Genomic DNA, 54,682 nt, shown 5'->3' with positions numbered 1-54,682 from the left:
GACTGGCTTTCGTCCTGCTTCTTCGGACGTGCCACGCGCGCGCTCGCGAAACCCAATTTCGCATGCAACGTCGCGTCGCACGAGTCGGTCACCCACACGGGGACCGGCTGCGCGCCGGGAATATTGTTGAGGTCTTCGTCCACGGGGTTGAAGATCACCGTGTCGTAGAAGACTTCGCCACCGTCACCGCGTGAGTTCACGACATTGCCGATCGCCACGGGGAAGTAGCCGATTTCGCCGGTACGCGGATGAACCTTCCGGGAAGTCAGCGAAATGTACTTTGCGCCTGTCGGCACGCCTTCATCCTTCCGTTCGTTCACAAACGCGAAAACCGGGATACGCCCGTCGCCGAGTCCCAGGTCGATATGTCCGGTCAGGACAGCCTTGCTGTCCGGTTTGCTGGACGGCACGAACACGGCCGTCTCGAACCATTTTTCGCCCCGCTGCACGACTGCGCGAAGGACGGGCTTTGCTTTTTCAGCCACACCAGCAGTGCTCATGATCGCTCCACCAAGGAAAGGATGAGTAATGACAACGCGCATATCGATATACCGGGCTTCTCAAATTTCCGTAGCCTTGTAACGATACGCACAATTGCTTGTCCAATAATATTCCGTTTCCGTGTTGTTGTCCAGTCGCCACAGTTCTGGAAAGGCCGCCCAACGTGCGTTTGCGCACGATACTCGTGGGCGCAATGTGGGCAGACAGTTAGTTGCAGTCGTGCGGAGCGGATTCCCGTAAAGACTCACCCTGCGCTTAGCCCACCCTCGCCGCTTGCGTGGTCACATAAACTGACCTAAAGTTCGACGCTGATGCGCGCCGAAACCACCACAACCATGTCCACCCCTGAGCCATTCCCCAAGGGCGATGTCCGTCGCCTTCTCGCGCTCGCGCTCGCGATCGCCGAAGAAGACCGCGCGACATTGACAACCCTTTCCGCCCGGACCGGCCACCACAAGCAAACGATCCAAGACGACATTGAGAAGCTGCGATACCAACTCGGCATCGTCATTGAGAAGGATGGGCCGGTCTACCGTCTTGCCTCGTGGGGACCAGTTATCAAGCAAACGGGGTTGCGAAAGTTCTTGCGAGGTCAGTTTATCTGACCTACCATGCCACCATTGATACGTATGGAGGGCTTTCGATGACAACTCTCGTTCAGATCGCGCCCGGTGTTGTTTTCGCAGCCGAGGTAATCAACCCCAAATGGGGACAATCGTTTCAGGTGGAAGCACCGCCTCCAGGCCGTCAAGGGAGCAGCAGGAACGCCGACTACGCCCACGATAGCCACGATCGCGATGTAACCTCTGGCGAACAGGATCGCGGCGAACAAATCGCCCTCCTCTAGACCATTTCGCTTGCGCGGCATCCCGTGGTATCACCATGCCTAACAAACCGCGCGATACCGGGTCACGCAATAAAAAAGGGGGCGCTCACCCCCTCTTCACGCCGAGTCATAGTTCGCGACCGCTTCAGCCAGGCTCCCCCTCCAGAATGGCATTGATCTTCGCCATCCACTGCTCCGCGTCCCGCGCGCCAAACATATGCACGTCGAATAACGGAGTTTGCGGATTCGCGATCGCGATGCTAATCCGGTTGTTGATCTTCGTTCCGTTTTTGTCCAGCCAATGCCAGGTGCGCGTTCGGACATCGCCATAGCTGAATCGGTGAGTCGAGTCCCACGTCACAAACGCCACCTCCCGACGCTCGTCATCGAAAAGCACGCTATCCCCGCCGCGCTTTAGCACGTGAGTTGCACGAAACCCCTTTCGGCCGAGATCGAGGATGCGCGCTTCCATCCGCGCCTTGCGCCCGGATGACTGCCTGAAGCCAGCAATCAGGAAGCCCACAATGCCCACCGGCACAACGATCCACAGAAGCAATTCCATTTACGCACACTCCCTCAAACGGGTTCCTATTCGACATCGTTAACGGCAGGCGCGGCGAATCCTTAACGCGCGTGACTACTGCTTGCTCAAAGCAGGTACAGGCAACAACCGAGGCGTGGGCCGCACCGAAGGCTCGGCGCGTAACAGCGCTCCCTCATACAAGTCGCTCACCCTGGCGTCGCCAGCATCAGCGACGGGGAACATCTTCGAGGAAAAGTGCTGACCCGCCTTATAGGCGACCGGCAACCCAAACGACAACGCACAGAGAACAGCGATGCCAATCACGATAAAGCCGCCGATGCTCAACGCGTTAAAGATGCCATCGGCGACCTTCCTGCCAATGCTGCGCGGTGTGGACGGCCGCTGGACGGTATCGTACAGATCGGCCTCTCCGGGCAACTCGACCACGGGTATCGCGGGCTGCGTGATGCCGAGGCTTGCCTTCACGCCTTCCTGAATGCGCTTGATCAGGGCCAACGCTTCCGGCTCGCTCAGATCCTCGGCGACGATTCCGCCCCTGCGGCCGGAATCCTCACCGTCACCGGCCACGACGCAAAACACCTTTTCTTCGATGTCGCCGGTTCGCTTGTGTGCAGGCCGGATCGAAAGACGTTTGACTGCGTTCCCCCATGTATCCGGCTTCCAGTTATAGGTTGCCAACGAGCCGTCGCCGGAAATGACGATCTCATCTTTCGTCACGTCCACGGACAACGTTGCTCGCGCCATCTTCGGACGGACGTTTGCTTCGCCCACCCGATGAAGGGCCACGAACTGGTCACCGCGCCCCTCCCCGTCGAATGCGGGTGCGTCCCTGAGCAGCGCTTCATCGCGCATGATCTTTGCCGATGTCAGGAGAACCGGTGCTTGAACCGTCTCCTGGAGCCGAATCCCCACTCCCTCCAAGGCGCTCAATATCTCGTCCCGCATCACCTCGCCGAAACCTTCAGCAAGGTAACGCCGTGCGCGCTGTTCTGCGCCTTCGCTATCGAGCGGCGAAACTGATGCTTCTTTCCGCAACACGATAGCCTCGGCCAATACCTCGGCAAGCAATTCCGGCATTGCCGCCGCCGCGTCCGCTTTGGCGAAAAAGTAGCCTAGCTCCCGCGCCGCACTCTGAACGGCGTCGAGAAGATCACCATAGTGGTTTGCGAGAACACGCGAATGCACCTCTCCAGCGAGATCCAGTTGCGTGATATCAATTGCCCTCTCCGACATACCCATATGTCCTCCTATGCTTGATTCGATTGCCTGAAAATTGGATCGCGTCTAGTGAGACTGCGCTACATCGACACGAACAACATCGCCCGCCGCAAGCCGCGCCTTGATCGTTTCCTCCGCTATGCGGATATCGGCCTGCGTTGCACTTCCGACCTGCTGATCGTGAACTTCGAGCGCAGCCCCGATCGCGCGATACACATCCTCATCGACATTCCAACGATCGCCTCGTCGCCCCTCTGCGCCCATGCGCACGAGGCATTCTTGTGCGTGGTGGATGCAGGCTCCCTGCTCGGCTCCAAAGCCTAGTTCGCAGAGCACAAGCGCAAGATTCAGCGCATAAACAAGCTGATTCATGCCGGTGTCCGTTCCACGCCCCTTCTTCATTTCCTCAAGGGCAAGGTGATAGGCCAACCCAACTTTCGTGGCGTGGCCTGCCGGGATCACTGAGCGATCTCCAAAAAGGCGCACGAACGGCGTCGGATCTCGCCTCGTGTGATGAATTCGACTGCCTCGCTTTCGCATGTTGGTCTCCGCTCAGTATCGAAGCACGTGTGCAAGCGTCCGTGCGGCGTCACGAGCCAACCGCTCGTCAGCCCAGCGCTCACGTGGCCTGCCTTCTTCGACAAGGGGAGCAACCGGGCCATACACACTGCTGATCTGGCTCGAGGGACCGAGACCCAATTGCCCCTCCAAAACAGGGCCGACCGAAAGTCTTTGCCCGCCCGGCCGTGGTGTCGGCAACGCTATCGCGGTCCCTTTCACCTGATCGGACAACGCCGGAAAGGGGTCTACGCCAACGAGCCGGGTCAGCTCCGCAATTGAGATGACAGCGTATGCCTCGCCCGACTGATTGAGCGTGACATAAGCAGCGGCACCGCGACGCGGGTCGTAGATCGCCTTCCATACATGCGTAGGCACCTCGACGCCTCGGCCGACCGACGCACGCGGTCCAATAAAGGCAGGACCGGTCACAACATAAAGATCGCCGTCATACTTTGCGAGAGCACGCGTCGCGATTTCAATGCCTTGCCATAGATGCCGATTGTTGTCGGGAGACTGCGGGATCATGTTCGCCAAAGAGAAACTTTCGTATTGCGAACGTTCATCAGGCATATCGCCACTCGGCGACATATGCCCCTCATCCCGCCCCGAGCCAAAGTAGTCTTCGCGCTCCGCGCGATCGCGCGGACTGATCGCCGATTCAGCATGGAACGCATCGACGCGTTTTTGCTGACGTGCGGCTTCGACAGAGGCGCGCGTCAGATGCTCCGCCGACCAGATCGCGGTTCGGCTTACACCCGACTCCACAACGGAGTAGAACGTGAAGCACAGCACATGACCCCGCTCGGCGAGATCGGCCCGGTGAAGATCCGGGGCCTGGCCGCCCGCGAAAAACTGCGGGCAATTCGTAGGAGACGCGCCGGCCGCACTCGACACCAGCGCAAACAGCATGGCAACGACGTTCGCGCGGCGCAGCTTCATTGCGATACCCCGATCGCATCCGTATTGACGGCCGCTTCGACGCGGCTCTCCGATCGCCATGACAGATAGTCTTCGACGCGATAAAAGCCCGCAGCGGCAGCGTTACGCTCCAGACTCCACCATGTTTCACCCCGGTCGATCAGCGAATGGTATTTCTCATCGAGCCGATTCCTCGGATCATGTTCACGGCGAGCCTGTGGTGCGTCTCCGTCAGTTACATCCTCGTCTTCCACGCAGTCCAGCACCATGTCGCGAAAATCCTCGTCCGCCCTTTCCCAAGGCTTTTCCGCCCACAGCCTTTTGATTTCGCCTTCGCTCTCTTCCCACAGACGCTGCCACGCAGAACGACTGATCACGTCCTCAGCTACGCCCAAAACCCGAGCAATTCGCGCAGCCTCGTCCCGCTCATATTGATGATGGGCCTCAAGCTCTTCTTGCTCGTTCGCGCTCTCTTCCCACGGCTTGTCATTCCACATCTGCCGAAGTTCATCATCGCTCGACCCCTCGTCGCAGTAATAGAAGAAATAGTCCCAAGCGCTATCGGGGATCGCCTCTACAGCAACGCCAAGCACAGCGGCGATTTGTGATTGCGCGGCACGTGTATTTTCCGCATCGTCGCGGGCTAGTTGTTCACGCTCAAGGCGTTCAGCACGCCAGCCTTCGGCCTGACGCCCCTGTGCCTCCTCCGCTTCGCGCCGAACGGCGTCCCAGTCGGGCGGTAGCGGACACGCCCCGCTTTCGACCAGTCCCGCATTGATAATCTTGATGAGCGCGCGGTTTTCCGGCTCGACAGTTGCGTTGATAAAAGGCAGCGCGGCCATATCCTCGATCACGGGTGACAACTCGCGCTTCTGACGCCCATTGTTCGCACGTTCAATTAGCCGCTGCTCGTACCACACCTTGCTCCGATCCTTGTTACCCTCGCCTTCCATGCTGTACACGTACTTCTGCATGAACAGGTGCATGTAGCGCTGCCGCTCGGCGGCCATGCTGATCGAAATGTCATGGTAACGCTGATAAAACGCCTCATCGTGACCGCAATCGATGCTGTCGCCCTGGTGGGCGACTTCATGCTCCGTCAGGCTGAACAAATAACCCGCCGTCTTGATCGGATCTTGCTTGAGCCGCCGCACGATGTTGGCGTTATAGGCGATATACGATTCGCCGTCCGTCCATGCTTCCATCGCGTTGGACTCGCCCAACAGAATGTGCTTCCGGTGTTTGTCACCGGATAGGTAGTGCGCGCCGCGATTGCGTGTCTTTCGTCCTCCCGCGCACAGACCTGCGTACTGCTGGAGACACCAACGCAGGGCCGTCCACATCCTCCGCGTTTCGCGATCAAGCGCGTCCTTCTCAAGGACAATCGTAGTGCGCTCGACAAACGCCTCGCGCAACGTCGCGAAGTCAATGAAGGCGGGCACGCTGATGCCGTCCAGCCTCCAGATTCGAAGCTGATACTGCCCGGCTTCCGTCAACGCAGACCAGCGTTCGCGAACGATCGTCATGATGCGCTCAAGCGCGTCGCGAAAATCTTCCGTAGTGGGGCAGTTGAACCGCGCCAGCGTGATCGGATGGATGATCTGCGCGATCTTCTCGCGCGCGATCGCCTCCGCCTTCGGAATGTCGAATGCGTTCTCTGCGACACTCACTCGCCCACTGTGCATGCGGCCATTCAATTCAAGGAAATCAAACAACGAAAGGTGCTGCTTTCCGGGCAACAACGTAATGACCTCACCAGACGCGAATGCTTGAAGAAGGTTGTCGGTGCCGGCGAGCAGATCATGCGCCGCTTTTTCTCGACTCGCCTCGGTTTTTCGGTGCTCACCAAGCTGCGCCGAAATCTCGCGGGCCATGGTCCCAAACTGCTTCGCGATTGGTTGCCACACCTGGCATGTCTTGCGCAGAATCTCCGTTCGCGAGACGTTCAGCGAGATCGCTCTCTTGGAGACGATCAGGCCACCAGCGCCCCACTGATGCGAGGAATCGTGGCGAACAAGAACACCCTGGTTGTAGATCGACACCGCCCCCTCGACTTTGACGCGATACCACGCGAATTCGTCCTCGTGATCCCACTTCTCCGATCGCGGATCGCGCGAGATAGCCCGGCCATTGAGTTCGACGCTGACCGGCGTGTAGCGAACGAGATCGCGGATCTCCTGCGTTGCCGAGAGCAACTCGGTATCCGTCAGCGGCTCGTACCACTTCCCGCTGACGTCGCATCCCTGCACGCGATCGGCATCCGTGAGATCGTCCAGATCGTAGCTGTATCCCATCGACCGGGTATCGACGTTCATCTGCCAGAGACTGGACCTCCAGACGGTGCTTGCATGCGCCATGATCTGGCCTCGCCCGAGCCGGAATCGACCGTAAGTCGCGTCCCCCTCCTGGTGAGGCGTCCCGAATCGCCCGAAGTAGCGCAGCACGTCTTCACGGGTGGCAAACCCACGCCCATCGTCCTTGCACGTGAAGCCGTCTTTCGACATCGTGAGCACGACCGAGCGCGCGTCGGCGTCCACCGAATTCATGATCAGTTCGATAACGGCCTTGCCGATCGATCCGGCCTGAGAGTAGATGATGTGGTGAATGATTGCGGGATCGAGTTCGAACGGAAGTCGCATGGCCGGTTCCTGATTGATATTGACCGCTGGTGTGGTGGGTACACTGGCTGTTGCCGCCGACGCGTGGCGGCAAGGGTCAGTGCGCCTGGTCAGTCGCGCTTCGGCGCTGCGCCCACGGACACGTATTGAGCAACCGTCCACACGCCATCCTTGCAGAAAGCAGTGTCGCTGCCGTGCATCGCGATGATTCCGTTGGGCGCGCAGCTTTCGCCCATGCCCACGTTGTCAGCGCGTCCGTGATCGGACGTTGCGAACTCCACTTCCACCTCGATGCTGCTTGCCTTCTTGCCATCGCGCATCGCGTCGAGATGAACCGGCACACCCGACTTCATGAGGATCGTCTGGTCGAGCGCCGTCGTCTGGATGTCGGGAAGCTGCACCGTGCTGCCGCCGATGTTCGCGTCTCGCAGGCTTTCGAGCGAACTGTCTTCGACCTTGAAGCGAACAGCGACTCGCCCGTTCTCGTTGATGCGACCCGGTTCGGCGTACACCGACAATCCGGTTTGCAGCGTCGCGGGGCGGATCTCCGGCACCGGAGGCACGTTATCGACCGACTGGATGTACGAGCGGCGGTTGAAATCGCCGTAAGTCACCGCATAGCCTTCCTTCGTCACGAGCCGGACTTCCTGCTTTTTGCCATCCGAGCCGACGAGGATCAGCTTGACCGAAATCTCCGCACGCGGCTTCGCCGCCACATCGGGCGGGAACGGCATCGGCAGCGGTTCCGCCATATGGTCAGCCAACCCGGCAGCGCTCGCCGTCGCAGCGCTCGTCGCCAAGGCCGACGCAGCCACCATCAATGCAACCACGGTACGTTTCTTCATTGCTTTTCTCCGGTTCAATGATTTGTATGCCACCAATGATACGTAAAATTCTGGTGATGAAAATTAACAGACTATTGCGCGCAGTCGATCCGCGCCTGCCCCGAGATCTTCACTCCCGACGAGATGGAACAGCGCTCCTGCGCATTGGTTCGCGCTGCATTCGCAGCCCAACCACAAGCAAAAGCCACGATCGAAACAAACGTTGCCAACCTGATGGCACTACTTTTTTTCATTCGGAAGACCTCCTTCAAAATCAATTTCGTTGACGTTGATGCCGCGCTTCACATCAAAAATTCGGCACCGCTGAAACGGACCCGCAAGGTAGACGACATATAACGTCGCGAGCACATACAACGGCGACGAAAACGCTGGCTTGTCTCCGCCGAGATCGGTGTACACGTGATAGCGGCCTCTCACTGAAATGCCCTTTCGCTCAGGATCGCGCGCGACTCAGCCGGCCACGACTGCGTAAGACCAGCAGCCCGCACAGCCCTGCGAACGTACCCACAATCAACGTCACGTAGCGGCCCGCGCACAAGAGCGTCCAGCGCATCAGATCTTCTGCCGACATGCTCGACAGTGGAATCGCAGCAAGGCGATCGCGCTCGCTCACCATGGCCTGCATGGAAGTATCTTCGGACAGACGAAGCGACGCACGCTCGATCGCAACGACGCGCTCGCGTAATTGACGGGCCTCCCGTCTATTCGGCGACGGGTCGGCCGATAGCGTCGCCACCACAACCGCGTGCGCAGCCTCGTTGTGCGCGGCCAGCGCCTGCACCTCGGCGAGTTCCACACCAGACGCAGGCAATTGATCGCGTAGCCACATAGCCGCCGTAAGAACCACGAGCGCGAGCAGAGCTTTGTCCACCACGCCTAACTTTGGAAGTTTTCGCATTGGATAGCTCCTACTGCAACTGGACGTTGTTGAACTTCGAATTCATCGACCCCTTCTTGTCCATATAGACGGCGATGGTCCTCTGTGGGGTGATGAACTTTAAAACGCTCTCATCGATATTCAGCTTCTTGCAGGATGCCGTCCAATAGTAGCTGTCGATGCCGAGAAGAATCTTCGTGCTCACCGTCGTGATCACGCCCTCCGGGAAATCCGAAGGCGTCTGCGCAACGCACCATAGGCCGAGACCGAACTTTCGCAATTGCTTCGCAATCCTGTTATAGATGCTGTCGGGATTGTCATCGAAAACAACGGGCGCTTCGTCCAGTCCGATGATCTCCTTTATCTCGCTCTGCACGCCGAGAAGCTTGCGTCTGCGAGCAATGTGCTGAGCACGGACCTTCGCGAAGACGAACTTGTCCTCTTCATCTAGGTTTGTCAGGTCATAGGACCAAACGCGTGCGCTTTCATCGAAAGGAGGCGGATTGCCGTTGAAAATCCCAACCGCTTTCAGGTTCTTCAAACGATCAATAACGCCCTTCAAAACTTCCTTCGAGTCGTACTTGATCAGGTCGTCAAACTCCCGCCCTGTCTCGATCGAAGACACATAGTCGGTGACGCGCTCAAGGTACTTGCCCTTGGCTACCTCAAACTGCTTTTGTGCCTTTTCCTTGTCCTCGATGTCGATCTTCTTGTTGCTCGCCGTGACGGCGCGGTTCATCTGCGCCGCAGCCCGGTTCATCTCCTCGAGCGCAGCGACCGCACGGTTACCCTGCTCGTTCATGTTCAGGCCGCCATACATAGCCTTCAGCTTGCGCTCGGCGAGTGCGATCGCATCCTCAAGCGTCGGGTAGTAGCGCTGCATGTCGGACCAGCGGCGACTCGCCCACATCTCGGCGCGCATCGCCTCAGTCATCTCCTCCCGCGTCCAGGTATCGTGCTCTTCCTCGAAGATCCCGTAAGCCGCGTAGACATCGGCAAGGATGTTCCGCAAGCACGCTTCCTGTCGGTCCATCAGCTTGCGAGAAGTCTGGTTGATGGTCGAAATCAGGAAGTTGATTTGCCGATCGACGCCGCCCGACTTAGGATTGGGGTCGAGCACAAGCGGGTTGTAGCCGTACCGGGTCGCACGCGAAAATTCGACGCGAGATTCACCAGGTACGATCAGATCGCCATGTACGTCGAGATTGTGATACCGCTCAAAACCGGGTCCGGCCGTCTTGAGGGCTTCGTCTATGAAACGGAGCAGTTGGTACGATTTTCCTGTGCCTGATTTTCCACACAGGATGAGGTGCGGATTGATGAGCGTTTCCGAGTCCCAATAGACCGGAACGTCCTTGCTCTCCTTCTTGCGGAGGTAGTCGTTGTACCCGAGGAAGATCTTCATTCTTCTGCGTAGCGTGCGTTACGGTGACGGTGCGCGCGAAGCGGCGCGCCGGGATCTGCGAGTCAGCGTGACCGCTACGATGGCGAAGACCCCAACCATCCATAGCGCGCCTATCAGCGTCTGCATCACGCGGTACACCACCACGTCGTCGGCCATGCCACCGTACAAGGCTTCGACCGACTCGCAAATCACAAGAAAATGCGGAAAGTGAATCTGCGCGAGAAACGCGCAGAGCGCGCTCCACGTCACAAGCATCACTGAAACCAGCGAGCGCGTAGTCACGCCACCCGCTCTTGTTCCGCCATCGGAACCGAGTGGAGGATCGGCGCGGCAGCGGCTGAGAAGACCGATGCGCCCTCACTGGTGTCGAGCACGTTAGGGACGGTGCGCGTCAGCAGCCCGTTCACAGTCGCCCCTTCTTTCATGGCCAGAGTCACGTACTCGATGTTGCCGTGAACGATGCCGGTTTCGAGAACCACTACGCGATCGGCGAACACATCGCCTTCGACGGTCCCCCCGATAACCGCCGTGTGCGCTCGCAACGTACCGTGGATACCACCGGTTTCGGTCAACACCACCTGATGGTCGCCTTCCTGGGTGACGTTACCCCGCACCACACACCGCAGGACGATGCTTTCTTCGATTGTCAGGTCGCCATTCAGTTGGGCTGCCGCAGGGATCACCGTGTGGATATCGGTCTCGCTCGCACGGGTTGGCAATCCGTCGGGAATCTGCGGCGCAGCCGGAATCGGTCGGGATACCGGGATCGTTGAGGATGCCGGTGCCACGCTCTGACGCGGCGCGACGTTAGCCGCTGCCCGCGAGGGTGCAGCGGCGCTTCCGGCCTGCTGCGACTGCACCCGTCGATTCTGGTTCGCCGGCGCGGCTGGCGCTTCATTGACGGTCTGCATCCTTACCTCTGGCACGGATCGACGGACAAGACCGAGACCGATACCAACACGGGTCAAGAAACGAGATTCGCTCATCGTCTACCTCAGTTCGTAACGTTGATGATGCGTCGGTTGGTGACAATCGACCTGCTCTCCGGGTCGATCGCCACGATCGTCTCGCCCTGTTGCAACGATTGCCCAACCGAAAGCTTCAGGTTGCCAATACCGACGACGCCCTTTCCGAACCCGGTCAGGTTCATTGCTTGAGCCGTCACTGTTTCGATCGGGAGCGACGCCACGTCGATCGATGCAGTAGCCTTCGCCACGTCGGCCGCCTTGTGGACGGCCTTCGCCCCTTCGGCGATTTCATCCCGCGCGGGACGCGGCGGCGTCGGCATCTTCTGGATCGCGTCCACCTTTGCGTCGAGCGACTGCATCGCGGAAGTCAAATCCGCAAGCTGCTGTCTGCCCGCCTCCGACACCGCGCGCCAAGCAGCCACCTGAATGGCGCGCTCGTGCCGCTCCCTCGAAAGCTCCTGCGACACCTGCTCTGCCGTAGGAGCGGCAGTCGAAACCTGCGGTGGTCGCAATACCGCATGCGTGACCGGCTGCGCCACTGAATGGCCGCCAATCGCGGCTGTGTGCGCCCCGCTGGCCTGCCCCTGGTAGTAAGTCCAACCCGCAAACGCGAGTCCGATGGCAACGAGGACCATGACTAGCTTGCCCAATGGCGTCATCTCGACCTTCGAGCCGCCCGGCGCAACCGAGGCTTGGTCTCCTGGCAATGTGTTTTCCATTTCCATGCTCACCTTGCGATATCCACCCGATTAACGCTCCACGGCGTCGCGTAACGCCTGGAGCGGCTTGATTTTCACGACCTTGCGCGCCGGAACCGGGACGACTTCACCCGTGCGCGGATTGCGCGCTGTCCGGGGCGCTCGCTCTACCAGAGAGAACGAACACAACCGATGGATCTTCGCGTAGCCGTTGCTGCGAATGCTGGCCGTCAAGCCATCAATCACCGCTTCGAGAGCGTTCGCGGCCCGAGCCTTTGATGCGCCGGTCCGCTCCGCGATCAGGGCAACCACTTCGTCTTTCGTCATAGCCACCTCCCTGTTTTCCGTATCGCATTAACGATACGCAATTTACACCATATTCGCAATTATTTGCCTGTCAGTCAAGAAAATTGGTTAGGAAGACCGCGATCGCCCAAGCGGCAGGGAACCGAATGCTGTATAAAGATATATCTCCATACAGCAGGACACCAGCATGCGTTTCTTTACCAAGACGGATTTCTTGCATGCCGTCGGCGCGATGCTCGAATACGTCGATCTCTCGGACAAGCATCTGCTCGGCACGCTAAGCGGAATCAAACGTCGCGCGAGAGCGCGGGCCATGATTGAGTTTGCCAAGGCGCTCCAACCACCGCCGCCCGATACCACCATCACCAGCACGCGGACGGTTTTGCGGGAGCTTTTCGGGGGACGAGCGATATCCAATAACGACCTACAGCGACATTTCGCGACACCTGGCCGCAAAGCGGACGATCGCGTTGACGCAGTAGCTCTTCGTGCATGGCTGGACACACACCGCGTCCGGCTCGAAACCGACGCAGCGCGCTTGCTTTTGGACCTCGACACCGAATGGAGATTGTTCACTGAGGCCGCCGCGCTGGATGCCGGCCAGCGTCGGCGCAAGGAAAGCAAAGCTAGAACCCGTTAGCTCCTCGGCCGCTGGCTAGTTCAGACGGGTTTTCAATTTGCTCTCGCCATCAAGCGCCCAGATCCAAACATCCTTGAGGCGGTACTGGCCGCCCGGACCGCCCTGCACGGCGTACTCACCGTGACAGCTAATCCACACCGGAAAAAGTGCTCCAGGCTTGGTCTGCCCGTAGTATTTGCTGGATTTCTTGATCTCGCCGTAAAGAGGTGTGCAGTTCGCCAGCGCCGTCTTTGCTCGGCGAGCCTCATCGGCGAAAGCGGCTTCGCGCCCTTCCGGCGTCGTCATGTCGAAGGGTTCGTCGTAGGTGTGTTCTTCAATGCTCATGATTTTTCCTTTCGCTTTGCCGCTTCACGCGATGCGAGTAACTGTGATCGCAAATGACGTATCCGGTGTCGGCACCGACGCCGAATTCTCAATGACAAAGCCCACTTCTCGGACCTTATTGCAGCAGTTGTAGCCGTGTGAATAATCCTCGTCCTCCGGCAACTCTCGAAACAGTGGCTTTGCCAGCAACTCTTGCTCTTCGGTCATCAGAAAAAAACTCTGATTTTCGTGCGTCACAAGGGAGCCATCGGTGTGGCGCAGGAACACCATGTCCGAACCGAACTGGCCCCGCCCCTTTCGAATCTGCACGCAATAGCCAAGTAGCCGCTCACGGTCTCTTGTGCCGACCTGTGCGCCGGTGACCACCATGCAGCCCTGCGTCATCTTCTGCATCGACCTATCGGAGAGACCCGATACGTGACGACGCGGGTCACACATTTCGATAATCTGCGCGACCAACTCCGCTCGGTCTTGTTCAATGTTCGGTTGATCTGTCGGCACGTTTTTCCCTTCTGCGAATTGCGTCAACTTAGACCCCGATCGAAAACGGTATGAGCGACGCCGTTACTGGTAGTAGCGGAACATGCTGCACGGCGAGAGCACCGCGCCGCGCTCATGGGAAAACAAGGCCATGGATCTGCTCCGCTTTGTTGAGGTTATTTGGTCGCGCTTGACTCTCAGTATTCAAGTCCTGCCTTGCGAAGAAAGAAGCGCGCGCGCTCCCTCAACGCCTCGGCGCAATCCGGTCCTACGTCGTAAGGCCCCATGCTGTCCTTCTCGGGGATTCCGCCAAGATCGTGAAACTCCCCTCCGACGCGAAAATCCTGAAACACCTGCACGGGCTTGCCCTTGATCCTCTTTCCACACCGAAGACAACGCACGCCCCCACCGTTGCCCGGATTCGCGTTTTTGTTGCCCTCCAGAAAGAGCGGGGGCAAGCTCTTTTCATCTGCGTTCATGTTCAGCGAGCCTCCAACTTCACGGAGACTATAGTCGTCGTATCGGTGCCGCCGATTCCGCTGTTCACGAACCAGTCATGAGGCCCATCGTCCTCGATCCGTTGCCTGGCAGCGGCAGCGGATTCAGCCTCAACGACAACCTCCGCGTAGGTCACCCGCTTCAGTTTGATGCGGAATGTCTTGTCGGCCATGCGAATCCCCCTCTCGGTGGTGTCTTTTTGCCCAACTCATGCGGCAAATCGGTTTGAGGTTATTTGGTCGCGCTTGGACCTGCGGCGCTTTTAGCAGAGAACCGTTTCGGTCTCGCCGACCGGAACAGCACCGATGCGCTGCCACTGAAATTCATCTTCCGACGCAAGTTCGCGAACGCGTTCCTCGAACTCCTGACCCGATTCGAATTCTTGTCCCGACGCGATGATGCGCACCACCTGACGGGACTCGTCCAGCGGCGTCTCGGTCACGAACTCGTGCCCCTCGACCTCGAAATCGCCATGCAACGTGTCTTGCAACCGGTCGAGCGCGGCTCGCTTGTCGCCGTTCGGTTGATGAAAAAACAGCACTTCCAGAATGTCGTACATGAAGTTACTCGCTCAGTTAGTTTTCAATTAGGGCTTTCGGACACTTCGGCAAGCCGCGCAGAGCGTCGTCGTCGCGACGCTTACGGTCAACGTTGTTGATCGTGCGGCTGATGTACTCTTCCGAGAAACCCCACCACAACGCCAGGGCCTTGTTCGACCATCCCTTGCGCCGCAAAAGCTCTTTGGCCTCGTCAGGCGTCAGAACTGGATACGTCGTTGCCTGTTTCATTGGCTCCTATCAAATCGTCAACAATCAGCGCATGGAGCGCGATGATGCTCTGGCTGTAGTCCCGCAACCCTTCGCCTGCTGCGCCGAAGAGAACCGGCAATCTCACACCCGTCAACGTGTACACAACGGTCTCGTCTCCCGGAAAGCGATGCCGAACGACTCCGACCAGCTTCTCGCCTGAGAAGACGCCAACCGCCTTCCGCTTCATCAACATTCTCATCGTCTGATCGCCAAAGCCTGGGAGTCCATACAGATCCACTGGACCCACGCGATAAAGCGCCACGATTTCTCGTTCTGCATCAGAAAGCGCGCGAGGAATGGGCCAGCAGATCGGCTCATTCCTCCCAAACATCGTCACGTGATGTCGATTTCCCATTTGCAATCAGGCGTCGCCATCAGCACCGCAATACGCGCAGTAACAGCGTCCTTCGCCCATATAGCTCGAATCATCACCACCGTATGCCGTGCCCGTAAAGCTCCACGAATGGCCGCGTTCCGTCGCGCACTCGAACTGTTCGAGCGTGAGACCTTGGTCGTCGCGAAGCCAGCGAAAGACAGTCAGCGCGCGCGTGCAGGGATGCGCCGCGCGCTCGCGCGCATACATGCCCGCAATCGCGCCGAATTCAGCAGCTTGCAGAAGAGTACGCATATCAGCATCCCATCCGGCGTTCGGCAGCGACTTCAGCCGCGATTTCGCGAGCGGCGCGCGCGTCGGCTTCGCGCTCGCGCAGATACAACACGTACTCGCGTTTTTCTCCAAACGCCATGCACGACACATCCGGCACCTGCACCTTGCCAGCACCGCTGCACGGCTCACACATCACGTCATAGCCGCCACGCATGTACGTGTCTTGCTCATCGGACGACATTTCCGCCCACTCGCTCGATGTGATGCCATTCGAGAAGGCCGGATGTTCGACATGACCGTTGCCAGCGCAGCACTGGCAAATCTCCCATTTCAGATGACGCGTGCGAAACATGATTGGCTCCAGAGTGTGGACGATCAATTATTGATCTATAGATCAATCTAAGTCAATCTTATTTTTGATCTATAGATCAACAACTTTATTGAGGCCATCGAGCCGTTTTGTTCTGAGAGCGCGCGCGACTGCTCCGGCTATTGCAGTCGATATGTGCGGCTCTCGCTGACACGAACGTAGAATGCGGACCACGCCGTGGCGGCCAGGAGCGCGTGCAGTTGGGCTTCTGTCCCATCAAAGTACACACTCACGATCCCCCCCGACGTAACGCGATTCAGTTGCACGCCGGGAAGTACCCGCAACTGATCGAGCAGATCATCGGGAACAGAGGTCCGAAGACCGGGGCACAGCAGGCAGAATTTTTTCATCGTCATCTCCAGTGAGCACCATGCCCACACTCAGAGATGGCAACAGCATCGGCAAACCGGCAACGCGGTTACAAATTTCTTTGCGCCGACGCCAAAAATAGGAAAGCCCCGCGCATCACTCGACGCCGGGGCTTTGGGAAGTGCTGTTGTGCTGCGCTACAGGACGACTTCGATATCCGGGTGAAAGCGCGCGGACGCCTGCTCAATGTGAGAATAGCCCACTCGGAATGTGGTTGCCGTCAGCGGACGGTCGCTATATGCGGTAATCACGGGATGCGTTACCACATTGATGTGCGAAAACTGCTTCAACTTCAGCAGCCGAGGCAACAGGTCCGGCCGTCGAGCAACGAAGTCGGTTGGCCGGGACCAGTCGTATTGATTCTCAGCCGATTCCCCTTCGTCTTCCTTGACCCATTTCTTCCAATGCGCGGCGATCTCGGCAATCAGGCTCTTGGAAACCCGGAACAGATTGAGCACGTCATGCTCGGCCACGAGTTCGGGCGGCAGCACCTTGGGATAGATCGGTTGCGTGAACCCGACCAGAAGATCGATGACGATCATTTCAAGTCGCTTTGCATCGGCAAACTGACGAGCGTACATCATGCCGTCGAGGCGCTGATGCCCCGACAGGCCAGTCGTATAGCCACGTATCGATCGAGACAACGGCAATGTTATTTCCTGGACACTGATGCGTGCAGGCACGTTGCCGGGCTTATAGAAGAGCACCACAGTCACGTCGATACCAGGGCGCTTCGTTTTTATCATCACCCCTCCCCTAACTTTCTTTAGCTCTCACGACGCCACGATCCCCGCGACAGCGGGTCACGAACGCCTGCGCGTTCCGCGACCTCCATCGCTACGCTTTCGAGCACGTTTCGCTTCTTCTTGCCCGACTCCGTGTGTAAGCGGTCCAATGCCTCCAGCAGGCGCTCAACCGGCTTGCTCACGTTTCCTTGCCCATTCACCCAACGGTAAACCGCTGCCGCCTCGCGGCCCGTTGCCCCCGCGAAGCTTTTCTTGTCCTTCGGGTTGTCCGGGTCGTAGCCCAAGCTGACCATGCGCTGTCTGATATCAATTACTCGCGTAATCGGCATCGTTTCGGGATGCCGCTCGTAGAGCGTGAGAAGCGCACAAACCGTTGCGTCCTCAACCTCTTTGTCCGGCCTCTTCTGAAGCTCCGCCCACGTCGCGCGCTGCAAACCGAGCAGTTCGCATGCGGCGCTAATGGTCAGGCCGTATTTAGTCCGCCACTTTTCGAGATCAAGTGACCGGATCGGTCCTTCCTTTAATTTTTGACTCATAGTTTCAGGCCGGGCTTGGAAGCCCTGTCTTTCTTGAGGAAGTCGCCCAGGTCATCCCCATGCGCGTCCGCCTCCAATTCAAATTCCGATTCGTCGCTCAGCGCAGCGTCAACGACGACGGATTGGGCGATTTCCTGCACCGCCTCCCGCTCGATGACACCCTGCTCCACAAGCAGATCCACCGCCCCCGCAACAGCAGGCGACAAAGGTTGACCTTCCCCTGGAGTGTAGTCAGCAGGAACAATCGAATCCGACGATTGACGGTAATCCGCCATCGAAACGACATTTGCCGATGCAGGCGCGGATGCCACCGATGCGCCACTTTCGGGCATCGCGTCTGCCGGCTGCGCGGCGACCGCTTCCGCCTTGAAGAGGAATTCCGTATCGAGTCCCTGTGCGGCAACCACGGCAGCGAGTTCCTCGCGCGTGTAAGCTCCGGCTTCCATCGCCCGAGTGCAAATCATGCCGCGCGCCTTGGCGAGCGCTGCCAATGCCGTCTCCAACCGTTTCAACTCGGCGACATGCCCCCGAATCTCGCTGTTGGGATCTACCCGGTCTGCGATTGCACCCCCACCACTCTCGAGATCGGCCCGAAACAGCGTCAGGGCCGTTTCCTTGTCCATCCCATATTCGTGGGCAAACGGCTCGATCATTTCCTCGATCTGACGGCGAAGCTCAACGCGAACCTCCCGCATCTGGCGTGTGTCGCCAAAGTTCTGCTGCAAGAGCACGCGAAATGCCTGACGACGGCCAAGCTCGGGCATCGCCAAGGCCGCCTTCAAAGAGTTCGGAAGCGTATCGCCGACCGCCACGTTGACCATCTCATCGATGGTCTGCCGGATACGATCCAGACTGGATTCTGGCAATCCGTCGATCACGAGTTCCTGATCGGTCTCGGACATGACCGGTCCCTGACTGCCCTGCGGCGATACCGCAAAGCCATCTGGACGACTATTGTCTGCCGTCGATGACGCGAAGAACTTGGAGGGGAGGATTGCCCGGCATATGCGGGCTAAGAACTGCCTGATTGCGGCGATCAGGCGCAGAAACAGACCGTCATCGTCGGAAGCCACGCCAGGCGCGGCTTGTGCCCGCGCTGACAGTGCTGACTTGTTGACGTGGAGTGCTCCACCCACGAGGGTTGTGATCGGTTTCTGACTGAAAAAGGACGGTGCCGAGGTTGCGCCGCCAGGAATTGGACCTTGTCCCGCAACACTGGAAACCATACGGTACTCCGTTGTGGATTATGTATCGCATTGATTATACGCATCTAAGGGTGCGTTGCACATAATCCGTAAGGAGGTAATTTCCCGCAATATTTTGTATGACCTGAACGTGCGCCACCGCACCAATGGCACGGGAAACGTTTGCGAACCGACCCTCTACTTCGAGCGCCAGAAAACCACTCGGCCCCGCACGTCGGTATGGGTGAAATTTCGCATGTAAAAGCCGACTCCGCCCTGCTGGGAGAGGTACGCCAGTCGCCCCATGTACTCGCTTGATACGGATGGCGAACTGAAGTCGCCCGCGCGGAACACCATGTTGGAATCCGGGAGGTGATAGGAAGCAAGCGCCCCTTCGTAGTAGTCGTTTGTCGCCTTGGTTCTTAGTCCAGAATGGATGTCAAACCGTGCATGCGTCCCGTAGGCCGCAAGCCACGCCTGCATCCACGACCACTGCTGAAGAAGCGACCAGGCGGGCGTACCAACGACTCCGGCCTTCACATCGCGTAGCATCCATGAGATCGCCCGGAATCCGTCGTCGGTCGAGTAGTCGATCGTGGCTTCGTCTGCGCCTCGACGGACCCACAGCAGCGTCGGTACGGCTTGGCCTGCCTGCACGCTCGCCTTCACGGGCGAAACCAATGGAGCCAGTGCCGCAGCGGCCGCGAACGCCTTGCAAAAGTCTCTTCGTGCGATCATCACTTCACCCTGTTTGCCGACCGGCTGATCGTTGCCTCGATGTTGCTGAACATACTGTCCAGATCCGCTTCGGACATTTCGTCCACCGACTTCGTCCACTTCAGTTGAGCGGAGATCTCGGCCTCGGTAGTCTTCATCGACTCCACCGGATTCTCACTGCCGAGAGCCTCCTCGATCTTCACCAACGTTTCAGCCGTTTTCTCCGTGAATCCGATCACCACCTCTTTTGCATGCCGCTCGCCCACGTTGGCCGCGAGCACCGAATCAAGATCCGCTACCACCTCCTCCGCAAACGCTCCAGCAGACGGCTGCTCTTCCGGCTGCGCAGCCGGCTCGGTTTCCGCCTTATCGCCCACCGTGGAGGCACCCGCTCCGCTATCGGCCTCGGGAGACTGAAAACGCCGCAGGAAGGCATCCAGATCGTCGTCCGCTGCCGGCGTACCGCCCATCGGATCAGACGCCGGTTCGGCTCTCTTCATCCCGGCCGACGACTCTCCGCTCGCGGGCAAGGCGGCCTCGCCCGCGTCATAGTCAGGCGGCACGAATGTTGATGGATCAGCCTGCTTTGCGTCAGACGGTGCCTCAGTAAATTGCCGCACCAGATCCTCAAAGGATTCGCCTTCCTTCGCTTTCTCCTGCAACGGCGGATCGTGATAGACCGGATTGCGCGCGCCGTCCGGCAACGAATGCTCGCCCTTGGCAGCCCGAGCAAACGCCATTGGCGCGTCTTCCTCAGCTTGAACTTCCATGGGCGGCGCATCATCGAGCGTCGATGGATCGACCTCGATCGGCTCCCAATAGCGCCCGGCCTCGTCCGCCTGGTGTTTGCGCATTGCCGCGACGGCCGCGACGTAATAGGCAATGCCGCGATTAACCGCCGTCTCGTTCGGGTTGTGAGACTCAATGGCGTGGTACGTATCGAGCAACGCATCGACAATGGGGTCGATCGTTCCAATGTAGGTAGGCGCTCGTCCGAGCCGGATCTTCTTCATGATCCGATCGATCGTCGTAAAGCGGGCATCCGCCTGGTCAATCGGCTTCAGCTTGTCGGTCAGATCCTCGCGGTTCGGCCGGTTCACCTGAAGGAAGCGGTTAAGTCTGAAAGGCAAGTCGGAAAACTTGGTCGAATGGAACCACGTGAAGCTGCGTGCTCGCGTCACCTGATCCTTGAAGATCAGGACGCCCTGCATCTCCTTGAGGGCTTTCAACTCCTGCAATTCGATGCGATCGCGCCGCTGGATCGAACCAGTAAGGTTCTGCCTGTAGCTCGTGGAGGTGAAGTTGTTCACTGACCCCTCGAAGGAACCAGTCTCGACGGTGATTGCCTGACCGGCGACCTTCTTGAAGACATCGAGCGTCTTATCGGGATCTTCGAGTGCCAACGTGTACTTGATCTTCGTGTTGGCAATCATCGAATCGACTTCTTCCTTGTTCTCTCCCTTTGCCATCGCGGCAATGTCCTGCCCTGCCGCGATCATCATGAAGCCAAGGCTTCGGGCCTGCGCGAACATGAGCGCGATGCCTTCAGCGAAGTAGTATCCGAGTTCGTCCATCGTGATGATGTACGGTGCCGGAGACTTCGTTGCCTTCGTGTCGATGATGTCCTTATACGTTCCTTCGAGCCTGTGCCCGAGGTTCATGGCCATCATCAACCGGATGCTCGACACAACGAGCTTTCCGAGGTTTGCTGCCTCCTGAGACGATTTCTCCAGCGTCGGAATCATCACCACGAGAATGCGCCGGTTCAGCAGCACATCCATCATGTCTACTTCGGAATACTTATCCTTGAAGATGTACCCGTAGGTGTCCATCAACATCGACAGCGTACGGGCATACTGGCCGGTCAGGTATCCGTGCTGGTCCCACACCGTCTGATCCCACTTGTCAGGCTTGTCCGCCTGATCTGGCTTGAAACCCGGCAAGCCAGTTTCCAGATACGCCTTGATCGGCAGGAATGCAAACTCAGGAATCTCGCCTTTCTTACCCTTCAGGTAAAGCTTCACCAGATTCGGAAGCGCGAGGTATTCCCGGATCACCCCGATCGAAAGTGTGATGTTGCCAACTGCGCGCTCGTAGCACAGCGTCCGAATGAGCGCGTCCATCATGTTGACGGCCTTCTGCTGCCACTGCGCGCCGTCTCCGCTCGCCTTGGGCAGAAGTGACGACGAAAGCTGCGACAGAAAGTCCGGTCCACCCTCGAACCATGGATTCGTGCCGTTCGAAGTCTTTTCAGTGGATTTCTTCTTCTTGTACGGGTCCGCTCCGCCCGTCATGAAGTTCAGGACGAGGTAGTCATCTTCACGCCCAACGCGCCGACAGAGCGACCACACCGCCGCGTGCAGACTCGAATCGGCCTTACCGTCTGAATAGAAGAAGCCAGATCCCCACGCAAGAGCGTTGAAACACAAACTGAGCAACGTGACGGTCTTGCCCGAGCCGGTGGTTCCCATCAACAGCATATGGGTCCGGGCGTCGGAGTTGGTCACCCATAGCTCTTTGAGGTGTTCAGCCCTGTCGATCGAACGCTGATTCCCGATGTAGATAATGCCGTCTGCCTCGTTCCGCTCGACAATCTCACCCTTCCCCTTCGGATTCGGCTTCTCCACATCGAGCGACGGATCGATACCGCCCAAGTCCTTTGGGTAGCGCATTGGCATCTCGTGTCGCTGCCACGAGAACCAGATCTGCAAAATCACCATGAAAATGGTGATCGGCAACCAGACGAAAGCCAAAACGCACGCCAGCACCGCCATGGCGATCTGGAAGCGCGCATACGTGCGCGGGTGCGTCAGCGACCCGCCGACACGGTCAAGGAACGTGCGCGGGTCTAACGTGATACGCCGTTGCGATAGTTCCTGGCGTTGCGAGGTGCCGTATTGTTGTGCCATGCGCCGGTCGATTCGTGTCGGTTGCTCGCGCGGGTCTTACTTCTCTGCTGCTTGCAGACGGATCATCTTTGCGGGTGCCCCTTCAGGGAAGATGAACCCCGTCCCACTGACGACGCGCGGCGTCGAGTTGAAGCCGAGTCGCTCGAACTGCTGCATGTTCGCCTTCACGCCGGTGTAGCCATTGAGGCAATCGCTGCCATCCCGCGATACCGCCCCTCCAAGCGCGCTAACCCACGCGCCTTGCTGGTCCTTCGCGCACAGCGCAGCCGCCGCCTTGCCATGGTCATCACCCTGATATGCAACCGGCAGCACGTAGACAGAAAAGTCCTTTGCCAGATCAGTGATGTGCGACTCGAACTGCTTGCAGGCAGGACAGTTCGGGTCCGAGTACACATACAGAGTCTTCTCGGGCGGCTGGTTGTCCAACCCGAAGTGGATCGACGCCATCTGAGACACGGCGGCCACGTCGGCCGAGCGAGTCGTATCCACAAGAGTCGCGGAGGCACTTCCCGCAGGTTGCGTCATGCCCTGTTGCGAAAGGTTCCGGCTCGCCTGCGTGCCGTTCATCGTTCCTGCGGCTCGCATAATCGCATTCAGCGCTTCCAGCGAACCGTTGTGCGAGTCAAGGTAGCGCACCATTGCCATGCCCACAGCGAGCACGATAAACGGCACACCAACGTATCTTAAGAAGGTGCGCCAAGCGCGCTTGCGCCGCTCGTTGACAACGTATCGACGTAGCGATCGATGAACCATCGACCATGCCGCCTCTGCGTCGTCCTTCGTATTAAAGCGCTCCAGGATCACGATCTTTTCGTCCCCGGCAACCTCGCTGACGAAAGTCAACGCATGCATTGCGTCGCTTTCTTCGCCATCTTTCGGCTGCGCCGACGACACCATGAAAGCGCCCGTCGCTGCCGCATCACCGCTTGCATACCTGGTACGCGAAACCGCCTTGATGAAACCTGTCTGCATGAACGACAAAAACACTGTGCCCTCCGGCTCCACCAACACGCAATCCTTCGGCATCGGAGCGTTTCTCTCAAGACTTAGTTTCATTTGGATTCCTCAGTGTAAATTCGTTTTTCGTCGGCGCGTCAAGGATGCCCGTCTCTTCCAGGTACTGCTGAATACCATTGATCGCGTCATCGACGTGCGGCTCAGTGAGCACGCAGTTGTTGTCCCACGCCACTTCCTCAGCCTGCATCTGGTTGAAGACGCCTGCCGACTCCATGAATGGAACCTTCCGGCCGGCAGTGTTCAACGGATACCAAAGTGCGCGGTCTAACGGCTTCAACCAAATGAAGTTAGACGACGGCAGAACGCCCATCTGTCTGGACTCGATAAGCAAAGCCATCAGGAGCGTCCTTGGGTACGGATGCTTCATAAGCCATTTCTGTGCGGGCTTCGCACTCGCACACCGCGCGAATGCTTCACGCGCCAATGCGAAATTCGGCCGCGACTTCACGTTGATCGCGCTGTAATTGAGTGCATCAATCAATGCCTGCGACGCCTTCGTGTCCTTGAAGAAAACACGCAACCCGAAGATCGCGAACAAGGCTTTCTCGTGGGCCTTTAGCTTCGCCAGTGATGTGATCGACTTTCCTAGCTGCTTCACCAACAGATCTCTCGTCCGCTCGATCTCCAGCCGCTCATTGACGATCAAGCCGTGCTCCGCGACCCACTCCTCGGGATGCATGGATGAGGCCCACTCAGGTGAAGGGTCGTCAGTCAGATCGCGCAGAAGAATCGGCGCGACAGCCGAGAAGGATTTGCTCTGCACTTCGAGCAGCGACTGAACCGTATGGACTCGCGTCGCGAGAACGATTGGATGCCGCAAAGCCTTCCAGGCGATCCACGCGCTCATGCCGATCGGAATCACCACATAGAACGCGCCGATCTGCCACCCAAGAATGAACACCTCCTTGAACGTCATCACCCGCGCGTAACGGAAATAGAGAACCAGCCGCCCTTTCAACTCGTCGGCCGTCCCCGAGAGATACGAAATCGGCATGACTTCGTATGCCTTCCAGATCAGCAGCCTTTGCGTGATCACCTCATGTTTGAGATGCCACATCATCACCAATGCACAGCCTATGATGATGGCCGAGAGGATAAAGATTGGAGCAGAACTACGGTTGCTTACCTGATCTGGCATCCGAACCTCTCCGCTTCAGTAGCAACTTTTCTCACATACCGATCGTGTTCGCCCGGTGTCCGGCTGTGGTAGTTACCGACGCCCGTCCAGAAGTCACCGGACGCATTGATCTCGTATCGGATGATGTACGCGGCACCATTCACGGCGAGGCACGCGTTGTCCGCGAACTGCGTCGCAGAAATGCCGAAGTTCCGCTGAAAATAGTTGGTCCACACGGTGTTGATTTGCGTCACACCATAGTCTTTCGTGCCGTTCCGGTTCGCACGCACGAGTCCGGGACTGAGAGCGCCCGACGACTCCGTTTCATGGACTGCGCGCAGAATGCAGGAAGGCACGGCGTACTTCTGCTCCGCCTGCGCAACGCACGCTTCAAACGTTTGTTCCTGCACAGGGAAAGGGATGTATGGCATCGCTATTGCCTCGCTTCGATTTCGGCAATGCACGCGAGCACGTTCTCGATCTTCTCGGGGCTGAAGATCATGGCGTACTCACCGCCCTTGCGAATCAGATCAAGCCGTTGGTTTGCTTCCGGCAACGTCTCGATGTGATGCGGCCACTTCATCTCGATCTCGATTGCAACCGGGATCGCTTCGCTAAACGGAACCAGCCGGAAAAACGCGTTCAATTCTTCATGACACGCCTCCATCTGGTCCCGATCCATCGCGCGGACGATCTCCACCATGCGAGCAGCCGCAGACCGGACAGCCTTGGTCGGCTTCGCCGTGTCATACCCATGCGCGTCATCAATTCGGCGCGCGACCATCCGCCCGACCTCGGAGGTGATCAGGTCGATCAGATCGCTGCGCGGGTTTCCAAGGCCACGGACCATTGTGCTAGGATCGGTTTTAGTAATTGCGTATAGTATCGACGATACGTAATCACGTCAATTTTTTGCCTACCAGTCAAGGAGGTTCTGGTGAATGCCCCGATCAAACCCAAGCTGAAGCCCCGCCCCGCCGAGCCAGCCAATGCTCCATCGACACCGATCGTCAGGCCGTCCGCAGTTGCGCGACTCGCTGTGTCCGAACTGGAAAGCGGCGAAACGGAAGGGCTGAACCACCTCGCCACACTTGGCGGCCTCGGTCTTCTCGCCGAGCTAGCGCATGCAGGCGAGCACATTGCCGGGTCATCGCAAACGGTCGTGGCCGACAACACCACGCGGGCCATCGACCCTCGTGACCAGATCGACCCGCGCAAGCGCTTCATTCCGCGCTGACCAGCGAAACGCGGTCTCTTCCCCGCCCTCGTTCCCGAAAAAACAACACACAATAGAATGGCCGCGCTCCGGGCGCGCGGCCCAAGCCGCGCATGCGATCGCGCTGTCCCGTGGTCCGTCATCCCGGCCGACAACCCGCAATCCCTTGGCGATTCGTAGTTGTTTGACGTATGATCTTCCTTGACATAATGAAATATCTTTCGTAGATTCCGTATCGTTGTATCTATACGTAATCTTTGAGCCGCCTCGGGAGCATTGCTCATGTCCGAAACCACTTCACTTGCACGTCAAAGCGTCAATCGCAGCGCCAAGATCATCGACACGTCCACGGAGATTCTCTCCGCAGAGCCTCGGGACGACGAAAAGGCTTTCGGCGCAAAGTGCCTAGTCTCGGCTTCGCTTCCGTACCGTAATCCCAAGCCCGAACAGCTTACTAACGGAGCTTGGGTTCGCAAGAACGGCGACTACACCCTTTGGATTCAGGGCGATCCTCTTAAAGGCATCCCCTTCGGCACGTATCCACGCCTGTTCGTTATCTGGCTGACTTCAGAGGCCGTTCGCACGGGCAGCCGACGCATCAGCACAGGCGGTAACTTCGCCGAGTTTTGCCGCAAGCTCAATATTGACCGCAGCAGAGGAAAGAATGGAGCCGGCCGCCGTCTTATCGACCAGGCAGACCGCCTTCTCAACGCGCGGGCGGCATTCATCACCGGCGACCTGGACACGGCGCGAATGAAGAAGACCGACCTCCTTCAATTCGCCGAAGACTTCACGCTGTTTTTCGATCAGAACGACAACGAACGCCAGGATTCGCTCTTCCAGAGCGAAATCATTCTTACCGACAAGTTTTTTCAAGAAATCACGGCTCATTGCATTCCGCTGGACCTTCGTGCCGTTCTTGCGTTGCAGCAATCGCCGCTCGAACTGGACATTTATCAGTGGCTCGCGTACCGCATGTTCTCGCTGAAAAGCTCCTCGCGTCCAACTTGGCAGCAACTCTACAACCAGTTCGGCTCCAGCTACGGGCGTCTACGCGACTTCCGCGCCGACTTCCTTAAGGCGCTCAACTCGGTCAAAGCTGTCTACCCACGCCTCAATGTGGACTACAGCGATAGTGGTCTCATTCTCCTTCCGTCGCCCACCCCCGTCGCACCCCGCCTCGAAGTCGTCAACGGCTGACTCACCGCGCCCGTAGTGAGGTTATTTGGTCGCGCTCTGCGCGACTCGTTCCCCATTGTCGGCCAGTTCCGCAGCGCCTTTCTCGCGTAAGCGGGCACTCACCCCCCTTTTTCCCATCCGCGCAAGCGAGCGCTCACCTCCGGTTGTCTGAGGTTATTTGGTCGCGCCTACCCGATGAGGCGTCAACGACGCATATACGACGCAAGCACGACGCAAAGCCTTGACTTGACGTTTTGAGGTTATTTGGTCGCGCCTCCGCTTGGCCAAGCACGAATCACGAGGTTATTTGGTCGCGCCTGACGCCAACGAGGTTATTTGGTCGCGCTTCTGCTGAGGTTATTTGGTCGCGCAGCAATCTCCGAGGTTATCTGGTCGCGCTTGGGGTGATTTGGTCGCGCTGAGGTTATCTGGTCGCGGTCCCTTGAGGTTATTTAGTCGCGCATGTTTTTGTGGATAACCCCTGTGGATAGTCCGATTTATGCAGGGTTATTTGGTCGCGCGATTTGGAGTTATTCGAGGTTAATTGGTCGCGCATTTGGGGTGAACTGGTCGCGGGTGTGGGGTTAATTGGTCGCGCCCATGAGGTTAATTGGTCGCGCTTATCGCCAGCAAACCCATGCCAGTATTGGTTTTCCGGCGTTCCCAAGTAGTTTACGCCTATAGGTTTACCCTGTCGGTTTACAAGTATTTATTTCTATTCAATTAATAAGGCTCAGTTTTCCGTGGATAAGTTTGTGGTCTGCTGGCCTATGGATTTGTGGACAGCCCTGCTTCGCAGGGTTCCCTCCTAACCGCTACGCGGTTCCCTGTTGACAAGGATGGACAACCCTTCGGGTTGACCACCCCTTGCCAACAGGTCGTCGGCTGTCGCACAAGTCCACAGGCTTCGACTACGAGTGAGATAGAAAACCTTGAACACCGATCGCTCGATGGTAGGAGGGCGCAACTTGAGTGAGCCAACAGAACGCGCTGTAGGCCGATCCGAGCCGTGTCCGAATGCCAATGAGTGTCCAATGTGCTCCGAGGGCCGCCTGAGACGTTCTACGCAGCGTATGGGCGATACGCAACGGCACGACTTACCGGGATTTGCCAAATTCAATGTTGCGAGGTCCGAAAACCTTGCGCTATAGTTCAAATCAAGCCGGCTATTCGGCGCATCGCAGGAGCGAAAAATGGACGCAGTGATTTTTGGTCGGGCACAGGCATCGCAGCGCAGAGCAGTGGAAAGCCTACGCCGAAAACCTTGAGCGTCAGCTTCGCATCAGCCAGGCAAACGCGGCCGGGTTGGAGGCGTTGAAAGACGCGGCCATCAAGGAACTCGCCCGCGTGGACCCGCGTAGCTATCTGCTCGTGCAGCAGAACCGGCAACGGATCTTCGACGGTGGTTTCAACCCCGTCGCTAACGGTAAGCGCGCAGCGTAACCGTCAGGCCGTTGAAGAAGTGAAAAAAGCCCGCGTAAGCGGGCTTTTCATTTATCGGCGAGGCGCGGAAGCGCTACACCTCCATCTTACCCACAGGCGCAGTGGCTGACGGTCCTGCGGGTGTGCCTGGCCCACCTCCGCCGAGCGACGTTCCAAGCCCACGAGCATTGCTGCCGCCGTGCCCGACGCCTGTACCGAAGAGCCGGTTCACACGATCCTCCAGTTCCGGCATCCGCGAGGCCATCTGACCGCCGACCCACGAGAACACCTGATCAGGGACGATGTGGATCAGGCTGAACGTGCTGTTGCACAACGTTTGGCACATCCCGACGTACAACACAATGTAGCCAATGATGCTCACGAGGCCGGTCGTGGAGTCGTATTGAGCATTCTGCATGGCGACGCCGAACATCGTGTTCAGCAGTGTGCCAAGCACGACGATGCCGGCTCCCGCGAGGACGAAGCCGATCTCCATGAATACCGGCCTGAACATCACGTTGAGCAGGAAGATGTAGCCGTGCGTCGGCCGCTGGCCCATGCCCTCCCCTTCACCGTCAAGGTGCGTCATCGCCCATAGCGGCGAAGCGACCATCGACTCGCCGACTACGGCGTACCACGACAAAACGCCGCTGAACCAGATGATGAACGGAAGCATCGGAATGTAGATCGACAGCATCGCGCCAAAAAAGAACAACGTGATGCACATGATCACGACAAACGGTGCCAACGCATCGAGCACACCTTTTGCTGCGCCCTTGGCTGCACCGAGCATGCCTCCAGTTGCCACGTCGCCGACCACGCCTATCAGCTTTCCTACGTTGGAGTCAGAAGCACCCTCCAATCCCTTCCAGACGGCGTATGCACCGAGCGCGGTCCAACCGGCGTCGAGGATATAGTCGCCGAGGTTTTTCATGCCGATGAGCGGATTTGTCGAGCCTGCCGGACCTTGCCCGGAATTCAGGTTGATAGCCATCTGCACGATCTGCTGACCAGGGAAGATCTTCGAGAGGAAGTTCTTCGGGTCCGTCGTCCCCGTCGTCAGGTTGCTCACCAGGCTCTGCGTCGTTGAGGTTGAGGCGTCCTGCTGGTTCTGCTGCGCATAGGTCGCGCTCACCTTCCGGTATAGCTGCGGGTACGGCATGTTGTCGGCATCAGTTCCCGGCACAGCGGCGGCCGTCGCGTTCGCGAGCGTCGTCACTTGCGAGTTTGCCTGCGCAAAGGTCTGATACCACGCGCCCATCATGATCCAGCCGTCGCGTTGAAGGTTCGATTGGATCACGCTCGCGAGTCCGCTGATTGCGGTCGAGGAATTCGATATCGCCTGCGAAATCGTGGTCTGGTACTGGAGCGCGGCCTGATTGATAGTGTTCTGCGGATCTGCCGGCTGAGTCTGTCCGTTCACAGACGACACGTAGGCTTGCGCAGCCGCAGACAACGTGGACTGAAGCGTGCTCAGGGCATTTTGATGCGCGCTGAGCATCTGCGAGTAGATCGATCCGGGGTCGAGCGAATAAACCGCCATTCCATCATACGAGGGAAGCGTCGGCGGTTGCGTAATGTCGATCTCCGCACCGCCGCACGAGAGGCCGCGCTGGTTCATGAGCACGACCTTGTTGCTCGTTGTGATCGCGGTGAAATTCTCGGCCGGATCGACGGACACGCCACTATCGTTCGGCATGTTGGCGATCGCCGTATTAGCCGCCTGCGCGCAAAGGTTCGCTTCGAAGAGCGCCTTCGCCAGTGTGGTCGCCTGCGGCGAAGCTGGCGTCGCGATCATCGACCCGCCGCTGTTGAGCACTGAAACCGCCGCGTCGAGTGACAGGTTCGCAATGCCCACCCCGAGCATCGTTCCCCACAACATCACCATCTGCGCGCCGCAATACCCGCCGAAGATAGGCACCAGGCCTGTAAAGCCGACTCCCAGGCGGATGATGAACCAGGGCGACGACTTCTTCTGCCCCATGAACTCGCCGTCCTGGCCGGTCGCGATCATTGCAGAGCCAAAGTGATACATGGCCCAAATCGCACCGACCGCAAGCATGCACGAATTCAGCACAAGGAACAGTTGTGCAATCATGCCGCCCGCACCGCCACCGGACGCAAGCGGGTTGTGTACGACCGACCCGTAGACCAGTTCCAGCAGCGACATCGACTTGTCGCCGCTGCGATTTGCCGCGTTCTGAATGTCGCCCATGGAAACAGACGACTGAGCAGACGCGGCCGTCGAGATTACAAACAGGCCGAACGCTATCGTTCTTGCCCCCCACCTTCTCGAAAATGGCTTCATAGGTCTTCCTCTTGTGTATCGATACAACGATACGAATATATCAGGACATGAGATTGCCTAGAAAAGGCGGGGACTCAGAATCCGCTTCAGCACACCGCGCGTCGAAAAAAACTTGCGGAAGCTGCCAAGTGGTTCGTCGGGTGCGGCTTTGCCGGTTTCCATCTGCCACAGACGATGCTCGTACTTGACGGCGAGCATCAGGCAGAACACTACAAACAGCCCGCCGAGGAACGTGCCAAAGTAGTTCTCGCCGATGGTACTGCCGAACAGGAATGCCGCTGAAACAGTCGCGACAGCCAAGAAAAAGCGCTTGTGTCTTACGCTGGAGAGTTCGATCGCCTCGAGCGGCAGCGACTCAGGCGTCCGTTTGGCGAGCGCCTCGTTGTATGTTGCGACGCGCGGATCTCGGCGTTGCTCTGCCAGTTGCCGATTCCGGTCCGCGAGGGTTTTCGCTCCCAACTGGACGTTCTTCTTGAGCGATGCCACTGCCTTGTAGATCGGATAGCCAGGAATGAGCGACAACAGTCCAAAACGGACGACCTGCCCTGCCCGGCTCCGTTGTTTTCGATTGCTCATGCTGCACGCTCCGATTGTGTGTCGAGGTGGTACTTCACGATCAGTTCATTGGCTACCGTATCGATGATGTTGTCGTCGTCCTTAGCGCCTTGTTCTGCCTGACGTGCTTCCATGTACTGTGCAGCGCTTCCGCTCGGAAATTCCTTCGCAAGGATCTTCCGGGCGAGCGCGGGTGGCATGCGTCTATAGAGCCGTCGCCGCAGGCCAACGTCCTTCGCCGTGGTGGAAAAAGCCCACAACTCGATCGCACCAGGTGCGTTGTGCAGCACCTGAGTGACGACTCCCGTTTTCGTTTGGTGCCAGGCGAGGAACTTGCCTGCACCGCGCACGTCGCGCTGCAATGCCGCGATCGCCGAGTCCGACAGGCCGAACATATCCTTCGCTTCCTTGCGAGACTTCTGACTGCCGGCATTCATGATGTAGACAGAGAAAGCCGATTCGGTGATGGATTCCCCATCAGTCTCGAAGTCGCCCATGAACTGAGAAGCGAGCGACACACGGATACCATGTTTGCGGCCTTCCCGGCGATCGAGCGAAAGCAGACGCCGAATCGATTTCTTCCCCGCCGTCCGGTGAAGCTCGTCCATGCACATCGCCTTCATCTCGTCCTTGATGTCCTCGTACTTCTGCTTATGCGCCTCGTGATAAATGGAAGGGGCAAGCTCGGAAATGTCCTCCGGCAAGTAGTATTGGCGTGCCGCGATCTGACGCGCGAACACATACATGATCTCTGCCCTTCGTTCGCCGGTCTCGCCAGAGCCTCGCGTCACCTCTTCCAGGTCGAGTGCCACCACGCGGGACTGATCGCTCAATTCGAATCGCGTGTGCGATGCGATAATCGGGAAGTCGCGGAGTGCCGTCGTAATGACCATCTGCATCGCGTCGAGCAGATCCATCCCGTTTTCGACCTTTGCCTTCGAATCCTCCTTCGGCGAGAAGATGGAGCGCACGCTCTCGGCACCGAGCGCTTCAATAACGTCCGAAAGAACCGGGACGGCGAACCGTTGGGCCAGTCGGGCTTCTCGCGTTCTGCCTGCGACGGTCAGCGCATCGGTCACATTCCACCACGTCGTATATTCATCGTGGCTAAAGCCCATCGTTTCGAGCGCGGCATCGACTTCCGTGTCGATGGTCGGCTCATAGCGCTTCTCGGAACCGGCAGAACCATATTTCTGATACACCTCATCCACGAGCATGCCGGCCAGTTCCGGCGCATTCGAGTAAGGCTCCTTCTTCCCGACCGGAGTGGCGAGCGCGGTCAGCAACGACACCAGGTATTCGCGGTCCATCTCGGTCGGATATCGGCAACCCGGCAATGTGTCAAACGGGTTGATCGCGAACTCGGCGTTGTTCCTGAGCCGAATGTAGATGGCCTCATGTTTGCGGTCCGCTGGCAATGCATTTTGCAGCAGCTCAATGAGACCGCTCGAACTCACGCCCACATCGATGATGGTGATCAGAGGAAGGCGACGAAGGCCCGGCGACAGGATCGCGCCGAGGTTCAGCGTGTTGAGCCAAACGGACTTGCCGGACCCCATGATTGCCCAAATCAGGTCAATCCATGCGGTCTGCAACGACGAGTTCGGCTGGAACGGATACACCTTTCCGTCGAGGGTTCGAAGCAGTATCGAGCCACCCGCATACCACGGCGATGCAGCCCGTTGAATCGGCAACAGCCGCACGATATCTGACAAAGGCGGGATCAGCTTGGGCGCGATCGACTTGTCGGAAAAGCCTGGAATGGTCGATGCGAGACCTTGGATCGGATCGCCCGTATCCGTGCTGATCTGCGCGACGCCCCAACCCTGCATGGCACTAACGAGTGCCGACAGACGGTCTTCACAAGTCTTCTTGTCCGGTCCCCATGTCGAAGCGGTGATTCGAACCGTGACGATGCATTCGTTGTTTTGGCGGGCCTGTTCGATCGCGTCGAAAGACCGCTTGATAGCCTTGTTCGTGTTCCCGAGGAACCCGATGACGCTGACCATAACGTTCTTGAACTTGTTCGCTTCGAGACCGCCCGGCTCGATCGCGAACTTGATACGCCAGGGAATGTCTTTCCCCACGCGATTGAACAACATCATGAAGTCGTGGATCTCTTGCGGCCCAACTTCCATGTATGCCGAACCGTGATACTCGCCGTTGATGTACGCGAAGTCGCCATCGGTGTACATCTTGCCGGAGCACATCTGCTCCTGAAGCTTCGGCAAGTAGTAGCCGCTTGCTGAGCCGTTGCGGAAATTGCGAGGCGTGAACTTATCGCCGGGAAGCACCGGTTTCCACTTGTGATCTGTACGGCGGCGATCATACGATTGACGGATCGCTCGCGCAGCCTCGTGCGTTGAGAGTCTTTCGACGTGAAGTTTCGCATGCAAAAAGTCACGTTCTATCGCATCGACAAACGTCTCGTGCCGATGCAACAGTCCCTTCAGGATCGCGGTCACGGACTGCGCCTCAAGCATCGGCTGCACCTTGTTTTCCTTGATGCGCAGCTTGTGCGTCTCCATCTCCCGCTTGAGTTCGTCTGGAGCCATTGAAGACAGGTGCGTGTAAAGCATCACGTAGCAGGACTCGTGCGAACATAGCGCGGCCACGCGATCGCATCGATCATCGAGCATGTCCTTCAGGTCAAGGCCGACGCGATCGCACGTGTCATAAGCCGGTTGCATCAGATTCTTCACTTTCGACCGGATCATGTCCGGGTCGCGCTCGAAGGAAATCTCAACGGAATGCCCGGCCTTCTGAAAATACGATGTCATCGCCCGGCGCAAGTCGTCGGTGATTTGCTCGAACTCGGCATCGCCAACCACGTCCATTGAACCGGTCAGTTCGAAGACCGTCAGCATCGCGCATTGGCGCGTGATGAGGATGTAGGGACGCGCCCCTTTCGGGTCCATCGCTGCCATCTGCTTCGCGCGTTGATCATCGGGGTCAAGTCCAATGGCCGTTTCAAGCTGACAGTACGATGGAAGATCTGCGCCGAGTGCGTGGCTCGATATCCACGCGATGAGCGACTCAACGTTGTCCAGAATGTTCGATACGATGGTCATGGATTCGATCTCCGACGCATGATTTCATTACGCATGGTGTGAACTGCTTTCGTTTCGGTTAGAACCCTCGCGATATCGGGATCAGCGGTTGCCGATTTGCTGATCACCATCGTCGCGTGCATTGCTCGATCGGACATTGGCAACTCGGCGATTTTGTCCAGCGCGAGCAAGTCTCCCGATCGAATCGCTGCTGCGCACATCACCTCGGCCAGCAGAACGAAGTCAAGAGGTGCGTTATCCGGTGGCTGCATGAACGTCGTCCTCCTGAATGATCCTGTTGAAATTCGGACAGACCACCTGATTCTCGACAGCGAATTCCAAGGCGTGCAAAAGCTCCGACCGGAGAAGCCTGACGCGCACCGCTCCCGCAGAGTAGCCAGTGACTGTAAAGCCCTGGTCGAGTGCTTTCTTCGCCAGTGAAAAGCACAATGCGCGATCCGCCGCTCGAAGCCATACGGCTCGTGGCGTCAGTGACTTCTTTTTCGTGAGACGGTTGTATTCATCGCTCGCGAGCGAGACCCAATGATTCTCCGCGAGGAGACCAGCGGAGTAAGACAGTTCCATCAACGGATCTTCCGTCAAAGACTGTGGAAGCTGCGTCCGTTCGTGCAGCGCTTTGTACTCGGCGGACCGGAACACGGACTTGATCTCGATCGGAGCGAAGCGCGACAACCAGATCAGTTCAGGATGCGATACCCACTCGCGCAGGACCATGCGAGACGCAACTTTCTGTCCGAATGCGGCCAGCGCGGCGTATTCAGAGTCCGCGCGCGTCATATCCATCACGACTTCAGCAAGGATTGGCGTGTCGTGTTTCAGACAGAAAGCCAAGCGTTCGCGCTGGCCGGCAGGCAGCTTGACTTCGGGTATGTGCTCCCACGCATCGTCAGGTATCGGGCATGAAAGCACCTTCTTTGCATGAGCCAGTCGGTTCATGCGCAGCGTCAGAAACACGGAGTTCGGCACGAAGTCTGCGCGCGTTATTGCCGAATCGGTCTGGTACGCGGCACGCAATGCGCGTTCGAGCGCCGGATTGTTCGACGGGTACGTGTCACGCGGAAAGCGTGACTTGATGTTTTCGTGAAGCGAGTCTGCGTTCGCAATCTCGCCGGGTTTCCACTCATAGGCCGCAGCCGTGAGCTTGAATACACGCGATGCGACCTCGGACAGAACCGGAGCCGCATCGACGGCGTGTGCTCCTGCTAGTTCGTATCCAAGATCAGCAGCGATTTGGTGAACCTGTGTGCGAAGAAAGGTATTTCCGCGCAGGTTATGGACGTTCCGATGGCCGAGCGTAATGAACTGCCCGTAATCGGCGTTCGTGATCCAGATAACGTTGTTTGCAAGGTCGGACGGCTGCCGCACGTGCGTCGGTCTCGAACCGTTGACGGATGCGTGCCCCGAGGTGCATTCCTTCGGGTTGTCGTACAGCATGATGCCGATATCAGGGCAGGCGACAGCAGTGTCTTTTGGGTCCGAGGTCGCGAGAGCACTACCTTGCTGCTCGTGCGCGCTCATAAATTTGACCCCACATCTTTAGAGGAAGTGACTTGTAGCTCTCTTCGATCCACTGACCGATGTACTCCATAAAGCGGACAGGTCGGTACAGCAGTGCCATTCCAGCGAAGGCACTCACACGCTTATCGAGATCCTCGTCATGAAGCCGCAACAGCGCGTTGGCGAAGTCCGAAGGGTTCGCACTGCCCCATTCCGAAGCGATCAGTTCGCCGCGACTGGCGAGGTGCTGCAAGAGAGCGCGCGCGTCGGACTTCTCCTGCTCGCTTCCCATCTCCAGTACCACGGCGATCGTGCGCTGAAGATGGTTGACCTCAGCTTGCGGGATGCCTTCGAGGTTGATGAAGATGCCTTGTCGCTGGCTTCCCACCTGGCCGATGTGTTGTGTGCCGTGGCAAAGCGGATCGGCGATTTCGAGGTTTTCGTCGCGGTTGTCGGCGTGGTTGTCGTTACAGTGGTGGACTTCCGTATGCTTCGAGCGAAAGCCGCAGAAGACACACTTGTTGCCGCCCTTCACTAGAACTGCCGGGCGCTTCTTCTTGTACTCGGCATTGGCCGATTCCATGCCTTCGTCGTCCTGCCGCCAGATCTTCCGTTTGACGGAAAACACGATGTCCTTGTAGCGACGGGTAACGAAGTTCGCTCCGAGATTGGGATCTGGAGCCGTCATGCCTTGCGTTGCTTCGTCCCACGAGATCCCTGCATTGCGTACCGCATCCTCGTCAAGCGTGGCGTACTTGCGCGAGTCGATTGGCGTGTTCATGGCTTGGGTCTCGTGGGACGGTGTGGATTATTGCAAGCCGCCCGGCAGCTTGTTCATGCTGCTTGCGCCGCCGCCCATGGATTCAGCGGCGGAATCCATGATGTAGCCGATCATGCCGAGGGCTGGCCCGCCGAGGCCGTAGCCAAAAATCGAGCCATTCGTCACCTGTTGGTCGCCCTTCGACTTCTTAATGCCGTTGTTGACGCCTACGGCGGTGCTCGTGATGCCGACCCCATAGCAGCCGTACACAATCGCGTCGTAGACCGAACCCATATCGTTCTTCAGCGCAGTCGCGATACCGCCGATCGAGATCGCTTCGGCGGGTGCCGCGAACAGCAGGCTCGTTCCGATGAGCGAGGCGAGCGCCGTGAACGCGAGCCGCGCGTTCGAGAGCCGGAGACGCTGAGGCAAGAGGTAGTGCCACGTGAGTGCGATCGCGATCGCGGTGATAGAAATAGCGAGCGGCAGATTCGTGAACGCCAGGCGGCCCATGAAGACGGACACGAGAACGCCGGCCAGAAAGATGTTGGGATGCGTCAGTGCGAAGAGGTGAAGACGCGCGAGTAGTCGTTTCATTGGTGTTGCTCCATTGCGGTTAAGAGGTTAAGCCGATCGTTGCCTTGAAAGCATCCAGCGTGGCGGTGATGTTCACGAGAGCCGCACCGCCAAGGATGTGAATAAAACCTTTCCATGCGTAGTCTTCGTACCCTCCTCCTCCGCCCCCGTTTGAGGCCCTTCGCAACATCGTCCATCCCTTCAGTCCATACCACCAGCCGAAGGTAGAGATGATTGTCAGCACGGCATTGACAGCAGGCGCGAACGCTCCAGCGGCCGACGCTCCCGAATAGGAGACCAGTCCATAGGTCGCGTCACTCTCGCCCATCGATTCAAGCGTGCTGTTCATTGCGCCTGAGAAGTGAACGATCAGCGCGCCGATAAAGAACGCCGCGAAAATGCTTTGGCCTGATATGTCGGCACCGGGCGATGCCGACTTGCGCATCGCGTCCGATATGGCCTTGCTGCAATAAAAAATGCCGATACCGACCGCGACCGTCTGCACGAGCGCCTGGAACGCTACGATGTCCTGGGCAATGTTGACGACGATCGTTGTCAGATCCATTACTGAATGACTCCGGCAGTCGTGTAAATCTTGTAGTTGTCCGCATCGATCCGGGTGACCTCGGCCGCGCCGATCTTGTCGCCCACGGCCACAACAGTTTGCTTGCCGCTTTCCTCGTCAACGATCCAGCCCTGACCAGGAATCACCTGCTTGATGTGGTAGCCAAGCTGGACTTCGATGCCCCCGTGTTTGTGCTTGCCGGTATGACGCGCGCGCGTGGGAGCCTTCTTCTGAGGCGTATCGGTGGCGGCGTCCGCATTGTCGGATGCGCCAGAATCGGCTTCAGCGACGGTCACGGCCGCCTTGCCCGTCGTACTGCGTGAGCCACGATGTGCCAAGGCAGTGCGCGCATCCTTCAGTTCGCGCTTGAGCTTGCGGATCTCGGCATCCTTTGCATCCGGCGCTGGCGCGGCTGCGGCTGCGGGTGCGGGTGCGGCTGTCGTGACGGAACTCGCTTCATTCAGAATTCCGCCTGCTACCCCGGACGCAGGCGCTGCTGTGGCGACTGGCGATGACGCCGGTGCGGGGACCGCAGTGTTCACGTTCGTGGCTGGCGAAGACGCACCCATGTCGAGCGGTAGTCCACTGGACTGCGCGGCCGGCGTGCCGGTAGTCATGGAATTGGGCGCGACGGTCGGAACGGGGCCGGTCGGCATGCCAGTATTCGCTTGCGAGGGCAACGGAGTAACGCTGCCTTGAGCGGCATCCGGCATCGTGCCTTGCTGCGGCAGTGGCGAAGTAGGCGACGCCGATGGAGTGTTGGGCGACGACGGGATCATGCCACCGGTATCGGCTGGCAGAGTGGTAACAGGCGCATTGGTGAACTGCGTGTTCGGTTTCGCTTTGAAAAAATGCTTGTAGCCGAACATAACCGCGATCACGAGCACTGCGCCGCCCGCCATCAAAACGGGCGTCGGAATCGAGCGCTTCTTCTTCGGCTCGGTATCGAAGGTGTTGATGTCGGCGGCGTCTGCGGCATGCTCCGAGACGTGGGGATGCTCATCGACCACCTGCTCATCCAAGTTGGCCGAGAAATGATCGTGTTCGCTCATATGGTTGCTCGTGGTGAAATACGTATCAAAGTAATTATACGTAAATTGTTGAACATGGAAATGACGACTATTGGATGATCACGTCCTGCTTGAATAGGATCAGGATCGGCGTGTTCATTTCAACACGTCCGGTAATCGCCGGAATGGCGGCGACTTCCTGTTGGATGACACCCTGTATCCCTTGAATCCCGCCCGAAACGCCAGCGCCAATGAGTTGTTTCCCAGTGGGGTTCGGGTTATTGACCTGCGTCACACCGCCGATTGCATTCTGCGTCACTGTTGCTCCGGCGTTGCTGTACACACTCCCTGCTGCGCCGAGCGCGCCAAGAACGCCCGGAATCAGCACGCGCTCCGGTATGTGATGGTCGATATCGGCAGGAAGTGCATTGCTGAGCGTCTGGTCATTGAGAGCAACCGCGTTGACTGCCACGGTCTTGCCCTGGCACGTCATCGTTGTGAACGAGGCGCTGACACTTTCATTCGTCAGCTTGCCCGTGCCGCGCAGTTCGGAACCCTTGCAAGGCCCTTGGTCGAGGATTGCCAGAACGTCCGAGGGTGCGCCAGTGTCGATGCCGTTTTCGAGGTGGGCGTAATACTTATCGCTGTCCTTTATGACCGGCGTCTTCGTCTGCGCAACTGCCGAGGACGCGCTCGCCGCGTCACGTTGCGTTGCCGCAGTAGCCTGCTCGGCTTGCTTCTGCAAACCGAGCACTTCTTGCGATTGTGGGGGGTTGTCCCATTGATTCGCCAGAATCTGGATTTGCTGACTCACGCCCGGCGACGGTGCAGGCAACGGAGGTAGTTGCTGTGCCTGTGTTTGGGGCGACTGCGGTGATCCGCCCGGATGCTGGTAGTCGATTCGTTCAGGAGGTGTGTTGTTGTTGCGCTGCTGAAGCTGTTGCTCCAGTTGATTGTTATCGGAGAGCGCGGGCACGAACGTGCTATCCGTCTTTTGTGCCTTTGCTAACCCTTCCTGATTCTGACGATTAAGCGCCTGTGTGTAGTGAGGTGATTCCTGCGAGGGCGTACCGCCCTGCGAATCTACCGTAGGAATGTCAAATTGCGCCGCCTGATCCTTGCGGTGTTTCATGGCGACGATGGCGACCCCCGTGCAAACGACGGCCAAGACGACGATTCCACCAATGACCTTTGCGTTGCGCAGGAAGCCGGGGTGCAGCTTGCGAGAACCATTACCGGCCATCGTTACTCCAGATCAAGAATGATATTGCGGGTTGCGCCGTTGGCGCTGACGGTAACGACAGGCGTTTGCGGGATCTCGTAGACGTGCGTACCGTCAGCGGCTGTCAGGATTCCATAGTAGGCGGGATTATTCAGAGAAAGACTGGTGCGCAGCACGATGCGATCGCCAATCGCCCACGCCTTCATGTCCGAAGAAGCGTTTTCGATGCGGATGGGTTTCGCGCCTGGCGTGTCTACTCCATCCAGAAGCGACTGCATGTAGTCCCTCGGCAGATCAATCGCAGCCGTTCCGTGAACGGGCGCGATCGCATTCGGGCCTCGGCGAGGAATGCGCACATCAAGACGGTAGTCGGTCTCCTTCTGGCCGGCAATCATCTTTACGACCACAGGAAACGGCAGATCCTTGAGGAAAACAGCAACGTCGCCCTCAACATAGTCGCCATCAGCCGTGATTGTGATGGAGGGAATCGATGGAACAGGCTTCAACACCTCGAAGCGGCCCTTAGCCATGTTGTTCACTTCAACGATGTCCCATGGTGCGCCAGTACTGTCGATGAAATTTACTGTCGCGCCGAGGTTGCTCACGCGCACGATCGGCGGCGGTGCGCCCGGCGAGAGATCCACCGTAATCGAAGACGAGACGGGCTTCGAAGGCGTTCTCGCGCTCGTGGCCGCCGCGCGCTTCGCCTGGTCGATACGCTTTCGCAGTGCCTTGATCTGGTCGCCAGTCAGAGGCGACATCGTGTTGACGGCCGTGTCGTAGTTGACGGTCGCTTGATCGACCAACGGCGGGAGCGGTCTCGGTGCGTTGGGGTCCGAATAAACCGTTCCGGCAGCGTTGGGCGTCGCACCTGCTGCGCCTGCCGCATACGAAGACTGGCCTGCCGGAGACTGCCCTGCTGCGCCTGAATTGTTGGGATTCTGGCCTGCTGCGCCTGACCCATACGGGGACTGGCCTGCTGCGCCTGCCCCATTCGCCTGCGTCATTTGTGCGCTTGCAAGTTGCGCTGCGCCGACAAGCGCGAGCAAGCACATGGACTTCGTGAGTGCGCTCGTCATTGATATCGCCTCAGAACGGATTGCCGGTCACCACCGCGTACATCTTCCGCGTATCCATAATGCCCACGAGCCAGTCAGCCGCGCGGCGGTTCGGTGCCGTGCGCCAAAGTTCCTCGAGTTCATCGCGCGTGGCGATGAAAGGGTCGAGCAGTTCGAAGACCTGGTGCCACTCGGTGCCCTCGACGCTTGCCAGCGGGTGAGTGCCTTCCTTTTCCTGCGATTCCTGAGCAATGTCGATTGCTGTGGGTAGGGGTTTGAAGCCGTCAGTCATGCCGTCACCTAGTTGTTTGCGCCGTTGCCGAGGAATCGGGTTGCACTCGTTGAGATGCCATCCGGGCTATCGACAGTCGGGACTCTTTCAATATTGGTCTCGATGATGAACGAATACGATCGCTTCTCCGTCTGGCTGACCAACGTGATCGAAATGGGCTGCTGCACAGTCCACTTGTAAATCGGGTCGCCACGTTTCGAGGTCGCCGTCACGACGCCTGCACCCGTCGCGACAACAGAGGAGATTTGACGCCGCTCACGAATTTTCGCGATCAGGTCGGAGAACCCAGGATCTGCCATCAGTGCCTGATACCCCTGGTCCGTGTAGCACCCTTTCGTGCCGTGGAGAGAGTTCAGGTGCTCCTTGAGATCCTTGTCCACGAAGGTCAGCGTGAACGATCGCGAGATGCAGTCTTGCGCAAACTGCACCACCTTTTCCTGCGAGACGAGCGGTTCATTCAGCGGGACGAGCCGAATGAGGCGGCCATCCGGCGTAACCGCAAAGTAGACGGGCGGCACGTCACGGTTGATGAGGACCGCGTTCAAGCCGATCGAGAGGAGCAACGCGATCGCCAGGATCATGTTGCTGCCGAGCAGCTTCGGCCAACTGAACTTGTAGAGAAAGGTCTCAGCGAGTAGCCGCACAGCAGGATGGACGCCCATCCAGCCTGGCGCAGGCGCGCGCGGTTTTTGAGCGGGCGTTGCCATTAGAGCACCCCTACCTGGAAGCGCGCCGGATACAGCAAATGTATTTCCCGGATGCCATCACGCTCGAACTCGGGATGCCTCGCCGCAATGGACGTTATGAGTTGACGAGCGCATTCCAGCATCTCGATCTTGGTGGACTGAGCAGACGGCAAAGTGGCGCGCGCGCAATCTTGATCCTTCAACACCTTCACCAGACGTTCCGCGATTTCGGGACTCGGAATCGCGCCTTGCTCCAGCCTGGTCAAATACGGACGCGAGATATCTGCCTTCGTGCAGATCTTATTCGTGTCGAGGTTGTTGACGATCCGATACGCCTTCAGCAGTGTAAGAGGCTTCGAGTCGGTGGCCATGTGGACTGTGTGTGTATTCTATATCGTTATAACGGTACGCAAATTATTCTCGCCGCGTTTTTGCTTGTCAAGCAATTTTAGGTAAGGTCAAGCAGAGTTGCATTTTGTTACGCCAAGCGCCAATCGCGTCACGCATTGGTTTTATGCGTAACGCATGGCGAGGGGCGGAGTTTTGTGGCGACGTGCGGCGTTCAGATCGACACAGGACAGCGCCGCTGAGCGGATGCGTCGTAGACGACGCATCGTTGCGTCATTGGCGTGAGGCGAACGAGGTCAGCCTTCCCGCGCCGGCTTCGTTCTGCTCGCCGTGGGAAGTAGCGGACGCTGCGTTTTTGTTGGCGTCGGACATGCGCTGCACCGCGCGAAGCAAACTGCGGATGCTTTCGTTGAGTTGAAGCGCGCGCTCAGCGCGAGTGGCAGCAACGTACAGCAGATTCAGTTCCTCTTCAGGTATCTTATCGGCAGGCAGCAGGATTTCTTTATCATCAGTTAACTCGAAGAAGTCCTCGGTCAGCACGACTTGATCGAATTCCAGCCCCTTCGAGCTATGTGCCGTGGTGAACACGATCCCGCCCTTCAGCGTTTTCGGGGTCGCGGCGGCATCGTGGCGGCTCTTGAGTTCCTCGATCAGTTCCGGTATGCGTTCACCGTAGGTTTCTGCGATTTTCGCGAGAAACTTCAGTTCGCGATCGTCGGTGTCCTCGGCGGCCGACTTCAGATCTGCCAAAGTCGTGAACTGCTTTATTGCTGCGTCCTTGATGAGGTGGTGTTCACCCGTCGTCAAGTAGTACGCATCCATCATCATGTCGAACCGATACTTTTCGGTGCCCCCAATGAAGTGGTAAGGCTTACCTGACTCCAGACCGGAAACGGCCGCGTCGAACAGGGCTGCGTTTGTGCGCGAGATCGTGCAGTAAGTTTGCGAGCGGTCGATCTCGAACTGCGTCGTTCGATGCTTGCCCAAGCCGGTGATCGGGCGTGGGATCTTGCGGAAAGTGCCCAGGAGCGCAGTCGCGACCGCCGCGACGCCCGAGCCGAAACGGAAGCTGGTCGTCAGAAAGTGCCGCTCGTCCACCTGGATCTGCCGCATCGCGTTCGTGGCACCACGGAACTGGTAGATGGCTTGGTTTTCATCGCCGATGACGAGCAGACCAGTTTTCTGGTTTTTGAGGATATCCAGCACGGTCGGATTCAAGTCCTGTGCTTCGTCGCAGATGATCGATGTGTACTTGCGCGACAGGTCGGGACTGGTGAGCTGCCAGAGCTTGAGGTAGCCGTCATGCGGAAGAGTGACATCCGCACACTTCGGGTCGCACATTTTCGCGAACAGGTCTTTTGCACCCTGCACGATGATCGCGCGCTGGCCGCCTGGCACCTTCAGATCCTTGGGAATGCTCTCGTCGGTGACGGTCTTGTCGGCCGAGCAGAACCATGATTCGAGCGTGGACTTGATGAGCCGCGCCATGCGCGGATTCACCTGCATCGCTTTCGCGATAGCCATCGGACGCATGTCGCCAAGCTTAGCGCCCCACCCCGCTTTGCCGAGATCGGCAAAGAGCCGGGGCACGATCGCGCCGTAAGCCAGTGAATGCATGGTGCGGCATTCGACCCACGCAGGGAATTTCGTCTTCGCTTCCTTGGCGATGCTGGCGTTGTATGCCATGTACAGGAAGTTCTCTTGCGGACGAGCTTCAGCGAACTTTACGGCGGTCGTGGTCTTGCCGGTCCCCGCATAAGCGTTTACGCCGACGCGTCGTGCCGTCGTGCCGATCACTTTCGCCTGTTCGGGAGTCGGCTGAGAGGCCGGCTTAGTTTCAACGCTCATGGATACCTCCGTTACGTATCGTATCTATGATACGTGCGATATCGGGCGGCGGCAATCCGTTGCTAGGAGGTGATCATTCAGTTGGGCTTCGGTGTCGGGACCGGTTTCGCACTTTGCTTAAACTGAAGCCACGCGGACCGGCGCGGCGCATAGTGTCGGCGTGCAGTCCGCGTTGAACGGTGACCGAGAAGCGCGGCGACTTCCTCCGGCGAGGCCACGGCTTTCGAATTGGCGGCGAACTGGTGTCGTGCCGAGTACAGCGCGTACCGCTTCGAGGTGTCCCTGCCCCAGATTGCCTTGCAGGCGCGGTTCAATGCCTCGCCGCAGCGATTGTGTACCTGACTGAATGTGAGGCCCTTGTCTCGTAGCTCGCGCAATGCATCGAGGTGCGCGCGAATGACCGGAAGGTCATGGGTGCGCACGGGAACAGTACGGCTTGCGCCTGTCGCACGACCGTTGGTGGCCTTGGCGTTCTGGACGACGAGCGCCGATTCATCCTCCGACAGTTGTGCTTTCTGCCACTCGCAAGGACGCAGGCCTGTGGCGAGCGCGGCCATCAGCCAGAGTGCGGCCCGTTTCGCGAAGTCCCCGCCTTGTTTCGGATTCGAGAGGTTGGCTACGAGCACATCGTAGTCACGCTTCGGGATGCCCTTCCTTTTTCGCGATGACGTTTGACCCGGTTCGCGCTCAGGCTTGCAGTCCGAATAAGGAAGTCCCCGGATCTCATCTGCGGTGGTCTCGAATATCTGGTCGCCACTGCGTTCGAATTCGATCTGGTAGCGGCATACGAGACTTGCCTGGTACTGCCGGAAGGTAGCCCACTTCCACTCTTGCGCGTGCCTCTTCATGTAGGCAACTACATCGCTCGGGGCCGGGTAGGCATCCTCGGGCAACTGCATTTCGTCCGCGATCCTGCTTAGCAGGCTGTCCGCCCGTTTCAGGTAGCGGGCCACGGTGTCTTCGGTCCGGGTCTGATACCGGGCGCGGTTGGTCTTCATTCTCGTTCGCTTCCTTCTTCGTGCGGTCCCGTTACTGGTCGTCGGCATCGAGGGTATCCCATCCGCTCGATTTCGCCCCTGCCCGTTTGCTGCCCTTGTTTGCTTCCTGATCGGGGGTGTCCTGCTTGCAGACCGGTGACGGTCGATCGGGTGCGGGCCGTTCGGGCTCTGCTCGTGTGGTGTCCTGCCTATGCCGTGTCCTGTCGTGGCGAGTTTTCGTTACACGGTGAGGTATCACGTAGCGGCTATATTTCATATAGCCACGTTACACACGCATCTCCGCTGCGGTGTAACCGCCACATAGGGTTCTGTTTCACGCATGATACCTGCAACGGATCGAAAACGGTCGGTGTTCGAGACCCGGTGTTGTTGGGACGCGCATGAGGTGGATGACGCGATGGAGTCGAGGTCGAGCACGTGGTGCGTGCCAGGGCCGTGGTGACCGTGCTGGATTGAGTGCGGCTGGAGGTGGGTGTGACCGGAAAGATGCCGGAAGCGTATCGGGTGGGGAGCGTGCGAAGCGCAGCGGCGAGGTGAATTGGTCGCGGGTGCCGGAGGCTGGTGAAGTGACCTAATAGCCGGTTGTTACCACGCATACTGCGATGCGTGGTAACAACCGATACGTCACCTCATGATGTTGAGATTCATCTTGTTCATCAACGACAAATCCACCTTGCTCGTGGACGGCTTCGTTTCGCGCAAGGGTTCGGGCGTGTTGCGCGTTTCGGTTGTTACCACGCGCGAATTTGTTTCGTCGGTCGAGACCTTCGGAGGTGTCGAAGGGGCGGCTTTGGGCACGGGATTCGGATCTTCTGGAAGCGATGCGGCGACCACCGGACGTTGCGTGGTAACAGGCAGCGTGCCCTGCTCCACCATCAGCCCTAGCGCCGCAAGCTGCCGCAGCCTGGCCATCCGCTTGCGCAGGCTGACTTCCGACAGAGCGTAGTACAGCGCCCTGTCGGTGACGTCGTTCACCGTGCCGTTGATCCTCAGCGGCTTGCGTTCGACTTCAGCCATTGTTCACCCAGCATTTGGAAACCGCGGACGTTGGCGAACACGGGATCGGTGCCTTGATGCACCTCCAGATTCGGGAATCTTGCCTTCACCGCGTCAAGGTACAGGTGAGTCGCTCCTCCCACGAGAATCACGTTCTCGATATCGACCACGCCCTTCGCGCCGCTGATGAGCTTGTTGACCGCTCCATCGGCCTGCTGACGGATCAGCGGGCGGTACTTTTCGAGATCGACCGGTCTGCCGTAGACCCGCAGCGGGCGGCCAGTGCGCAGCGATTCATCGATGCGCATGATGTCGCCCGGATCGCATTTAAGGTCGGCCTCGATGGCTTCTCGCACCGAGGCAAGGATCGTGGATGCGCCGGCGTCGTTCACGGCCGCCGAGCGCGAATCGATGGGGCGATCGCCTTCCGACGTTACCCAATCCAGCGTGTAGAAGCCGGGGTCGATAATGAGGTTTCGTTCGTCGAAAGCGTTGCTCATGCCGTTCTGGACGACGTAATCGTAGAAGCCGCCCATCGGTTGAGGAACAACCGTAACCTTTTGAATCGTCACGGTTTTCTCTCCGAACGTGTGCTCGCCGCAAACGAACTCTTCGAGTTGTCGGCGCTTCGCTTCATAGGTCGTCAGGGGCAGACCGAGAACGAGGCACGCGATCTCGTCAACCTTCATGTAGGCCAATGAGGCCCGGACCAACGCCAGATAGCGGTTCGACAGGCAGAAGTTCTCATCGAGCACGCGGTCATGACTGCCGCCACCGAGTGCCAGGCGCACTTCCTTGCCCACTTCATAGGTTTCGCCGCCGAGCGAGATCTTCACTGTGTTGCGTTCCTGACCGATCGCGTGCGAGAAGTTGTTCTGCAACGCGGTCGGCGTGAGCGACGGAAACATATCGCAGATCTCGGTGAGACCTTGGTCCAGCGTGCCAACCGTGAATTTCGTGTTGCCGTAGCCGACATCGACGGCACGAACTGCCAATTCCTTACTCATTGTCATAGCCCTCTCAGTGCGTTTAAAGGAAACGACGCATGTTTGCGTCATTGCTCTCAATATTACGTATCAATGCAACGATACGCAATAGAATTTTGCGTCGTTCAGTGGTGGGTGTTCGGCTCACGACGCAGCAACGACGCAAAGATGCGTCGTTGCATGGAGGGCGCGGGAGGTCGGCTGTAGTGAAACGACGCATCTTTGCGTCGTTTATGCGTCGTTCGACGGGCGGAGGTAACTCTGAAGGCGGGAAGGGCGGCCTCTGAAAGTGCGTATGAATTAACCGATACGCAACAAATCGTTGATCGAGACTTTTACGTATGCTACGCTTGATACGTAATTTATTCGGCCGGATGGCCGGACTACAGATAAGAGCAAATCTATGCAACTGACACGCGTAGCACTATTCATCGCAGTCAGCGGGGTTGCGGGTTGTGCGTCGCAGCCGCCTGTCGCGGTTGACCAGACAGGTCGGATGCTGGACACGCAACTGAACGAGTCCGCTCAGAAGATTGATCGCCTGCTCGGAGATATCTCGCGCGCAGGCGGGTTGTCGTCTGTTGCGCCCAAAACGGGAACGGTGGTCGTAAAGGGTGACCTTGTTACTGTCGATTGGCAGGGCGACGCGCCCGAAGTGCTGCGCAAGCTTGCCGACGCGAAGGGGCTGAAGTTCGCCATCCTTGGGCGCACTGTGCCCGTGCCGATCTCCATCGACGCCACGAACGAAAGCTTTATTGATGTCCTGCAAAACATCGGTACGCAACTAGGTGGGCGGGCCGACGTGGTGCTGAAGACCGATGCGCTGGAGATCCACTACCGTGCGATTTAAGCGGACGGCCCTCGTATACGCATGCGCAGCACTGTGGTGCGGCCTCACGGCCGTACCAGCGCGCGCGGATATGTCGCTGGATGATCTCGCAAACCTTTCGGTGGATTCGCTCCCCGCTGCCGCTGCCATCTCGCCTGCACGAGCGAACATGCTGAGCGAAGTGGCGTTGCCTCTTGGAAGTCACAAGGGCCTGGCAGACCGCTCCGCAGTCCTGGTCGCGGAACTTGAGGCGCGTGCGACGCGGCTCGACACCCTGTATCGGTTCAGCGCTCTCGTGATGAAGAACGGCATGCTGCCTCCCGTTATCAGTGAAGCGCGCGACGCGGTGGAAGCAACGGCGGACCAGATTCGTGCCGCCGATCGCATGTACAAGATCGTCGCACCCGCTAGGTTCGTCACGATCGCGCCTTCGTGGCGGGACTATCTGTTCGTCGGTCTCCGTATCAAGCAATCGCAAGACCTTCCGTTCGCTGCTGTCTTGCCGAAGACGGCGGCCGAACGTGCTTACTGGAAGGAACAGATCACGATTGGCTACGCGCAGGGTCAGAAGCTCGCGGATCAAATTCTTGAGACAAACCGCGCGCGTCTTGATCGCGACTATATGGGAATGCTGCGCTATTCCGAATTGCTGAATAAGGGCATGGTGTCCGAGCCGACTGTTGCGGTCGCACCGAGCATCGTTTCCGGCGACAGAAACCATATCAATGTTGGCGACACGCTGTATCGGGTGACGGACCACGGCGGCTTCGTGACGGACCCGAACAAGTGGCAGGCGACCATCGCGCCCGGCGCGTCTGATGCGGCGGTCACGAAGGGAGGGGCCAAGTGATTATTCGCCCCGAACCGTTCAACCTTCAGCCTAATTTCGGGCTGGACAGCCTTCAGTCCTTTCTTTCCTACTGCAACGAAGTTGGCTCGTCGGACATCCTGTTCCAGACGGGCGACGTGGTGTGGGGCGAAATCAAGGGTCGTCAGATTCCGCTCACCACACGGACCATCAAGGACGGCGAGATCAAGGCGTTGCTCTCCATTGCGTTTGGGAGCGAGGTAATTGGCGTCATCAAGGGTGGGAACGACGCGGACCGGCCGTACCGGTTTGTTGTCGAGCGCGACACGCGCCGCTATCGCGTCAACATTTCCGGTGCTCAGGTAGGGGATGCGGAAGATGGCCTGTCCATCACGATGCGAACGATTCCCGAAGTGCCGCCCTCCTTAGACTCGCTAAATCTGCCTGCGGGGATTCGCGAAAACCTGTTTCAACCTCGCGGTCTCGTTCTCGTGTGCGGGCCTACCGGTTCGGGAAAGACGACGCTGCAATCGTCGTTCTATGCCCACACTTCGGAGACGGACGGCGACGTGAAAATCCTGCTCTACGAAGACCCGATTGAATTTTTGTTCACGAAGGTCAAGAACGCGGGACCGAAGATCCGGCAAATGCAGATCGGTCGTCATATCCCGAGCTTCGCGCGCGGCATCCGCAACGCGATGCGATGCAAGCCGACATTGATCGGTATTGGCGAGGCTCGCGATGCGGAAACAATCAGTGCAATGGTCGAAGCTGCACTCACCGGCCACGGCGCTTACGGGACGATGCATACGGAAAGTGTGTCGGAGACAGCCAGTCGCGCTATTCAAGTGTTCCCCGCCGATCAGCATTCCGCGATTGCTTCCAAGATCCTCGGTTCGCTGCGATTGATCGTGGTTCAGATTCTGGTGCCGACACTTGACGGCAATCGCCACGCAGTACGCGAGTACCTCTATTTTGACCGCGACATCAAGCGGGAAATGAGCGATATGCCCTATACGCAATGGGGCGCGTTTCTCCGAAAAGTCGTTGCGGAAAAGAAGCAGGACATGGCTACTGGCCTTCGAGCACTCCTCGATGGTGGCCTGATTGACCAGAAAGCCTATCGGCGCTACGCAGGCGAGGCGATCGCATGAAGATGCGCCGTTCGATCTGGCGAGACGCCGCCTTGACTCCGCGCATCGGCCCGATCGATGCGCGCGCTTTCTTCCCCCTCTTTGGCGCGTTGTTCTATCCGCGCAAGTGGTCGTTCGCGTTGGCTGTGCTCGCGATTGTGGGTTTTTTCATTATGGAGAAGCGGGGATACACCCTTCCGGTGCTCCTTCGCGCAATTCGCCACAAATTGCGTGGGGCCGTGGTCCATGCGCGTGCTTGGTGGCATCACCGGAGATATTACGAATGAGAGGGTGCGAGATGCACAAGACCAGGATCGTTATCGCCCTTGCGGCGTTCGGGATCGGTATGGCCTGCGTGCCTGCTGCGCATGCAGGTTTCGTGAACGAAGCTGCACAGGAGCAACAGCTACAGCTTGCCGCTGCTGGCCCGGCTCCCGAGATCAAGTCTAGCCCGCTGCCGGATACGCCGGCCGCGCCCTCGTCGGGGCGAAAGGTCACACAGATCGGAATGCGTCCGTCTAGCGTGAGTGTGCCGCGAGGCAAAGGAACCGATATCGCATTGGGCGACATGGTGCCCGTCGTCGTACCGCGTGATTTCCGTCTCGATCTGAGCAACGTGAATACGCAGCAGCTTGTCGCCTGGAACGGTGGCAAGCCATGGGATGCGGTCCTGACCGACGCCATCATGCCGCTTGGCAACGTCGAGGCCACGATCGACTGGAATCAGCGTGCTGTGACGTTGCGACGCGTCGCATCCACGGTGTCGATGGTCGCGGCCAGTGGTAACGCGAGCAATGCAAATGACGTTGCTGCGAAGCCAGCGATCCCGCTGGCAGTTGCGATGCGATGGGAAGTGAAAGCGAGTGACGTGACGTTGCGTCAGACGCTGATCCGTTGGGCGAAAGACGCGGGCTGGCAGGTGTCATGGGAGATCGGGTACGACTACCCCGTGCAACTGGAGGGGTCATTCACCGGTAGCTTCGAGGATGCGGTGGATCAGTTCATGGGTTCGCTTCGTTATAGCGACTATCCGGCACTCGCCTGCATGTACGAGGCCAATCACGTGGTTCGTGTGCTTCACTACGGGGACAAGAAAGAATGCGACAAGTAAATAAGCGCGCCGTCGCGGCGGCCGTTCTCGCACTTGCGCTGTCGGCGTGCAACACCATGCAGCGCGACGTGGACCATCAAACCGCGCAGACTACAGACCAGATTGGCGCCTACAACCGCATAGCGACCATCCAGAACGCGACATCCAATGTGCGCGTGGTCCAGCGGGTCAGTGGCGCATGGTTGGGCGGTCGGGCGGTGCCGATGACGGCGGATGCAACGCTGCCCGAAATCTTCAAGCGGAACGACTTCCAGTTTCAGTTCAAGGACGGTCCGGGCGATCTCCAACTGCTAGCTGAGCGACTGACGAAGCTGACGGGCATTCCCGTCCGTGTGCAGCCGGATGCGCTGATGCCGCTCTCGGCGTTCATGGACAAATCGGGTGGTGGCGGAGGCTCGGCATCTACGACTTCTGGCGGTGGTGCCTCAGCCCCCGCGACGGTGCAGCCGATTCCGAATGCGACGCTGCCGCCGTTGCCGAGTCCTGCTGCGGGCGGTTCGCTCGCGGCCGGCCTGTCCTCTGCCTCGTATGGTGGTCGTGCGGACGAGACCAAATACAACATGAACTACGTGGGAACCCTGCAAGGGTTTCTGGAGCTGACCTGTGCGAAGGGTGGCCTGTCTTGGGATTACCACGATGGTGTCGTTACCATCCGCCGGTTTGTCACGAAAGTCCTGTCGCTGAAAGCGTTGCCCGGCTCATCCGGCTTCGACGCTTCGCTCGGCCGCGACGGACAGACTCAGACCGGCACGCAGGGCGGGGCGCAGGGCAGCACCTCGCAGAACAACGGTGGCTATTCTTCGAACACGAAGATCAAGATGGATTCGGCCTATAGCGTCTGGACCTCGATCGAAGGGCAGATCAAGGCGATCAAGACCCCGCCAGGCCGCTACTGGATTTCCGAAGCGACGGGAACTATCACCGTCACTGACACGAAAGCCGCCGTTGACGAGATTTCGCGGATCATCGATCACGAAAACGGGCTGCTGACGCGTCAGATCGTGATGCGCGTGGAAGTGTTGTCGGTCAAGCTGACCAGTGCTCAGCAATACGGGATCGACTGGAATGTCGTCTTCAACAAGGTTACCAATATGGTTCCTTGGGCACTTTCGTTCACGTCGCCGACATCGCTCGTTTCCTCGACCGCAGGCAGCTTAGGGGCGTCGGTGCTGACCCCGACAAGCGGATCGCCGTCCGCGTGGTCCGGCTCACAGGCGATGTTCAATGCACTGCAAGAGTATGGGCGGGTGAAAGTCGTCACGACGGCGAATGCCATGACCGTCAACCGTCAGCCGGTGCCGGTGGCTATTACGCAGCAGACTGGCTATCTGGCCGAGATCACTCCCGCGCCGGCCGGCGCGTCGGGCAACGTCGGCGGCACGCCTGGTCTGACGCCGGGGACCGTCACGACGGGCTTCATGCTCAATCTGCTTCCGACGATCCTCGACAGCAACAGCATTCTGCTCCAGTTCTCGATGGGGATTTCCTCGCTCGATTCGCTGGACAAGCAGACCTCCGGCACCGGCAGCAACCAGGAAAGCATTCAGACACCGACGATTTCGAGCACCGATTTCTTGCAGAAGGTCGCATTGCGTCCGGGCGATACGCTCGTGCTCTCGGGCTATGAGCGCGAACAGGGCCAGTATGACAAGCGGACGCTGACCGATAAAGCGCCAGTGGGTCTCGGCGGCTCGTTCAACGGCTCGACGGATCGCGAGGCAGTCGTGATTCTCGTGACGCCTGTCGTTGCCGAAGGCGCTATCTAAGGCGGGCTGCTATGTCTGTGCGACTCGTTGCCGTTGACGGCCATCACGTTGTATTCGGCCTCGATTGGGTGCCGCTGACCGGAGAGTCATCCGAGAAGAAGGAGGTGCAGGCACTCGTTTCCGATATGGATGCTGCATTCGAGGTTCGGCACTCGAATGATCAGGGAATCATGTACGGATTCCTGACTGATAGCGAGATGCCGGAAAACCTTCCGAAGGCGGCAAAATCCAAGCTGCTTTCCGCCTCCGTTCTGTTGGCGACGTTCCCGCAAGTCACGCCCAACGCGATCTGGATCGAGATCGACGGGCAGACCGCGCGAATGGCCGTCCTCAAGGACGGACTGCCGATGCCATCAGGTGATTTTTGCGGTGATATTGGCGAGGCGGAAGAGCGCATTCGACAGATCGAAGCCGACAGCGGCGGGGTGACGTTCACATTCTTCGGAAACTATGAGGCTGTCTACGGCAGCACGATCCCGATCACGCTGGAGGAGCTTGTCCGCGAAGGTGGCGTCGCGGCCGGCACGCTCAAAAAAGCGAGCAAAGGGGTCAATCTCAAGCAAATTGCCTTGCTGATTGCGCTTGTGGCGTTGGGCGCTTATTTAGTTTTGCCTAACTTCCAGACGAAGCCGCACAAGACTGCGGCCAAGCAGGAAGATCCGAATGTCACGTACCAGCGAACCATCGCTGAAAAACTTGCCGCTGCCGGTGCGCCCATCACCGCAGCAGCGCCCGCGCTGCTCGGAACCTGGCACATCGATCCGCTTCAGGGTGGGTGGTTTCTCTCGAAAATCTCTTGCCAGTTATCGGCATGTATCTACACCTGGACCATCCAGGGCGGGAACTTCGAATCGTTGGTTGCAGCGCTTGGTCCGCACGACTATGACCTGTCTCTCGATGGGAAGACAGCTTCTTACACGGTGCCAAACGCGCCTCTGAAGGCCGCGTATCTGAACCGGACAACCTTCCCGACATTTCCGCAGTTCAAGTTGCGGGAAGGTTCCTTGGCGCAGGATCTCGCGCTCGCTGGCGTAACGCTTACGTTCGATCAGCCAACTGTGTTTGGCGCTGATCCGAAATGGAGTGTGGCTGCGCTTCATGACGTTGTGAGAGCGGGGTCGGTAACGGGTGCGGGACCGGCAGCGCTCCTAAAGGACACCATCGCACGCTTGCCCGATTCCATGTCGATTGATGAGATCGATGTGAACACAACCGGGCTTGATCCGAAATTCACGTTTCAGGGGAAATACTATGTCAAAGACTAGCGGACTCGTGCTCGTTCTTTCGTTGGTCCTGTTCGCCCAGGGAGCCGTTGCAGACACGCTCGATGTACTTGTGGACAAGCAACGTCAGGCGTTGGTACACGAGATGGACAAGAAGTTGCAGGACGACGGCGGCACGAAACAGGCGCAGGCGCAGACTGCTCCTCCGGGCCAGTTGCCTTCCGCCACTGCATCGGCGGAAGCCGACGCGAAGAAGGTCGTCCACAATCCAGTGGACGATCTGCGCGTGAATGCCATTTACGGTGTGAACGGCACGACGACCGTTGACGTTTCAATCGGCGACGGTCCTTCGTATCCGATCACGAAGGATCGCTCAATCAAGGGTTGGACGATTGCCAAAGTGTCGCCTTCGTCGGTGACGTTCAAGAACGTGAAGACGAAGGCGCTCAAGACCATCTATCTGGCCGAGCCGACTACAGCGCCGGCATCGACCTCGCAGACCACGATGGCCGGGGGGATCGTGCCGCCTAATGGCATGGCGGTCGGCATGCCGATACCGAACTTCCCGCGCATGAGCGGCCAATAAACCCGTGGGCACGCCAAGGGCAGCA

The 54,682-nt window shown here is 58.5% G+C and carries 65 protein-coding genes (1 of these 65 only partly in view); 15 read left to right on the top strand and 50 right to left on the bottom strand.

Features of this window, described 5'->3' with window-relative positions; translation table 11 throughout:
• Positions 1-542: the 5' portion of a hypothetical protein gene (locus tag BVER_RS01405; RefSeq protein ID WP_157055889.1), read on the bottom strand. It extends 88 nt beyond the left edge of the window; 542 of the gene's 630 nt are visible here — the first part of the coding sequence; it begins with the start codon at positions 540-542; the stop codon falls past the left edge of the window.
• Between the two features lie 270 nt (positions 543-812).
• On the opposite strand from BVER_RS01405, the gene BVER_RS01400 reads away from it, so the two are divergent.
• Both BVER_RS01400 and BVER_RS31115 read left to right on the top strand, forming a co-directional pair.
• A complete protein-coding gene (locus BVER_RS01400; protein ID WP_198155114.1) occupies positions 813-1,106 on the top strand; it encodes a winged helix-turn-helix domain-containing protein in 294 nt (97 codons plus the stop codon).
• A 38-nt stretch (positions 1,107-1,144) separates the two neighbouring features.
• A complete protein-coding gene (locus BVER_RS31115; RefSeq protein WP_157055888.1) occupies positions 1,145-1,348 on the top strand; it encodes a hypothetical protein in 204 nt (67 codons plus the stop codon).
• Positions 1,349-1,472: 124 nt separating this feature from the next.
• On the opposite strand, the gene BVER_RS01390 is transcribed toward BVER_RS31115, so the two are convergent.
• Together BVER_RS01390 and BVER_RS01385 are read right to left on the bottom strand one after the other, a co-directional pair.
• Positions 1,473-1,889, bottom strand: a complete 417-nt coding sequence (locus tag BVER_RS01390) for a hypothetical protein (RefSeq protein ID WP_050451731.1) — start codon at positions 1,887-1,889, stop codon at positions 1,473-1,475.
• A 75-nt stretch (positions 1,890-1,964) separates the two neighbouring features.
• Positions 1,965-3,110 (bottom strand): hypothetical protein, encoded by a 1,146-nt coding sequence (locus BVER_RS01385; RefSeq protein ID WP_050451729.1) that lies wholly within the window; start codon positions 3,108-3,110, stop codon positions 1,965-1,967.
• A 48-nt stretch (positions 3,111-3,158) separates the two neighbouring features.
• On the opposite strand from BVER_RS01385, the gene BVER_RS31110 reads away from it, so the two are divergent.
• On the top strand, positions 3,159-3,413 hold the full coding sequence (locus BVER_RS31110) for a hypothetical protein (protein ID WP_157055887.1): 255 nt from the start codon (positions 3,159-3,161) through the stop codon (positions 3,411-3,413).
• A 228-nt stretch (positions 3,414-3,641) separates the two neighbouring features.
• Here BVER_RS31110 and BVER_RS01375 read toward each other — a convergent pair whose 3' ends face one another.
• The 10 genes from BVER_RS01375 to BVER_RS01330 all read right to left on the bottom strand — a co-directional run bounded on the left by BVER_RS01375 (position 3,642) and on the right by BVER_RS01330 (position 12,306).
• Positions 3,642-4,589, bottom strand: coding sequence for a DNA/RNA non-specific endonuclease (locus BVER_RS01375; RefSeq protein ID WP_050451725.1), 948 nt, complete (start codon positions 4,587-4,589; stop codon positions 3,642-3,644).
• Positions 4,586-7,207: an ATP-binding protein gene (locus tag BVER_RS01370; RefSeq protein WP_050451723.1), complete on the bottom strand. Its 2,622-nt coding sequence runs from the start codon at positions 7,205-7,207 to the stop codon at positions 4,586-4,588. Before BVER_RS01370 ends, BVER_RS01375 begins: the two co-directional genes overlap by 4 nt.
• Before the next feature lie 89 nt (positions 7,208-7,296).
• Complete coding sequence (locus tag BVER_RS01365) at positions 7,297-8,031, bottom strand: hypothetical protein (protein WP_157055886.1); 735 nt, start codon at positions 8,029-8,031, stop codon at positions 7,297-7,299.
• 219 nt (positions 8,032-8,250) lie between these two features.
• The gene (locus tag BVER_RS01360; protein WP_050451720.1) at positions 8,251-8,430 is read right to left on the bottom strand and encodes a hypothetical protein; all 180 of its coding nucleotides are present in this window, start codon (positions 8,428-8,430) and stop codon (positions 8,251-8,253) included.
• A gap of 34 nt (positions 8,431-8,464) precedes the next feature.
• The gene (locus BVER_RS01355; RefSeq protein ID WP_157055885.1) at positions 8,465-8,929 is read right to left on the bottom strand and encodes a hypothetical protein; all 465 of its coding nucleotides are present in this window, start codon (positions 8,927-8,929) and stop codon (positions 8,465-8,467) included.
• Positions 8,930-8,939: 10 nt separating this feature from the next.
• Entirely contained in the window at positions 8,940-10,313 is a 1,374-nt protein-coding gene (locus BVER_RS01350; RefSeq protein WP_050451718.1) for a helicase HerA-like domain-containing protein, read from the bottom strand.
• Between the two features lie 18 nt (positions 10,314-10,331).
• Positions 10,332-10,595 (bottom strand): hypothetical protein, encoded by a 264-nt coding sequence (locus BVER_RS01345; protein WP_157055884.1) that lies wholly within the window; start codon positions 10,593-10,595, stop codon positions 10,332-10,334.
• Entirely contained in the window at positions 10,592-11,299 is a 708-nt protein-coding gene (locus BVER_RS01340; RefSeq protein ID WP_083451999.1) for a bactofilin family protein, read from the bottom strand. The genes BVER_RS01345 and BVER_RS01340 overlap by 4 nt, the downstream gene beginning before the upstream one ends.
• A gap of 8 nt (positions 11,300-11,307) precedes the next feature.
• Positions 11,308-12,000 carry a hypothetical protein gene (locus BVER_RS01335; RefSeq protein ID WP_157055883.1) on the bottom strand — a complete coding sequence of 231 codons (693 nt, stop codon included), beginning with the start codon at positions 11,998-12,000 and terminating at the stop codon, positions 11,308-11,310.
• A gap of 30 nt (positions 12,001-12,030) precedes the next feature.
• On the bottom strand, positions 12,031-12,306 hold the full coding sequence (locus tag BVER_RS01330; protein WP_050451712.1) for an HU family DNA-binding protein: 276 nt from the start codon (positions 12,304-12,306) through the stop codon (positions 12,031-12,033).
• Between the two features lie 166 nt (positions 12,307-12,472).
• Here BVER_RS01330 and BVER_RS01325 point away from each other — a divergent pair, with 166 nt between their 5' ends.
• Positions 12,473-12,925, top strand: coding sequence for a hypothetical protein (locus tag BVER_RS01325; RefSeq protein ID WP_050451711.1), 453 nt, complete (start codon positions 12,473-12,475; stop codon positions 12,923-12,925).
• A gap of 15 nt (positions 12,926-12,940) precedes the next feature.
• On the opposite strand, the gene BVER_RS01320 is transcribed toward BVER_RS01325, so the two are convergent.
• The 19 genes from BVER_RS01320 to BVER_RS01235 form a co-directional block, all read right to left on the bottom strand.
• Entirely contained in the window at positions 12,941-13,249 is a 309-nt protein-coding gene (locus tag BVER_RS01320; RefSeq protein ID WP_232316328.1) for a hypothetical protein, read from the bottom strand.
• Positions 13,250-13,273: 24 nt separating this feature from the next.
• A complete protein-coding gene (locus BVER_RS01315; RefSeq protein ID WP_198155113.1) occupies positions 13,274-13,777 on the bottom strand; it encodes a hypothetical protein in 504 nt (167 codons plus the stop codon).
• A gap of 149 nt (positions 13,778-13,926) precedes the next feature.
• Positions 13,927-14,208, bottom strand: a complete 282-nt coding sequence (locus BVER_RS01310) for a hypothetical protein (RefSeq protein ID WP_050451710.1) — start codon at positions 14,206-14,208, stop codon at positions 13,927-13,929.
• 2 nt (positions 14,209-14,210) lie between these two features.
• Complete coding sequence (locus BVER_RS01305; protein ID WP_050451709.1) at positions 14,211-14,399, bottom strand: hypothetical protein; 189 nt, start codon at positions 14,397-14,399, stop codon at positions 14,211-14,213.
• A gap of 90 nt (positions 14,400-14,489) precedes the next feature.
• A complete protein-coding gene (locus BVER_RS01300) occupies positions 14,490-14,786 on the bottom strand; it encodes a hypothetical protein (RefSeq protein ID WP_050451708.1) in 297 nt (98 codons plus the stop codon).
• A gap of 16 nt (positions 14,787-14,802) precedes the next feature.
• On the bottom strand, positions 14,803-15,015 hold the full coding sequence (locus BVER_RS31105; RefSeq protein WP_157055882.1) for an XRE family transcriptional regulator: 213 nt from the start codon (positions 15,013-15,015) through the stop codon (positions 14,803-14,805).
• Positions 14,978-15,298, bottom strand: coding sequence for a hypothetical protein (locus BVER_RS01295; protein WP_157055881.1), 321 nt, complete (start codon positions 15,296-15,298; stop codon positions 14,978-14,980). Before BVER_RS01295 ends, BVER_RS31105 begins: the two co-directional genes overlap by 38 nt.
• Before the next feature lie 99 nt (positions 15,299-15,397).
• Positions 15,398-15,664, bottom strand: coding sequence for a hypothetical protein (locus tag BVER_RS01290; RefSeq protein WP_157055880.1), 267 nt, complete (start codon positions 15,662-15,664; stop codon positions 15,398-15,400).
• A gap of 1 nt (position 15,665) precedes the next feature.
• Positions 15,666-15,995, bottom strand: coding sequence for a hypothetical protein (locus BVER_RS01285; RefSeq protein ID WP_050451706.1), 330 nt, complete (start codon positions 15,993-15,995; stop codon positions 15,666-15,668).
• 137 nt (positions 15,996-16,132) lie between these two features.
• Positions 16,133-16,363, bottom strand: coding sequence for a hypothetical protein (locus BVER_RS01280; protein WP_050451751.1), 231 nt, complete (start codon positions 16,361-16,363; stop codon positions 16,133-16,135).
• Between the two features lie 156 nt (positions 16,364-16,519).
• Positions 16,520-17,128, bottom strand: a complete 609-nt coding sequence (locus BVER_RS01275) for a hypothetical protein (protein WP_157055879.1) — start codon at positions 17,126-17,128, stop codon at positions 16,520-16,522.
• A 20-nt stretch (positions 17,129-17,148) separates the two neighbouring features.
• Positions 17,149-17,664, bottom strand: coding sequence for a hypothetical protein (locus BVER_RS01270; protein ID WP_050451704.1), 516 nt, complete (start codon positions 17,662-17,664; stop codon positions 17,149-17,151).
• Positions 17,661-18,737: a hypothetical protein gene (locus BVER_RS01265; RefSeq protein ID WP_050451703.1), complete on the bottom strand. Its 1,077-nt coding sequence runs from the start codon at positions 18,735-18,737 to the stop codon at positions 17,661-17,663. The genes BVER_RS01270 and BVER_RS01265 overlap by 4 nt, the downstream gene beginning before the upstream one ends.
• Before the next feature lie 309 nt (positions 18,738-19,046).
• Entirely contained in the window at positions 19,047-19,586 is a 540-nt protein-coding gene (locus BVER_RS01260) for a D-Ala-D-Ala carboxypeptidase family metallohydrolase (RefSeq protein ID WP_157055878.1), read from the bottom strand.
• Positions 19,586-22,474: a type IV secretory system conjugative DNA transfer family protein gene (locus tag BVER_RS01255; protein WP_050451699.1), complete on the bottom strand. Its 2,889-nt coding sequence runs from the start codon at positions 22,472-22,474 to the stop codon at positions 19,586-19,588. The genes BVER_RS01260 and BVER_RS01255 overlap by 1 nt, the downstream gene beginning before the upstream one ends.
• A 36-nt stretch (positions 22,475-22,510) precedes the next feature.
• The gene (locus tag BVER_RS01250) at positions 22,511-23,530 is read right to left on the bottom strand and encodes a thioredoxin fold domain-containing protein (protein WP_083451998.1); all 1,020 of its coding nucleotides are present in this window, start codon (positions 23,528-23,530) and stop codon (positions 22,511-22,513) included.
• A complete protein-coding gene (locus tag BVER_RS01245) occupies positions 23,514-24,629 on the bottom strand; it encodes a secretion/conjugation apparatus DotM-related subunit (RefSeq protein ID WP_157055877.1) in 1,116 nt (371 codons plus the stop codon). The genes BVER_RS01250 and BVER_RS01245 overlap by 17 nt, the downstream gene beginning before the upstream one ends.
• Positions 24,614-25,039, bottom strand: a complete 426-nt coding sequence (locus BVER_RS01240) for a lytic transglycosylase domain-containing protein (protein ID WP_050451695.1) — start codon at positions 25,037-25,039, stop codon at positions 24,614-24,616. Before BVER_RS01240 ends, BVER_RS01245 begins: the two co-directional genes overlap by 16 nt.
• A 2-nt stretch (positions 25,040-25,041) precedes the next feature.
• Positions 25,042-25,458: a hypothetical protein gene (locus BVER_RS01235; RefSeq protein WP_050451694.1), complete on the bottom strand. Its 417-nt coding sequence runs from the start codon at positions 25,456-25,458 to the stop codon at positions 25,042-25,044.
• Between the two features lie 87 nt (positions 25,459-25,545).
• Here BVER_RS01235 and BVER_RS01230 point away from each other — a divergent pair, with 87 nt between their 5' ends.
• The 3 genes from BVER_RS01230 to BVER_RS01220 all read left to right on the top strand — a co-directional run bounded on the left by BVER_RS01230 (position 25,546) and on the right by BVER_RS01220 (position 28,446).
• On the top strand, positions 25,546-25,845 hold the full coding sequence (locus BVER_RS01230; protein WP_157055876.1) for a hypothetical protein: 300 nt from the start codon (positions 25,546-25,548) through the stop codon (positions 25,843-25,845).
• A gap of 261 nt (positions 25,846-26,106) precedes the next feature.
• Positions 26,107-27,024 carry a replication protein RepA gene (locus BVER_RS01225; RefSeq protein ID WP_050451691.1) on the top strand — a complete coding sequence of 306 codons (918 nt, stop codon included), beginning with the start codon at positions 26,107-26,109 and terminating at the stop codon, positions 27,022-27,024.
• 1,188 nt (positions 27,025-28,212) lie between these two features.
• Positions 28,213-28,446, top strand: coding sequence for a hypothetical protein (locus BVER_RS01220; protein ID WP_050451689.1), 234 nt, complete (start codon positions 28,213-28,215; stop codon positions 28,444-28,446).
• 73 nt (positions 28,447-28,519) lie between these two features.
• Here BVER_RS01220 and BVER_RS01215 read toward each other — a convergent pair whose 3' ends face one another.
• The 18 genes from BVER_RS01215 to BVER_RS01125 form a co-directional block, all read right to left on the bottom strand.
• Positions 28,520-30,640: a DotA/TraY family protein gene (locus tag BVER_RS01215; protein WP_050451749.1), complete on the bottom strand. Its 2,121-nt coding sequence runs from the start codon at positions 30,638-30,640 to the stop codon at positions 28,520-28,522.
• A gap of 150 nt (positions 30,641-30,790) precedes the next feature.
• Positions 30,791-31,309: a hypothetical protein gene (locus BVER_RS01210; RefSeq protein ID WP_050451686.1), complete on the bottom strand. Its 519-nt coding sequence runs from the start codon at positions 31,307-31,309 to the stop codon at positions 30,791-30,793.
• Positions 31,306-34,359, bottom strand: coding sequence for a putative type IV secretion/conjugal transfer ATPase (locus BVER_RS01205; RefSeq protein ID WP_050451684.1), 3,054 nt, complete (start codon positions 34,357-34,359; stop codon positions 31,306-31,308). Before BVER_RS01205 ends, BVER_RS01210 begins: the two co-directional genes overlap by 4 nt.
• A complete protein-coding gene (locus BVER_RS01200; protein ID WP_050451682.1) occupies positions 34,356-34,610 on the bottom strand; it encodes a hypothetical protein in 255 nt (84 codons plus the stop codon). Before BVER_RS01200 ends, BVER_RS01205 begins: the two co-directional genes overlap by 4 nt.
• Entirely contained in the window at positions 34,594-35,793 is a 1,200-nt protein-coding gene (locus BVER_RS01195) for a hypothetical protein (RefSeq protein WP_198155112.1), read from the bottom strand. The genes BVER_RS01200 and BVER_RS01195 overlap by 17 nt, the downstream gene beginning before the upstream one ends.
• A gap of 58 nt (positions 35,794-35,851) precedes the next feature.
• Positions 35,852-36,637: an HNH endonuclease signature motif containing protein gene (locus tag BVER_RS01190; protein WP_050451680.1), complete on the bottom strand. Its 786-nt coding sequence runs from the start codon at positions 36,635-36,637 to the stop codon at positions 35,852-35,854.
• Positions 36,638-36,664: 27 nt separating this feature from the next.
• Entirely contained in the window at positions 36,665-37,213 is a 549-nt protein-coding gene (locus tag BVER_RS01185) for a hypothetical protein (protein ID WP_050451679.1), read from the bottom strand.
• A gap of 19 nt (positions 37,214-37,232) precedes the next feature.
• Positions 37,233-37,757: a conjugal transfer protein TraQ gene (gene traQ / locus BVER_RS01180; RefSeq protein WP_050451678.1), complete on the bottom strand. Its 525-nt coding sequence runs from the start codon at positions 37,755-37,757 to the stop codon at positions 37,233-37,235.
• Positions 37,757-38,809, bottom strand: coding sequence for a hypothetical protein (locus BVER_RS01175; RefSeq protein WP_050451675.1), 1,053 nt, complete (start codon positions 38,807-38,809; stop codon positions 37,757-37,759). Before BVER_RS01175 ends, traQ begins: the two co-directional genes overlap by 1 nt.
• Positions 38,810-38,876: 67 nt before the next feature.
• A complete protein-coding gene (locus BVER_RS01170; RefSeq protein ID WP_050451673.1) occupies positions 38,877-40,010 on the bottom strand; it encodes a DotG/IcmE/VirB10 family type IV secretion system protein in 1,134 nt (377 codons plus the stop codon).
• Positions 40,011-40,012: 2 nt separating this feature from the next.
• A complete protein-coding gene (locus tag BVER_RS29735; protein ID WP_083451997.1) occupies positions 40,013-41,068 on the bottom strand; it encodes a DotH/IcmK family type IV secretion protein in 1,056 nt (351 codons plus the stop codon).
• 10 nt (positions 41,069-41,078) lie between these two features.
• Positions 41,079-41,339 carry a hypothetical protein gene (locus BVER_RS01155; RefSeq protein ID WP_050451670.1) on the bottom strand — a complete coding sequence of 87 codons (261 nt, stop codon included), beginning with the start codon at positions 41,337-41,339 and terminating at the stop codon, positions 41,079-41,081.
• An 8-nt stretch (positions 41,340-41,347) separates the two neighbouring features.
• Complete coding sequence (locus tag BVER_RS01150; RefSeq protein ID WP_083451996.1) at positions 41,348-42,046, bottom strand: DotI/IcmL family type IV secretion protein; 699 nt, start codon at positions 42,044-42,046, stop codon at positions 41,348-41,350.
• On the bottom strand, positions 42,046-42,396 hold the full coding sequence (locus tag BVER_RS01145; RefSeq protein WP_050451668.1) for a helix-turn-helix domain-containing protein: 351 nt from the start codon (positions 42,394-42,396) through the stop codon (positions 42,046-42,048). The genes BVER_RS01150 and BVER_RS01145 overlap by 1 nt, the downstream gene beginning before the upstream one ends.
• 250 nt (positions 42,397-42,646) lie before the next feature.
• Positions 42,647-44,221, bottom strand: a complete 1,575-nt coding sequence (locus BVER_RS01140) for a UvrD-helicase domain-containing protein (RefSeq protein ID WP_083451995.1) — start codon at positions 44,219-44,221, stop codon at positions 42,647-42,649.
• Between the two features lie 77 nt (positions 44,222-44,298).
• Positions 44,299-45,219: a site-specific integrase gene (locus BVER_RS01135; protein ID WP_050451666.1), complete on the bottom strand. Its 921-nt coding sequence runs from the start codon at positions 45,217-45,219 to the stop codon at positions 44,299-44,301.
• Positions 45,220-45,843: 624 nt separating this feature from the next.
• Positions 45,844-46,236, bottom strand: coding sequence for a hypothetical protein (locus tag BVER_RS01130; RefSeq protein ID WP_050451665.1), 393 nt, complete (start codon positions 46,234-46,236; stop codon positions 45,844-45,846).
• Complete coding sequence (locus BVER_RS01125; protein WP_198155111.1) at positions 46,209-47,222, bottom strand: PRTRC system protein D; 1,014 nt, start codon at positions 47,220-47,222, stop codon at positions 46,209-46,211. Before BVER_RS01125 ends, BVER_RS01130 begins: the two co-directional genes overlap by 28 nt.
• Positions 47,223-47,604: 382 nt before the next feature.
• On the opposite strand from BVER_RS01125, the gene BVER_RS01120 reads away from it, so the two are divergent.
• The 8 genes from BVER_RS01120 (at position 47,605) to BVER_RS01085 (ending at position 54,657) form a co-directional block, all read left to right on the top strand.
• Complete coding sequence (locus tag BVER_RS01120; protein ID WP_083451993.1) at positions 47,605-48,051, top strand: DotD/TraH family lipoprotein; 447 nt, start codon at positions 47,605-47,607, stop codon at positions 48,049-48,051.
• Positions 48,052-48,199: 148 nt separating this feature from the next.
• Entirely contained in the window at positions 48,200-48,880 is a 681-nt protein-coding gene (locus BVER_RS01115; protein ID WP_050451662.1) for a type IV secretory system conjugative DNA transfer family protein, read from the top strand.
• Positions 48,877-49,992, top strand: coding sequence for an ATPase, T2SS/T4P/T4SS family (locus tag BVER_RS01110; protein WP_050451661.1), 1,116 nt, complete (start codon positions 48,877-48,879; stop codon positions 49,990-49,992). Before BVER_RS01115 ends, BVER_RS01110 begins: the two co-directional genes overlap by 4 nt.
• Positions 49,989-50,258 carry an IcmT/TraK family protein gene (gene icmT, locus BVER_RS01105; RefSeq protein WP_157055875.1) on the top strand — a complete coding sequence of 90 codons (270 nt, stop codon included), beginning with the start codon at positions 49,989-49,991 and terminating at the stop codon, positions 50,256-50,258. Before BVER_RS01110 ends, icmT begins: the two co-directional genes overlap by 4 nt.
• Positions 50,259-50,269: 11 nt before the next feature.
• Positions 50,270-51,082 carry a toxin co-regulated pilus biosynthesis Q family protein gene (locus BVER_RS01100; RefSeq protein ID WP_198155110.1) on the top strand — a complete coding sequence of 271 codons (813 nt, stop codon included), beginning with the start codon at positions 50,270-50,272 and terminating at the stop codon, positions 51,080-51,082.
• Entirely contained in the window at positions 51,070-52,848 is a 1,779-nt protein-coding gene (gene pilN, locus BVER_RS01095) for a PilN family type IVB pilus formation outer membrane protein (protein WP_050451657.1), read from the top strand. The genes BVER_RS01100 and pilN overlap by 13 nt, the downstream gene beginning before the upstream one ends.
• Before the next feature lie 11 nt (positions 52,849-52,859).
• Positions 52,860-54,113, top strand: coding sequence for a type IV pilus inner membrane component PilO (locus BVER_RS01090; RefSeq protein WP_050451655.1), 1,254 nt, complete (start codon positions 52,860-52,862; stop codon positions 54,111-54,113).
• Positions 54,100-54,657: a hypothetical protein gene (locus BVER_RS01085; protein ID WP_157055874.1), complete on the top strand. Its 558-nt coding sequence runs from the start codon at positions 54,100-54,102 to the stop codon at positions 54,655-54,657. The genes BVER_RS01090 and BVER_RS01085 overlap by 14 nt, the downstream gene beginning before the upstream one ends.
• Positions 54,658-54,682 lie beyond the last annotated feature (25 nt).

The sequence above is a fragment of the Candidatus Burkholderia verschuerenii genome (assembly GCF_001189365.1).
GTDB lineage: Bacteria > Pseudomonadota > Gammaproteobacteria > Burkholderiales > Burkholderiaceae > Caballeronia > Caballeronia verschuerenii.
Note: the sequence above shows the minus strand (reverse complement) of the source record. Positions and strands in the feature narration are given on the sequence as shown.

What these genes read in the sequence shown, in the direction of transcription:
- BVER_RS01270 (WP_050451704.1), bottom strand. Translation starts at nt 17,664, where the DNA reads ATGAGTCAAAAATTAAAGGAAGGACCGATCCGGTCACTTGATCTCGAA.
- BVER_RS01085 (WP_157055874.1), top strand. Translation starts at nt 54,100, where the DNA reads ATGTCAAAGACTAGCGGACTCGTGCTCGTTCTTTCGTTGGTCCTGTTC.
- BVER_RS01375 (WP_050451725.1), bottom strand. Translation starts at nt 4,589, where the DNA reads ATGAAGCTGCGCCGCGCGAACGTCGTTGCCATGCTGTTTGCGCTGGTG.
- BVER_RS01310 (WP_050451710.1), bottom strand. Translation starts at nt 14,208, where the DNA reads ATGAACGCAGATGAAAAGAGCTTGCCCCCGCTCTTTCTGGAGGGCAAC.
- BVER_RS01210 (WP_050451686.1), bottom strand. Translation starts at nt 31,309, where the DNA reads ATGAGCAATCGAAAACAACGGAGCCGGGCAGGGCAGGTCGTCCGTTTT.
- pilN (WP_050451657.1), top strand. Translation starts at nt 51,070, where the DNA reads ATGCGACAAGTAAATAAGCGCGCCGTCGCGGCGGCCGTTCTCGCACTT.
- BVER_RS01175 (WP_050451675.1), bottom strand. Translation starts at nt 38,809, where the DNA reads ATGAGCGAACACGATCATTTCTCGGCCAACTTGGATGAGCAGGTGGTC.
- BVER_RS01290 (WP_157055880.1), bottom strand. Translation starts at nt 15,664, where the DNA reads ATGCGTACTCTTCTGCAAGCTGCTGAATTCGGCGCGATTGCGGGCATG.
- BVER_RS01170 (WP_050451673.1), bottom strand. Translation starts at nt 40,010, where the DNA reads ATGGCCGGTAATGGTTCTCGCAAGCTGCACCCCGGCTTCCTGCGCAAC.
- BVER_RS01245 (WP_157055877.1), bottom strand. Translation starts at nt 24,629, where the DNA reads ATGCCAGATCAGGTAAGCAACCGTAGTTCTGCTCCAATCTTTATCCTC.
- BVER_RS01335 (WP_157055883.1), bottom strand. Translation starts at nt 12,000, where the DNA reads ATGGAAAACACATTGCCAGGAGACCAAGCCTCGGTTGCGCCGGGCGGC.
- BVER_RS01190 (WP_050451680.1), bottom strand. Translation starts at nt 36,637, where the DNA reads ATGAACACGCCAATCGACTCGCGCAAGTACGCCACGCTTGACGAGGAT.
- BVER_RS01355 (WP_157055885.1), bottom strand. Translation starts at nt 8,929, where the DNA reads ATGCGAAAACTTCCAAAGTTAGGCGTGGTGGACAAAGCTCTGCTCGCG.
- BVER_RS01150 (WP_083451996.1), bottom strand. Translation starts at nt 42,046, where the DNA reads ATGGCAACGCCCGCTCAAAAACCGCGCGCGCCTGCGCCAGGCTGGATG.
- BVER_RS01340 (WP_083451999.1), bottom strand. Translation starts at nt 11,299, where the DNA reads ATGAGCGAATCTCGTTTCTTGACCCGTGTTGGTATCGGTCTCGGTCTT.
- BVER_RS01120 (WP_083451993.1), top strand. Translation starts at nt 47,605, where the DNA reads ATGCAACTGACACGCGTAGCACTATTCATCGCAGTCAGCGGGGTTGCG.
- BVER_RS01100 (WP_198155110.1), top strand. Translation starts at nt 50,270, where the DNA reads ATGCACAAGACCAGGATCGTTATCGCCCTTGCGGCGTTCGGGATCGGT.
- BVER_RS01250 (WP_083451998.1), bottom strand. Translation starts at nt 23,530, where the DNA reads ATGAAACTAAGTCTTGAGAGAAACGCTCCGATGCCGAAGGATTGCGTG.
- BVER_RS01135 (WP_050451666.1), bottom strand. Translation starts at nt 45,219, where the DNA reads ATGAAGACCAACCGCGCCCGGTATCAGACCCGGACCGAAGACACCGTG.
- BVER_RS01330 (WP_050451712.1), bottom strand. Translation starts at nt 12,306, where the DNA reads ATGACGAAAGACGAAGTGGTTGCCCTGATCGCGGAGCGGACCGGCGCA.
- BVER_RS01200 (WP_050451682.1), bottom strand. Translation starts at nt 34,610, where the DNA reads ATGCAGCCACCGGATAACGCACCTCTTGACTTCGTTCTGCTGGCCGAG.
- BVER_RS01275 (WP_157055879.1), bottom strand. Translation starts at nt 17,128, where the DNA reads ATGATAAAAACGAAGCGCCCTGGTATCGACGTGACTGTGGTGCTCTTC.
- BVER_RS01370 (WP_050451723.1), bottom strand. Translation starts at nt 7,207, where the DNA reads ATGCGACTTCCGTTCGAACTCGATCCCGCAATCATTCACCACATCATC.
- BVER_RS01365 (WP_157055886.1), bottom strand. Translation starts at nt 8,031, where the DNA reads ATGAAGAAACGTACCGTGGTTGCATTGATGGTGGCTGCGTCGGCCTTG.
- icmT (WP_157055875.1), top strand. Translation starts at nt 49,989, where the DNA reads ATGAAGATGCGCCGTTCGATCTGGCGAGACGCCGCCTTGACTCCGCGC.
- BVER_RS01225 (WP_050451691.1), top strand. Translation starts at nt 26,107, where the DNA reads ATGTCCGAAACCACTTCACTTGCACGTCAAAGCGTCAATCGCAGCGCC.
- BVER_RS29735 (WP_083451997.1), bottom strand. Translation starts at nt 41,068, where the DNA reads ATGACGAGCGCACTCACGAAGTCCATGTGCTTGCTCGCGCTTGTCGGC.
- BVER_RS01185 (WP_050451679.1), bottom strand. Translation starts at nt 37,213, where the DNA reads ATGAAACGACTACTCGCGCGTCTTCACCTCTTCGCACTGACGCATCCC.
- BVER_RS01145 (WP_050451668.1), bottom strand. Translation starts at nt 42,396, where the DNA reads ATGGCCACCGACTCGAAGCCTCTTACACTGCTGAAGGCGTATCGGATC.
- BVER_RS01305 (WP_050451709.1), bottom strand. Translation starts at nt 14,399, where the DNA reads ATGGCCGACAAGACATTCCGCATCAAACTGAAGCGGGTGACCTACGCG.
- BVER_RS01195 (WP_198155112.1), bottom strand. Translation starts at nt 35,793, where the DNA reads ATGCTGTACGACAACCCGAAGGAATGCACCTCGGGGCACGCATCCGTC.
- BVER_RS01140 (WP_083451995.1), bottom strand. Translation starts at nt 44,221, where the DNA reads ATGAGCGTTGAAACTAAGCCGGCCTCTCAGCCGACTCCCGAACAGGCG.
- BVER_RS01390 (WP_050451731.1), bottom strand. Translation starts at nt 1,889, where the DNA reads ATGGAATTGCTTCTGTGGATCGTTGTGCCGGTGGGCATTGTGGGCTTC.
- BVER_RS31115 (WP_157055888.1), top strand. Translation starts at nt 1,145, where the DNA reads ATGACAACTCTCGTTCAGATCGCGCCCGGTGTTGTTTTCGCAGCCGAG.
- BVER_RS01155 (WP_050451670.1), bottom strand. Translation starts at nt 41,339, where the DNA reads ATGACTGACGGCTTCAAACCCCTACCCACAGCAATCGACATTGCTCAG.
- BVER_RS01400 (WP_198155114.1), top strand. Translation starts at nt 813, where the DNA reads ATGCGCGCCGAAACCACCACAACCATGTCCACCCCTGAGCCATTCCCC.
- BVER_RS01260 (WP_157055878.1), bottom strand. Translation starts at nt 19,586, where the DNA reads ATGATCGCACGAAGAGACTTTTGCAAGGCGTTCGCGGCCGCTGCGGCA.
- BVER_RS01255 (WP_050451699.1), bottom strand. Translation starts at nt 22,474, where the DNA reads ATGGCACAACAATACGGCACCTCGCAACGCCAGGAACTATCGCAACGG.
- BVER_RS01090 (WP_050451655.1), top strand. Translation starts at nt 52,860, where the DNA reads ATGTCTGTGCGACTCGTTGCCGTTGACGGCCATCACGTTGTATTCGGC.
- BVER_RS01205 (WP_050451684.1), bottom strand. Translation starts at nt 34,359, where the DNA reads ATGACCATCGTATCGAACATTCTGGACAACGTTGAGTCGCTCATCGCG.
- BVER_RS01285 (WP_050451706.1), bottom strand. Translation starts at nt 15,995, where the DNA reads ATGTTTCGCACGCGTCATCTGAAATGGGAGATTTGCCAGTGCTGCGCT.
- BVER_RS01235 (WP_050451694.1), bottom strand. Translation starts at nt 25,458, where the DNA reads ATGGTCCGTGGCCTTGGAAACCCGCGCAGCGATCTGATCGACCTGATC.
- BVER_RS31105 (WP_157055882.1), bottom strand. Translation starts at nt 15,015, where the DNA reads ATGAAACAGGCAACGACGTATCCAGTTCTGACGCCTGACGAGGCCAAA.
- BVER_RS01130 (WP_050451665.1), bottom strand. Translation starts at nt 46,236, where the DNA reads ATGGCTGAAGTCGAACGCAAGCCGCTGAGGATCAACGGCACGGTGAAC.
- BVER_RS01385 (WP_050451729.1), bottom strand. Translation starts at nt 3,110, where the DNA reads ATGGGTATGTCGGAGAGGGCAATTGATATCACGCAACTGGATCTCGCT.
- BVER_RS01280 (WP_050451751.1), bottom strand. Translation starts at nt 16,363, where the DNA reads ATGAAAAAATTCTGCCTGCTGTGCCCCGGTCTTCGGACCTCTGTTCCC.
- BVER_RS01215 (WP_050451749.1), bottom strand. Translation starts at nt 30,640, where the DNA reads ATGGGCGACATTCAGAACGCGGCAAATCGCAGCGGCGACAAGTCGATG.
- BVER_RS01320 (WP_232316328.1), bottom strand. Translation starts at nt 13,249, where the DNA reads ATGAGCATTGAAGAACACACCTACGACGAACCCTTCGACATGACGACG.
- traQ (WP_050451678.1), bottom strand. Translation starts at nt 37,757, where the DNA reads ATGGATCTGACAACGATCGTCGTCAACATTGCCCAGGACATCGTAGCG.
- BVER_RS01350 (WP_050451718.1), bottom strand. Translation starts at nt 10,313, where the DNA reads ATGAAGATCTTCCTCGGGTACAACGACTACCTCCGCAAGAAGGAGAGC.
- BVER_RS01300 (WP_050451708.1), bottom strand. Translation starts at nt 14,786, where the DNA reads ATGTACGACATTCTGGAAGTGCTGTTTTTTCATCAACCGAACGGCGAC.
- BVER_RS01125 (WP_198155111.1), bottom strand. Translation starts at nt 47,222, where the DNA reads ATGAGTAAGGAATTGGCAGTTCGTGCCGTCGATGTCGGCTACGGCAAC.
- BVER_RS01115 (WP_050451662.1), top strand. Translation starts at nt 48,200, where the DNA reads ATGCTGAGCGAAGTGGCGTTGCCTCTTGGAAGTCACAAGGGCCTGGCA.
- BVER_RS01240 (WP_050451695.1), bottom strand. Translation starts at nt 25,039, where the DNA reads ATGCCATACATCCCTTTCCCTGTGCAGGAACAAACGTTTGAAGCGTGC.
- BVER_RS01325 (WP_050451711.1), top strand. Translation starts at nt 12,473, where the DNA reads ATGCGTTTCTTTACCAAGACGGATTTCTTGCATGCCGTCGGCGCGATG.